Origin of the sequence: Vibrio mediterranei, from assembly GCF_013364395.1 — a bacterium.
GTDB lineage: Bacteria > Pseudomonadota > Gammaproteobacteria > Enterobacterales > Vibrionaceae > Vibrio > Vibrio mediterranei.
In genome coordinates this window covers 861,054-918,724 of sequence record NZ_JABXGK010000001.1, presented here as the reverse complement: position 1 = coordinate 918,724, position 57,671 = coordinate 861,054, and the positions used below count along the sequence as shown (strand labels likewise).

Here is a 57,671-nt window from a genome sequence, read left to right as displayed (position 1 = left end):
GGTTCATCACCAAATGCTCTGAATGATAAGGTGCAAGCTGGCAATTAGCCATGAAGTATTTGGTGAGGAGTAAAGAATCGACGCATTAAGGAAGTCGAACTAATAATAAAACCATATACCAAGGAGCAACCTCTTATGTCTACGATGACCCAAGGGAGCAATGCGCACCACAACACCCCATCCTATCCCGGCCTGACTACTGTAATCCACGGCAATGGCGCTGTCGCACATGTTATGGATTACGTTTGTGGTGGAGTGATAGGATACCCAATCACCCCTTCTACTGAGATTTCCGAACTGTATGAAGCCTTTAGAGCTCAAGGTGGCTGCAATGTTTGGGGGCAACACCCATTCTTCTTCGAACCTGAAGGTGAGCATTCTGCGCAAAGTGGCGCATTAGGCGCCGCGCTGACAGGGGGCAAGTACATTTCCAACGCTTCATCAAGCCAAGGGATTTTATACGGGCTTGAATCGCACTATGTGACCGTCGGTAAGAAGGCTGCAGGTTTTGTGCTTCATGTCGCGGCGCGTTCAGTTTCACGTCATTCACTGAATGTAATGGCGGGACATGATGACGTCTACGCTCTGTTATCTGCTGGATACACCACTTTATTTGCAAGTAATGCCCAAGAAGCGGCCGACCTTGCTGCCATTTCATATCGCGTCAGTGCCTTGTCACTAATTCCTGTCGCCAATACCATGGATGGCTTCGCAACGAGCCATATTCAAAGTGAAGTTCAACTACCTGAGCCAGAATTACTTAAACAATATCTCGGTGACCCAACCGATCGAATTCTCGCACCAACAGAAGCTCAGAGAATGCTATATGGTGCCAAAGGCCGCGTCTGGCAACTCAATCAATTTATCGACAAATACCAAGACCAGTTTTGGCCTGAAAAATTAGCCGACTTAAGAGGCTATATCACAGCTAATGAAGCAGCGATAGAAAAAGACGCTCAGGGCGAATGGATTGAATCCACTAACGCTTACCTACCCGAAGCACTATTGAAAAAATGGCAACGTGCTTGGCTTAATGCCTATGAAAAAGATACGCGTCAACGTGTACCAGCACTGATGGATCCGCATAACCCAGGATTAACGGGTGGTGTCCAAAATCAGCCAGACTACCAAGCGGGTATCGTCGACCATCGCAGCCACTTCCTGAGTGATGTTCCACAGTTTATCGAGCAAGCCATGCGTGAATATGGTGAGCTAACGGGTCGCACCTATGAGCCTGTCATGGATTATCTATGTGATGACGCTGAATACGTCATTGTCGGTTTAGGCTCGGTCACGGATGATGCTGAAGCCGTTGCTTTACACCTCAGAGAACAAGGTCAAAAAGTCGGCGTCATCTCCATCAAACAATTGCATCCATTCCCTGAAGCGCAAATCGTCGAGAAACTTGCGGGAAAAACTGCGGTAACGGTGCTAGAGCGTTGCGACGAAACACGCTTAACTGCGCGCATCTCTAGAGCGCTATTTAAAGCGCAAGAAAATGCCCATTACCCTCGCCACAATGGCATCAAAGCACTGACGCACATACCTATGATCAATACTGGTATCTTCGGACTTGGTGGTCACGACCTGCAACCTAAGCACTTGATCGCTGCTTTTGATAACATGCGCTCAGAGAACATTAAGCCATTCTTCTACCTAGGCAGCCAGTTCTTCGACAAACAGGCAACTGGCGAACTAAAACAGATTCAAGACCGATTACGCTCTGCTTATCCAGATACTGAGCTGATGGCTTTAGAAACAGGCGAAAACCCTAACCTGTTACCTGAATCGGCAATGCGTGTACGCTTCCACTCTGTCGGTGGATACGGCACCATCGCCACGGGTAAGCTACTGACGGACATTCTTTCTGGTGCATTAGGATTGCACTCGAAGTCCATGCCGAAATATGGTTCTGAGAAAAGTGGCGCACCAACCAACTTCTTTATTACTCTTTCTCCAGAACCTATCAAAATCACCAATGCCGAACTACAACAGGTCGAAGTCGTTCTTTCACCCGACCATAAAGTGTTTATGCACACCAATCCACTGTCGGGTCTTAGTAAAAACGGCACTTTCATTTTGCAAACTCATCACGAACCAGAGCAAGTTTGGCAAGAGATCCCTGCGAGTGCTCGTCAGTTCATTCGTAACAACAACATCAACTTCTACATTGTTGATGCGTTCAAGGTAGCGCGTGAGCAAGCGCCATCAGCTGATTTAGAAATCCGTATGATGGGTATCGCCTTTATCGGAGCCTTGTGTGGACATGCAAAACAAGTTACCCAAGGTGCTGATGAGTCGGCGATGTTAGAGCGTATTACCCAACAAATCGCCAAGAAATTTGGTTCAAAAGGCGAGAAAGTCGTTGCCAGTAACATGGCAGTGATTCGTGAAGGCATGCACGCCACACAGCACGTCAATTACAGCGCATTTAACGACAATGTCGAAACCAGTGAAACTCTAGCGCAAACCGAAACCCAAAAACCAGCGCAAGCCAGTTGCGGATTATTTGATCCTTCTTATTTCAATAATATCGCAGGCAAACGCTACGTTGATGGCTCCATTGGCGAAGCTCCTGTTATCCCGGGTTCTGGCATGTTCTTACCTCCTGCCAGTGCCATTACTAAAGATAAAGGACTCTTTAGGCTTAACGTGCCTAAATTTGATGCAGACAAGTGTACTGGCTGTATGGAATGTACTATTGCTTGCCCAGATGGCGCTATTCCTAACGCGGTACATGAGCTGCACGATATTGCCTATGTAGCGATAGACAAACTGAATATTCCACCTGTACAACGCGATAGTTTGAAAGCGAAAATGCCGCCAATTCTGGACGCAGTGCGCCACCACTACCGCAGCTCGGCAAAAGGGGAGTCACAGCCACTGCATCAAGTCGTATCAAAAGTTGTGGATTCCATGACCTTTGAAGAGCCTATCGCCTTGCAAATGGCAGCGCTATGCGTGGCATTAGAATCCTTACCAGTAAGCCGCACCAAGCCCTTCTTTGATGCGATGGAAAAAGCGGTACCAGGAAGTGGTGGTTTGTTCTCTGTTGCTATCGATCCAAGCAAATGTAGCGGCTGTATGGAATGTGTCGACGTTTGCGGCCCGAATGCGTTAGAAAAAGTTCGTCAAACCACCGAAATGAACCAGCAAATGCACGAACTGTTCAACACGCTAGCGAATATGCCAAATACGCCTACTCGTTTTGTTGAACAAGGTGTGAAAGACGCCTCAGAGTCAAAACGGTTGCTACTCGACCGCAGCAACTACTATGCAATGAGTTCTGGTCACGGCGCATGTCGCGGCTGTGGTGAGGTCACAGCCTTAAGACTCGTCACCTCCATCAACCGAGCACTGCAACAACAACGCTATCAAGCTCATATACAGACTCTTGAGTCTACGATTGAGCAACTTGAAGACAAGTTGGATATGATCGTTGGACAAGACAGTGAAAATACCAGAACCCAGCGGTTAGTTCGCACTATTGAAACGCTAGAAAAACGCTTGTTCCTATTCGAACATGGTCCAACAGGAAATGGCCCTTCTGATGCACTTATCGCTAACGCCACTGGCTGTAGTAGCGTCTATGCCTCTACCTTCCCTGCAAACCCATACAACGACCCTTGGGTAAACAGCTTGTTCCAAGACACCCCGGCGGTCGCGAAAGGCTTGTTTGAAGGTGAAGCAGCCAATCAGCTTGAACAGTTCAAAGCACTGCGCACTGCAAAACTCGAATTAGAAGATATGTACGATGAAGAGATTCACGATCGTCAGCTTCGTTACCTTGAGTGGAGTCAGTTGTCCGATCAAGAATTGGCACTGATGCCAACGGTATTCAGCATCGGTGGAGACGGCGCAACCTATGATATTGGTTTTGGTGCGCTTTCTAGACTTTTAACTACCAGTACACCGATTAAGATCTTTGTATTGAATACTGGGAGCTACTCTAATACTGGAGGACAAGCATCCACAGCAAGTTTCACCGCGCAAGATTCCGACCTCAGCCGTTTCGGCAGTGCTCATAGCGGTAAAGAAGAGGCACGTAAAGAGCTAGGAATTATTGCTACCTTCCATCCGAAAGTCATGGTGGTACAGACCTCAACGGCATTACAAGGTCACTTTATGTCGAACTTGATGGAGTACTTGAATTATCAAGATGCACCAGCACTGTTTGATGTTTATACCCCTTGTATGGGTGAGCACGGTATCGCCGATGATGCTAGCACGCGACACTCTCGCTTAGCCGTAGAGAGCCGCATGAGTCCGGTATTTGTTCACGACCCACGTAAAGGTGAGACTTTAGCAGAGCGTTTCTCTATTGAAGGTAACCCTGAACTGGATCAGGACTGGGCAACACATACCATCAGCTACCTAGATAACGATGGCATGACCCAACTTAAACAAGTGCCATTTACCGCCGCAGACTTCGCGTTGTATGAGGGTCGATTCAAGAAACACTTTGCGCTAGTCAGCGATAACGACAACACCGTAGAGCTCGCTGATTATCTCAAGCTAAGCGCTCAAGAACGCGCAAATAAAGTACCGTTTATTTGGTCCACCGATAAACAGCAACATTTGGTGCAGCTCTCTGTTTCACCGTCGTTAGTGGCACTGAGTGAAGAGCGTCTTCGCAACTGGCACATGCTACAAACATTAAGTGGACAGCATGTAGCGCAGATCGAGCAAGGTTATCAGCAGCAAATCGAAGAGTGGAAACTGCGATATCAACAAGCCTTGGACAACAATGAACAAACTATTGAGTCCATCGCAAACGGACTAGCGGAACTTGCTATGGTGGCAACGCCAACCAGTAGCATCCCTGTGACACAAATCGACACCACTGACGCATCTGAGAAAGCCGATGGACAATCGCAACCTCTTGTCGCGATCAATGAAGACGAAAAATGTCTGTGTACCGATTGCAAGACCTGCTACCAACAACTGAGTGAACTGTTTGAGAAAACAACTGTGGTCGAGAATGGCGAAGCGAAAGTGATTAGCCAAGTCATTCCGGGTTCATTGGCGAAAGTGACACTCACTGATGAGTTAGTGAAACGTGCCGCACGAATCGCCGATGAGTGTGATGCTGAAATCATTCACTTTAACGCTCCTGCTTCGGTGGAGGTGTAGTTATGGTCGCTTTACTTACTCAATCTCAACGGGAGCTTATGCTAAAGCGCATGGATCAAAATCCACAGCGCTTCCAGCAAATGATCATCGAAGAGAGTCAACAGCTAATCCAGGACACGCTGAAACGCGGTAACCTATCGGCAGAGTTCACCACTAAGCTATGGGAACTGTTGCTCGCGGGCAACGATCTTAGTACCGCACTACAGCGTTATCTATGGCGAATTCCACTGAAACAAAAACGGGCATTTGTTAAAGGCTTAGACCTGCACCTTTCAGAACGTTATCCCATGTTTAAAGGGTTATCTGAAGGTTGGCCGGGCAGCAATAACATTCCTCCTTACGTTCGTCCTGCGGAAGAGCGCCGCAAAGACTTCGATCTAGTGAGCCAAGGCTACCTTGGCTACATGGGGCTGGGTTATTCGCTGCGCGAAGTAGAGCTGTTTGTGTGGCTTGAAGTGCTTCGCGATAAGCAATGCGAAGACAAACCTTGCGAAGTCGGTGTCCCAATGTGCGACCGCGACGGCAATCCCGCGGAAGAAGCCGATGGAGGATGTCCGGTTAAGATCCACATACCAGAAGTGTTGAACTTGATGGGCGAAGGCCGTTTTAAAGCGGCATTTGAGCTAATACGAGACGCCAATCCTCTGCCAAATGTTACGGGTCGAGTTTGCCCACAAGAGCTTCAATGCCAAGGTGTATGTACTCACAACGATAGACCGATTGAAATCGGTCAGTTGGAGTGGTTCTTACCACAACGGGAGCGCGAGCTTTCTAATGGTGAGCCGCCGAAACCTGTGGCGTGTAACCCTTGGGTTGCCGCTAGCAAACCGCCAGTGGCTATTGTAGGTTCAGGGCCTTCTGGGTTAATCAATGCTTACCTACTGGCCAAAGCTGGTTACCCCGTGACAGTATTTGAAGCATTCCATGTACTAGGTGGCGTGTTACGTTATGGTATCCCTGAGTTCCGTCTACCGAACCAATTGGTGGATGACGTGGTAGAAAAAATCAAAGCGCTCGGAGGCCGCTTTGTCACTAACTACATCGTTGGTAAAACTGCCACCCTAGCGGACCTCAAACGTGCAGGTTTTGTGAGAGTGTTTGTCGGCACTGGGGCAGGACTACCGCGCTTCATGAACGTTCCGGGTGAACATCTACTTAATATCATGTCAGCGAATGAGTTCTTAACTCGCGTCAACCTGATGCACGCCAACCTCCCTGACTATGAGACACCTATGCCAGAGATGGACAATAAAGAGGTGATGATCATCGGTGGTGGTAATACCGCAATGGACGCCGCGCGAACCGCTCGTCGCCTTGGCGCTAACGTGACTATTGTCTATCGTCGAACGCAACAAGAGATGCCTGCTCGTGTGGAAGAGCTACATCATGCGTTAGAAGAAGGCATTATGCTCAAAGAACTACGCTCTCCTTGTCAGTTTAATGGGGACAAAAACCACGTACTGGCGACTGCCGATTTAGACGTAATGGCACTAGGTGAGCCAGATGCCTCAGGCCGTCGCAGACCGCAGTCAACCGGGGAAACGGAGCTAATGAAGGTCGATTTCGCCATCATGGCTCTGGGTAATAGTTCTAACCCTATAATGAAAGACGCTAACCCAGATCTTAACACCTCGAAATGGGGTACCTTGCTGCTTAATAAAGGCTCGCAGGAAACCTCGCTTGCTGGTGTTTATAGTGGTGGTGATGCGACTCGTGGTGGCTCAACAGCCATTAAAGCGGCAGGTGATGGGCAAGCAGCCGCTCGTGAAATCATGAGTACGCTAGACTTCAATTTAAAAGAAGTCGAAGGGTTAGTCGCGCAGGCAAGCAATTACACTGAACTTGGGCAAATGCCAGCTAAAATCGTCAAACGTCGTCAACTTACCGATGAGATTGTCGAATTTACCATTACCGCCCCACTCATCGCCCGTTCCGCAAAACCCGGTCAGTTTGTACGAGTTCTTGCCGATGAAAAAGGCGAATTAATTCCACTGACACTCGCTGATTGGGATGCTGAAAAAGGGACGATTGAGTTAGTGATTCAGGGGCTAGGAAGCAGCTCTAAACTTATCAACCAGATGCAGGAAGGCGATGTCTTTGAAGCGATTGCGGGGCCACTAGGTCAAGCAAGTAAAGTCGTTGTGCACCAAGATAATCACAGAGTCTACTTCACCGCAGGTGGTGTGGGTCTTCCGGCTGTTCATCCTATTATGCGCGCACATCTCGAAATTGGTAACAAAGTCACTTTGATTTCTGGTTTTAGAGGCGCACCTCAAGCATTCTGGACTGAGCAAGGCGATAAAGTCGAAACACTCAAAGCGCTCTACCCTGATTTACTGGAAGTCATCTATACCAGTAATGACGGAAGCTTTGGTGTAGAAGGGTTTGTCACTACCCCTCTAAAAGACCGCCTAGATGAGCATCAAGCCGGAAAAGGCGAACCTATCGCGGAAGTCATTACTATAGGTCCACCACTCATGATGAGAGCTGTAAGCGACTTAACTTTGGAGTACAAAGTGGAGTGCGTGGCGAGCCTTAACTCTATCATGGTAGACGCAACCGGGATGTGCGGTGCGTGTATGGTCCCAGTAATGGAAGATGGAAAATTGATTCGTAAACATGCTTGTATCGATGGCCCAGAGATCAACAGTCATGTGATTGATTGGGACAAGTTCTTACCTAGGTTTAATCAGTTCAAACCGCAGGAAAGAGAGAGTCAGATAAAGCACAAGTTTATTGAGGAGTAAACGACGCGGCGGCTATCAATGATAGCCGCCGTTTTTACTTTCGCTTACTTAAAGCCTTACTTCATTAAAACTCGTAACTCACCGATCCTGCCAGTTTATTATTGGTCCCGTAGTCGTCCTCCGAGAGCATTCCAAAGAAGTTAAACGATGCATTTTTGTTTATCTTATAACTAAGGCCAAGTCCGCCCCAGTATCCGCGGTAATTATCCGAACCTATCGAGCCACCAGCAAACCCGAGTACGCTCCAATCCGAGTCATCAATTGGACGAATACCAAACATTCCCAAATAACCGCCGTGACTTTGGCTTCGCATCAGTACGTATTCGTTATCCACCTCTTCTGAAGGCATTGCCATTTTTCCATCGTTGTAGCTGTAGCCCGCCATGGGAAATAGCATCCATCCTGCCGGAGAGATGTCAAAGTAACTTAGAGGGATGTAGGTGCCAATACTGTAGTTGTTGCGATAGCTATCATTTTCATAATCAGTACGGCTAAAGTTGAAGTTTAAGATTCCCAAATCAAATAGCCATGAGCCGCCCAAGCGCCACTCTCCAGTCTCATTGTATCGAGCGTTGATCATCCTCGCTTCATCAAGACCAATCGAACCAGACACAAACGCAGAGTCTGAATAGCCAGCACCTACTTTGGTAACGATCTTGGTTGGATCTTCATGATGTTTCTCTTTGGCTGAGACTCCTGTCACTACCAATAATCCAACAACGGTAACAAAGCCAAAAGCTCTGACAACCGATGAAAACAGACCATTCTTTTTCATAACGCTTTATTTCTCATTAAAAACAAAAATGCCCCTCACAACTGTGAGAGGCCAATTTACGGTTAGCTCACTAAGTTAGTAGGCGTAGCTGATACTTAGAACATGAATACGGTTGGTATCCACACTGCCAGTAAAATAAGGAATTGTGTCTGTAGGGCCAGTGTAGGTGACGTCTTGAGTACCCATATTGCGGTATTGGTATGCGATACCGATTCGATGACCATTTGAACGCTCTTTTTCTGCGCCAAGACCTAACGACCAGTTTGCTCCAATAGGAAGCGCAGGGGTCATTTTGTCAGTGTCATACATTTTCGAGTCGTAACGGATACCACCTTGGTAGGTCCAATCATTTTGAGAATACGCGAGCGCTGTACCTAAGCTATAAACATTGTTTGCAGCATCATCAAACTGTGACCAAAATTCAACACCCGTCATGGCTTTGAAAGTTAACTCATCTGAGATTTTGTGCTGAAGGCCAAAATCAAGTTGAGCTGGCCAAGAAGCATTTCGCTCAATTGACGTAAACTGGTTGCCATCAAACGACACATCGATATCACCAGAGTTATGCTTTACTTTGTGTTTATAGTTGGCAGATAGAAAAGTAGAGTCTGACACGTCATACATAGCTGATAGCATAAAGCTTGCCGCCGTAGAACTGCCATCTCCATCAAGCCTAGAGTCACCACCAAGCTCAAACGACGTCATTAAATGCTGAACGATCAAAGCTCCGCCAAGAGACAGATTGTCGCTTGCCTGGAATCCAGCGGCTAACTGCAAATTTAACGCTTCATCAGACAGTGTTTTTGGAAGACCACCATTAGGTCCTACAAGACCACCGCTATAGTCCATACTCAAACCACCTTCACCATGTAAAGATGCCCCGATAACCCAGCTGTCATTGATTCTCTGCGCATAAGCAAGACTTGGAATAAAGGCATTCGACTCACCTGTCGTTGACTTGTCAACAGAAACCCCAGTACCACTGTGCTCAGTCTTTGCGTTTAAGTACTGAACACCAATAGAAAAACTATTGTCATCTATCGCCGTTAGACCAGCAGGGCTAGTAATCACGGCACTTGCATCAGTACGATTAGATGAGTTCCCTACACCAGCAGAAGAAACACTATCAAAGGTAGCTACTTCGTGAAGTAAGATACCGCCAGCAAATGTGGACGAAGAGAAGGTTACAGCCATTGCGACTGCTAAAAGGTTTTTGTTCATCGTTTGCAACTCACAGATTCGGATGGCGCAAATCATAGTCAAATCAGCAATCCAAAGGTGCACTATGAGTGCATGGTAATAGCTTGTAACGAAAAGCGACGCAGGCAATTGGTCAAACTTCTTCGTTATCGAAGAGATTGAACAATATAAACGGCGTTTATGTTTTATATAACCAGCGGCTTATTTATTCACCGTCTTGGTCCTCTTATAATCACAGACATACACCCCCCAAGAAGCTAAGGAATAGCGCTCATCCCTTTCTTGAGAGGCTTAAAATGTCAGTCCAGAAGATACTTAAAGAGATATACCGCGCTAGCGACGAACTTGCAGGTCAACTTATCCGACGTGGAGCAGTTGTCACCATTCCCAAGGGTAAATTTCTGTTCTTCCAATATCAAAGTGTGAGCGATATCGTTATCCCTTTACAGGGCGTATTAGGTTTTTACCCCACTATCGATGAAGGCACTAACTTGAAGTACGACCTGATTACCCCCGGCATCCTTATCAATGATGTACCATTGATTTTGGGTGAGGGTGCTCAGTCTGATATACAAGCCGTGACCGACAGTACCGTGCTGCTGTTACCCTTTGAGGATGTCAAAGAATTGATGGATTCTTGCTGTAGTTTTTCAAAAATGATCAACTTCTCTTTGGCAAAAAAACAGCGCTTTTGCTTGACATTATTTCGCCTACGCGGCGAAAAAAATACCGATTTGAAGATTCGTTTGGCGATGGAAGCAATCAGTGCAGCGACCTACGATGGGTCTATCCCATTAAATATTCTTACTCTTGCTTCATTACTTAATATGTCGAGAAACACCGTCGGAAGCTATATGAGTAAAGCAATCGCTGCCGGAGAAGTAGAAAGGAATGAGCTCGGTTTTCGTTTAATCGAAAAGAGATCTATCGCAGCTTGACTATCTACTAGGGCATGAATCTACAACACGTGAAATGAAGGAGCGCCAGTGCTTGTACATCAGAAGATATCTAACGCTCCTTCATACATTTACCCTGTTTCAGCACAAGAATAGTACTAAGGTCAATGTCGCCTCAGTATGCGCTAGTTTTTTTTCCTTAGGTGCACTAGCGGTGCATCTGCTTAAAAAACTCACCAACAATATATAGGTATTGCCTATCAATAAAAGAGATTTAATTGATTTTAATTCTCATTACCAGTTCATCATAATGGGTTCATAAGATTTGAACTGAGTGATACATCCCATGATTAAGACGATTCGATTTGCCGCTATCCATTTTACTATTGCCTTTACGGTTGCATATGCACTAACTGGCGAAATCTTAATCGCGAGTATGATTGCAATGCTTGAACCAGTCGTAAATACCGTTGCGTTTTACTTTCACGAACGTGTTTGGGAAAAAAACCAACGCCTTCAAGCTTTGAGAAATAATGAAACCATTAAGACAGCTTCATTTGCGACCGTACACTTTAGTGTGGCGTTTGGTGTCGTTTATTTGTTAACGGGTGATGTGTTGGCGGGTGGTATCATGGCAACATTAGAGCCAACGATTAATACCATCGCGTACTTTTTCCACGAAAAGTCCTGGAATAGGAAGCACCAGCACACATGTTTCGCGCATTAATCACTTCAAAACTATACCAGCACAATGAGAGGAAGTCGTTCATACATTTTGTACGCCATAACGAGATTTCTATCGTACCTGTTTGTATGACTTCCCACCCTATCTTCTAGTGACAAATAAGACATTACTGAAAGTTTAACGCCCCAATGCTATTCACTGAGGCACTGGCAAACCAACTCTTGGACTCCTACACACACGAAAGCCAACTACGTTTCATGACACCGCTAGTACATTCGGTTACAGATCGAAAATTACCCTAGGTGATAGAATAAGAATTGGTGATATTGCTCGCTATAAAAGTTGGAGTGACGGCAAGGATGCTAGGTAATGAACTGTAAAAAATATAGGTTAACTTTCATTCTATTTGGCTTGGCAAACCTCTGCTTAGCTATCTTTCTTATGAGCGATTCTTATGTCGATCAATCGGGCGTCCTTGTAGAGAATTTTGGATTTCTTGCCCTATTCTGGCTATTACTTTTTAGTTCGGCAATTAGCTGGTTCATTACTTTTAACCGTCGACGTCGTTAAAACAGACAGAACAAAATAAACCAATACCTTCACCCAATCTCTATGAATGGATAGTTACTTAATAAGCTTGACGAAGAGCATTGTTGACTAAGTAACTTTCGACGCTTTAGCACTATTTTTATTTTTCACTGTTTTGGATTTTATATGTATATCGGACTAAAAAGTTTAAATATCAAATGGCTTGTCGCTGCACTAGCTATCACGCTTTCTGGCTGTTCCAGTATGTCTATTGAAGAGTGTAACAACGCTGACTGGTATCAAGTTGGTTATAGCGATGGACTTAACGGTCATAGCCCTAAAATGATTGATAGCTATATCAGTGACTGTAGTGAAGCCGCTGTTTTTCCCGATAGAGAACAATGGTCAAAGGGATTCAAAGTAGGGACGGGGCTGTACTGTTCACCGGATAATGGTTACAAGGTGGGTTATGAGGGACAGCAGTACTACTATGTATGTCCGGGCGAGTCTTTTCTCAAAAACTATGAGTTGGGCAAACAAGCTAGACAACGCGACCAGCGCCTTAAACAGATTGAAACCGAGTTACGTACTATCGAAGATAAGTTAAGAACGACACCAAGCGAAAATCATGATGAGCGCAAACGTCTAGAAAATGAAAAGCGAGATTTAGTGTCAGAGCGTTCTCATCTACTCGGGTTAACCGTACAACATAATTTCAATATCTCATTTTAAGCTGAGTTCTTGCAACCCAATGCCTTCCTCTCACAAAGAGGGAGGCTTACCTTTTAACGATAAAAACCCCACTCAAATTCGGATTGACTGCCGTCATATCGCAATAATTTTCAGATTGTTAGCCTAATAACTGTACAATTTCTACTCGAACAACCAAAATTAGTCACCACAGGCAGCAATTATTCTTCTATAATCACCGACCGTATTTTTGGTCAACAATCATTTTGATGATTGGTTAACGAGAAACACCAAATACCGCCATCTGCTTTTAGGAACAACGAATGTCATTTTTATCACAAGGTTTTTCATCCGAGATCGTGCAAGCACTGACCGAGTATGGTTATGAAAAACTCACTCCAGTTCAACAACAAGCGATTCCACATGCTCGTCGTGGACACGATATTCTGGCACACGCTCAAACCGGCACAGGTAAAACAGCCGCTTTCTCTTTGCCAATTATTCAACAGATTGTTGATACTCCAAAGGCTCGCACTCGTGGAGCGGTACGTGCACTTATTCTGGCGCCAACTCGTGAATTAGTGGATCAAATCGCTAATAACATCGAAAGCTACACTCAATACGTCGACGTGTCAGTTGCAGCCGTGTTTGGTGGTGCGAAAATGTCGTCTCAAGAACGCAAACTTGAAGCTGGTGTCGACATTCTGGTTGCAACTCCGGGTCGTCTTATCGAGCATTTGGAGCTTGGTAACGTTAAGCTTGCTAAGCTTGAGTTCCTAGTCTTCGATGAAGCAGACCGTATGCTTGATATGGGCTTCATTAGTGCAATTCGCACTATCATGAGCAGCGTTAACAGCCAACCTCAAACCATGCTGTTTTCCGCGACATCATCACCTCAGATGAACGCCCTAGCACAAGATCTATTGCGTAAGCCTAAACGCGTTATTGTCAACGCAGAGAACTCAACCGCAGATACTGTTGCGCACGTAGTTTATCCCGTAGATGAAGATCGTAAGCTTGAACTACTGTCAGAGCTGATTGGTCGCAAAAACTGGCAACAGGTTTTGGTTTTTGTGAATTACAAAGAGACCGCCAATGAAGTGGTAAAAGAGCTCAAACTTGATGGTATTAAAGCGGTGCTTTGCCATGGAGATAAAGCACAAAGCTCTCGTCGTCGCGCTCTGGAAGAATTTAAAACAGGTAAGGCTCGTGTGATGGTGGCAACAGAAGTTGCGGCTCGTGGTTTAGACATTCAAGGTCTTCCGCACGTTGTAAACTATGACATGCCATTCCTAGCTGAAGACTACGTACACCGAATTGGTCGTACTGGCCGCGCAGGTCAGCAAGGTCATGCTGTCTCTTTCGTTAGCCGTGAAGAAGAACTTACTCTGGTTCAGATCGAGAACCTAATTCAACACCGCATTAAGCGTATCCAACTTGCAGGTTACGAGCCAGCAAACCGTGATGCTTTGCTACAGAAAATGCACACTAAACCAGCTTACAAAGACCGCCAAGGTCGTACTAATAATGCTAGCGAGCAAGGCTCTGCAGAGCGCAGATTACGTCTGATGCGAGCGATCAAAAACAAGTCGAGTAAAACAACTCGCCTAAAAGGTTAATCGCCGTTTAACTAGCGAGCACCATTAAAAAACGCAGTCGTTAAACGCTGCGTTTTTTGTTTGTCTGTCCACCTACTTCTGTCACTATCGTTACTCAGCTATTTCGCAATCGACTCCAATGAAGCATCCAAGCAGTCCGATATCGTCACCAACTCATCCTTAGCACGCACAACATTGTCGGTACTTTTAGTGCAGTCGAGCGCCAACTTATTCACCACCTCTAAACTGTCGATAGACTGCTCACATAGGTGCAATGTTTCTACCGAGTCGTTACAGATCTGTTCATTCAGTGCCAGAAGCTGATTATAAGCAACGGTTATATCGTCAAAGCTAGCTGTGGACCGCGTAGTCACTTGAGATATTTCACTCACACTGCTCTCGCTTTTCGCAATAGCTGATACTAAAGTACTCGCCGTATCGATAAGCTGTTTGGTCATGGTTTGAATTTCCGACACAGCGTTTTGGGTGTTCTCCGATAAGGTTCTTACCTCTCCCGCTACGACTGCAAACCCCCGTCCAGCTTCGCCAGCCCTAGCGGCTTCTATAGCAGCATTCAGCGCAAGCAAATTCGTCTGCTCTGAGATGGAAGTAATCACATGCAAAACATCCCGAACCTTCATCGAAACATCGGTCAGTACATTACTTGATTGATTTGCTTCTGCCATTTCGTGTCTGAGTTGATCGACATCTTTAGTTAGTTGCTGGTTGTTCTCCTGAATCGCTAAGAACTGATTGGAGATAGATTGGCTTGCATCAAGACTGCGCTGTGCTTCTTGCTCACCACGGCTTATCGCCACTTGAATATTGTTGATGTCTGACGTGGTATCGGCTAGCTGAGTCACCTGGGTTTTGAACAAGTCATCTAAATCCGAAGAAGCACTTTCGATATGGTGAGTGCAACGCTGAAGCTGCTCAACTGAACCATTAACATCATTGATAAGAGAAACCAATTTATTGAGAGTACTATCGACAGCCGAACCAATCTGACCGAACTCGTCTTGTCCTGAAAAGCCAATTCGGTGGTCAAGTTGACCGCGCTGAACCTGCTGCATAGTATCAATGATGTGTTTGAGAAGCGGTAAGATATTCTGGGAGATGCCGGTGGATAAGAACAGCACCAACCCAACGACTACCAATGAAAAGACAATAATCGCAGCAGGCGATAGTAGTAATTGAACGCCATCGCCACCCGATAACACACCTAAAGCGTACAAATTTGATATACATAGAACAACAATACCCAAACAACCTACAATGCCCGGTAGCAGCATTTTTACTGGCATACTGATGTTCATAAACAGCCTATCTCGCCAGCCAATCTCAATATCACTCATTTCCATTCCCTTGATTTTCTGACCTTACGGTCAGAATATTGAGCAGTATTTAGCCGATAGTGTCAACTTATTCTGATATTGGAGTGTGCGTTTTATGATGCCTACGGTTTTATGAATCACATATAGATCGCAAAAGAAAAAACGGCACAAAGAGTGCCGTTTTTCATTAGTATCGTATTCAGCTCATAAGACTATTAGCTGATGACCATCTAGCTGATAACCATTGCGATATAGCCAAGGATTAAAACGATAACGGAAGTTAGCGCATATGGCACTGGATAGCCAATCGCGGGCATGTCACTTTGAGTGGCATCTTGAGCTCCTTTCATTGCAGGTGTGCTATTCCTACCACCAGCGCAAGCGCCAGCAAGAATGGCCGGATTCATCTTACGAACATACAGACCATACAACCAAGCTAATAACGGTGGAACAAGTGCTGCTGTCACGCCAAGTAACGCTATTTTAATCACAATAATGCCTTGAAATGAGGCTAGGATCTTAGGCCCCACAGTCGCAGCTAGCACCGCTACGAATAAATTAAGGCCAATATCTTGTAAGAAGCTTCGGGCCCCCTCACTCATTGGGCCGCCAAACGCCGGATTACGAGTTCGTAAGAACGAGAACACGATACCAGTAAGCATACAACCAGCAGATGTACCCAAGGCAAATGGGATTCCTGCAATGGTCACACTCAAGTGGCCAAACACATAACCTACCAGCAATGCTAACGCTAAGTAAAATGTTTCTGTGACTGTGCTCTCTACAATAGGCACACTATTCAACTGAGAAGCCGTTTGTTCTACACACCACTGTGAGCCTGCAATACGAACAACATCACCCACTTCTACCGTTGTATTAGGTAATAATGGTTGTTGATGACCTTGTCGAAATAGCGCTTTGAAGTACACGCCAAAACCCACCTCAGCATGCAACTGAGCAATAGTTTTACCTGCATGTTCTGATTTACCCACATGGATGTCAGCAACTTCAATATCGACATTGCGCGCTCGAGGTTCGTCAACTTCATTGCCAATATCTGCTTCACCTTCTTTGATAAGAGCACTGTATTCACCACGAACACCGATAACATCACCTAACTGTAACGTTGGGTTCGCCGAAGCATCCAACACTTCATCGCCCCGCACGACTTTTAGCACCACTGCATCGGGGAATTGTTTATAAAGATTTTGGACCGAGCGCCCTACCAACTCTTCATGGGTCACCTTATAGGCACGAACATCGATAGGCAAAGCACCAACGTCTGAAAACCCAAAGGTGCTGGGGAGTTTCTCATTGTCATCGCCGGTAGAAAACTCTTTCTCTGCGTCTTTACCTGCTTTAACGGGATCAATACCAAACATCGAAGGTAAGTATTTGATTAACAGAATAATGAGCACCGTCGACAATACATAACTGATGGCATAGCCCGCTGCGATATTAGCACTGACTTGATCAGCGCTCATCCCCGCCGGCGGCACAAAAGCGCCCGAAGTAATCGCCGATTGTGCGACACCCATTACTGCGGTAACGGTATAGCTTCCAGAGATGATACCTGCCGCATATCCTGGCTCTAATCCCATCAACTTGGCGCCAATCACGACGATGGCGAAGTTACTAAAAACAACGATTAGCCCAATTACGACAAAATCTAAGCCACCTCTCGCCAGTCCGGAAAAGAACTGAGGACCTACTTTCATGCCAATGGCGTACATAAACATCATTAAGAAGATGTCCGATACTAGCCCCGGTTCCTCAATTTTTAATCCAAAGACTGAAAATGAGGTCAACGCCAACGTAACACCAACAATCAATGTACCTGCCGTTGTACCAAGGCTCACACCTTTAACAGTAATACGTCCTAATGGGTACCCTATCGCGAGTGATAGAAATAGAAATACAAATGGGTTTTCAGATAAGTAATTAAAAAGAAAAGACATGATCTCACCTGCTACATTGTGATTGAAGCAGCAGAGCAATGCGACGCATCGCTCTGCCGATTACCTAGAGCGGTGACAACCTTAACCGTGGTTAAAGTTGCTAGACTCGTCGGCATCACTGCCGTTAACCACTGGGTGCTTGTCAAAGAAATCAACACAATGTTGCAAGTCAGAAATCAGCAAGTCCGCCATGTCTCGACTAAAACCGTGACGTACGAGAATACGCATAATAACCAGATCTTGGCGATCCGCAGGCATTGCATACGCTGCAATCTGCCAACCACGAGATCGAATGCGATCCGATAAGTCATAAAGGTTGAAGCCTGGGTTTGCACCTTTCTTGATAGACCAACTTAGTGCTGGAATACCACCGTGGCCATCGTAAATGATTTCAAACATGCCCATCTTCTCAACTTCTTTGGCAATGTAGCGTGCTGTTTCGTAGCATGCATCATGAATCTTTTTATAGCCTTCTTTCCCCAATCTTAAGAAGTTGTAGTACTGCGCAACGATTTGTCCCCCTGGGCGAGAGAAGTTCAATGCAAATGTTGGCATGTTACCGCCAAGATAGTTTACATTGAAGATCAAATCCTCATGCAACGCATCAGCATCACGCCACACGACCCAACCCACACCTAATGGTGAAAGCCCAAATTTGTGGCCGGAAGCATTAATCGATTTAACACGAGGCAAGCGGAAGTCCCATTCTAAATCAGGGTCACAGAAAGGCGCTAAAAACGCACCACTGGCGCCATCAACGTGAATAGGAATATCTAAGCCTGTTTCTTCTTGAAGCTTATCTAGCGCTTCATGAACCGCTTTTACTGGCTCATACTGGCATGTGAACGTCACACCAAGAGTCGGCACTACACCAATAGTGTTTTCGTCACAACGTTTGATCACTTCTTCAGGTGTCATGATGAGGCGATCACCTTCCATTGGAATCTCACGAAGTTCAATATCCCAATAGCGCGCAAACTTATGCCAACAAACCTGTACTGGGCCACAAATAAGATTTGGTTTGTCAGTAGGTTTGCCTTGCTTCTTCATTTTTTCGCGCCAAGCCCACTTCAATGCCATCCCGCCAAGCATCGCGGCCTCGCTCGACCCCGTCGTTGAACAACCCATTGGGTTCTCTGCATCTGGCGCATGCCAAAGATCCGCTAACATATGAACACAACGCGCTTCGATCTCCGCCGTTTGTGGGTACTCATCTTTATCAATCATGTTCTTATCGATGCATTCATCCATCAATTGATGAACTTCATCTTCTACCCATGTTTGACAAAATGTCGCTAAGTTCTGACGCGAGTTACCGTCTAGCATAAGTTCATCGTGAACAACTTGATAGGCATGTTCAGGTGCGTGCTCATTCTCAGGGATTCGATACTTGGGCATAACCACTGACAAATCTTTGGAAGAGTAAACATCATCTAACATTGAACCACGAACAGCTGACTTTTTATGAAGAGGCATAATCAATCCTTTATATCATTGAAACTATTGCGTAAGTTGTCATTAAGCATTTGTTTTAAAAGGCACAACGACGTTGGATTAAAGTTAGTCGAGATTCCATTGGCGTGCTAGTTTCATATTCGGTTGATAAGATTCAAATCGTTATTAGTAGACTTTTCTGCAGATGAGAGTAGTGCGGCCTTCCAGTATTATCTGGGGGACTAAAGACCATCATTTTCTCAGCTCATGAGATTAAACCGTCAAGAATGCCTAGAAAATTGACAATAACCGTTACCTGAAACCTAACTAGACGCTTAACACAAACGCAATTCGACTTATACCACCCGCTCTCACTGTCAGATAAATCTTAGTGCCAGAAGCTAAGATAAACGCCTTACCATGCATTTAGTGCGACAGTAAATCCGCCCTACTTGAAGCTTTGATTTACCCTTCTGTTAGTTTGGCTCTCTTTTTGCTTATTATTTGTTCGTTTTATCCTAACTAATAACGAAAATTGGAGATACCACTACATGGATAACCGTATCATTAAGGTTTCAAGGAATACTGAAAAAGCGCCCGTAAGCCCAATATCTACACAGTCTGTTGCCTTTTCTCACTACAATAATATTTCGGCTCAATTACCCATCGATCCTGCTACCAAGACTCTTATTGCGGGTGGTATAGAGCAGCAGGCAAAACAGTGTCTGAAAAATATCAAAATGATAGTAAACAGCATTGAGCATACGATGAGTGACGTGGTGAGGATCAACGTTTACCTGAAAAACATTACCGACCTCGACAAAGTCAATGAAGTCTATGCTTCCTTCTTTCCTCTACACCGCCCCACTTATACGTCACTTGCAGTCGCTGACTTGCCAATGAAAGGGGCGTTGGTGCAAATGGACGCTGTCATTTCAAATGGCGAAGGTACCTACCCTCAAGACCCTTGTGATTTGGTGAAATTAACTCGAAATAGCGTCAACGCGCCGATAACACCACTCTCAAGCCAGACTGTTGCGTTTTCCCACTACAATCATATTTCGGCTCAGCTGCCTATCGAACCAAAGTCGGGGAATGTAGTGACAGGCGGGATAAAAGAACAGACACAACAATGTCTACGCAATATCAAAACGATACTCGAAAGCATTGACGTGCCGATGGATGATATCGTCAAAACAAATATTCATATCACAAAGTTGGAGGATCTTGAGGCCGTTGACGAAGTGTATAAAACCTTCTTCCCAGATTCTTCCATTGCTCGTGCCGTTAATTACTTACCTGCACGCTCCAGTATGGTTGTGGAAGGCTTAGCGCTGGATGCACTCGTACAAATAGATGCGACCGTTTCTCACGGCGATGGTACACCGCCTCAATTAGTTGAAGACCGTCACGGCATCGTTATTAAGGCAACCAATACCGAAAAAGCACCGTTAAACGCCCTATCGACGCAAAGCGTGGCCTTCTCTCACTACAACAATATCTCAGCGCAACTGCCTATTGATCCTTCGATTGGTAAGATTGTTGCTTCAGGGACAAAAGAACAAGCAATGCAATGCTTCGAGAACATTAAAGCCATCGTAGAAAATATCGACCACGTGATGGATGATATTGTTAAACTCAACATTCAGCTAAAAGACATGAATGATTTGTGCGCACTAGAAGAAGTATTGAGAAGCTATTTCAGTGATTTGTTGCCAGCGTTGACCGTTATCGGCGTATCCAGTTTACCGTCTAATGCGGTAGTTCAAATAGATGCCATTATGTCGAACGCCGAAGGTACGCCACCGAACAAATAGGCTAATGGCAGCTCGCTGACAAGGTTTCCTGCTGACCTGAGTGCCCTTGAAGTTATCTTCTAGGGCACTTTTACTAACGAAACACCGATCTATTACAATGTGATGCTCTTAACCATCCCAGCTTCTGCATGGCCTGGAATGTTGCAAGCAAACTCGACTTGTTTCTCACCATGAAAATGCCATAGCAACTGTCCTGCTTTGCCTGGTTCAAGATAAACCACGTTGCCCATACCATGATGATCATGTCCCGCTGGCATCGATTTCATCATTTCACGGTGTTCCAATTGTTCTGCAATAGAACCGATAGAAAACTCATGGTCGATTTTGCCAGTGTTCATGACCACAAACTGAACGACGTCATTAGGTTCTATCTTAACATCACGCTTAAAAGTGATTTTCATGTCATCCGTTAAAATCACATGTACCACTTTATCGGGTTTCGCTCCCTTGGCAGGCATACCCACAGCAGACATCCCGTCCATGTTCATCATATTACTATGGTCCATCTTATCGTCGTCCATCTTATCGTCGTCCATCTTATCGTCGTCCATCTTAGCGTCGTCCATATTAGAATGATTCATCATGCCATGGTCCATATTGGAGTGATCCATTTTCGAATGATCCATACCTTCTGCCATCACGGCGGTTGAAGCGATGGTAAGAGCTAATGTTATCAGTGTTTTTTTCATGATTGCTTCCTTTTTAAATAAGTGATTAGCGGCCTCTTCATTAGAGGCCGCCAACGGTTATTGGTTAATTTCTTTTGATTTCCATAACTTGTAGATAGCCGGAAGGACCAGCAATGTGAGCAGTAATGCGGACGCCATGCCGCCAATCATTGGAGCGGCGATCCGTTGCATCACTTCAGAGCCAGTACCTGACCCGTACATAATTGGAATAAGACCGATGATGACTGTTAACACCGTCATCATGACGGGTCGCACACGCAGCCCTGCGCCTTCTCGGATTGCCTCGGTTAACATATCGCGCGTTAGTGGTGCTTGATTTTCTTGTGCCGCTAGTTTGCGTGCATGCCATGCTTGATTTAGGTAAACCAGCATAATGACTCCAATCTCGACCGCTACCCCAGCAAGCGCGATAAAGCCCACTCCTACAGCAATCGAGAAGTTGTACCCAAGGTATTGCATAAGCCACAAGCCACCTACCATGGCGAGCGGCAGTGTCCCCATAATGACCAGCACTTCACCGACCCTTCTAAAACTCAGGTAAAGCAGCAACATAATGATGGAGAGAGTGACAGGCACAACAACGCTCAAACGCTCTTTGGCGCGCTCCATATACTCATATTGACCAGACCACGTTAGCGAGTACCCCGCGGGTAGGGACAACCGTTCCGCCACAGTGTTTTGAGCTTCGGTGACATAAGACCCAAGATCGCGCTCAGCAATATCAACAAATACCCAGCCGTTCGGGCGAGCGTTCTCAGTCTTAATCATTGGCGGGCCATCTTCATAACGAATTTCCGCCACATCTGCTAACGCGATTCGAGCACCATTTGGAGTGACAAGAGGCAGGTTCTGTAGCTTCACCACCGAATCACGATAATCTTGTGGATAGCGAACGTTAATTGGGTATCGCTCCAACCCTTCCACTGTCTCGCCCACATTCATACCACCCACTGCCGTTGACACAACTTGCTGAACATCACTGACGTTCAGACCATAACGCGCGGCGGCGAGTCGTTTGATATCAATCGTGACATATCGTCCACCCGCTACTCTTTCGGCATATACCGACACCGTACCTTGAATCGTATTGAGGATAGGTTCGATATTGGCACCTATCTCCTCGATGACTTTGAGATCAGGTCCAGCTATCTTGATACCAATAGGCGTCTTTATCCCTGTAGCCAACATATCGATACGAGTCTTAATTGGCATTACCCACGCGTTTGTTAGCCCTGGGAACTGAACCAAATCATCAAACTCCTTACGTAGTGATTCTGTGGTAACGCCATCTCGCCACTCTGAGCGAGGCTTCAATTGGATGGTGGTCTCAATCATGGTTAAAGGGGCTGGGTCAGTGGCAGTTTCTGCACGACCAATCTTGCCCCACACAGTCTCGACTTCAGGAACGGTCTTGATCAACTTGTTGGTTTGTTGAAGCAGTTCACGTGCTTTACCAATCGAGATACCAGGATAAGTCGTTGGCATGTACATCAAATCCCCTTCATCCAAAGGCGGAATAAACTCACTACCTAACTTACTGGTCGGATAGAAAGCCGACCCCATCAAGACGATAGCCAGTACAATCATCGATTTAGGGTAACGAAGACTTAGGTTAAGCATCGGTCGATACAAGACAATCAACGCTTTGTTGACGGGATTTTTATGTTCGGGCAGCACTTTCCCACGAATAAAGTACCCCATCAGCACAGGCACCAAAGTAATGGCTAAACCCGCAGCTGCTGCCATGGCGTATGTTTTGGTATAAGCGAGTGGTGAGAACATTTTGCCTTCCTGCCCTTCAAGCGCGAACACAGGAACAAAGCTCAATGTGATAATAAGCAAAGAGAAAAACAGCGGAGCACCGACTTCTTCTGCTGCGCGTCCGATAACTTGCCAGCGGTTTTTATCGGTGAGGGGCGTTTTCTCGATATGTTTGTGAACATTTTCGATCATCACTATCGCACCATCGACCATAGCCCCAATGGCAATAGCGATCCCACCCAACGACATAATATTGGCGTTAATCCCTTGCCAGTGCATGACGATAAATGCGGACAAAATGCCAATGGGCAAACTAATAGCAATCACAAGTGAAGAACGAATGTGGAATAAGAACAGTGCACAGACTATGGCTACTACCACGAACTCTTCTGCCAACTTCTTCCATAGATTTTCAACCGCCGCATCGATGAGCGTTGAACGGTCATAAGTCGCAACAATCTCAACGCCATCAGGCAGACCGCGTTGCAGCTCTTCCAACTTTGCTTTGACATCATGAATAACCTGACTGGCGTTTTCCCCAAAACGCATAACGATAACGCCACCAACCGCTTCACCTTCACCATTAAACTCGGAAATACCACGACGCATTTGAGGCCCAAGATTGATGTCCGCGATATCCCCCAGAAATAGAGGAGTACCTTTGCTCGTCACCTTAAGAGGAAGCGCTTTGATATCCTCAATGCTACTCAAGTAACCCGTAGTGCGAACCATATGTTCAGCCTCACCGACCTCTATCACTGATGCACCAGTCTCTTGGTTACCATTTTTGATAGCCATGTTGACCTGCTGCAAGGTCAGGTCATAAGCACGTAACTTAGCAGGATCAATTTGGACCTGATACTGCTTGACCATACCGCCTACCGTCGCGACTTCCGAAACGCCAGCAACTGTCTGTAACTCATACTTTAAAAACCAGTCTTGTATACTGCGAAGTTCTGCTAGGTCATGCTGGCCTGTCTTGTCTTGTAGTACGTAGCTGTAAATCCAGCCCACCCCTGTCGCATCGGGACCCAAAGTCGGCTTTGCCTGTGCTGGTAAGTTAGGCGTAACTTGGCTTAAGTACTCTAAAACCCGCGAACGTGCCCAGTACATGTCGGTATCATCGTTGAAGATAATGTACACATACGAATCACCGAAGAAGGAGTATCCCCGCACCGTTTCTGCGCCCGGCACCGCTAACATGGCGGTCGTCAGAGGATAAGTAACCTGATCCTCAACAACCTGTGGAGCCTGTCCCGGATAACTGGTTTTGATAATCACCTGAACATCTGACAGATCAGGAATAGCGTCAACAGGTGTATTCTTCACACTGTACAAACCTGCTAACGTCAAAAAGCAGGTTGCGACCAAGACGAGAAAACGATTATTGATAGACCAACGAATAATGGCTCCAATCATGGCTGACTTCCTCCACGCTGAAGATCAATAAGCACATAGTCCGAACCCTGCTTCGTCACTAAGAAGCGCACCGTTTCGCCTTCAGAGAAGCCAGTTAAATCCACATCTCCTTGAGAAGTGAAGTTCATTTCTCCGGCTTCCCAGCCCCATTCAGCAACGGCGTTGTGACTGAGGGTTATCATGCCAAAATCAGCCATCAACATAGTGATATCCCCTTGAACCCAAACTTTCTCGACAACCCGTTTGTCACTCACTTTGAGATCGATAATGGCGTATTGCCCTGAATCGGTCTTTGCCATTTCAAACTCAACCTGTTGACCCGATTGCAAGGTGTTAAGGTTGACATCCTTGTCCACCGTGAAATCCATAGTCATCCCCGGCCAATCCCACTCTGGTACGGGTTGGTGATTAATGGTCAACATATTGTGTCCTGTCATCACACTTGTGATTTCACCTTGCGCCCACACAGTCTCCGCTGGCGGTTCTACACCGTTGATTCGTGACAAATCCGCACTTTGGCTTGACTCCGAATCCAACATAAATTGCGCAGAGGTCACCACCTTGTCACTTGTGGTCAATCCCGCTAACACCTCAACTCGGTCACGGGCCTCTCGTCCAATGTCGATACGTGCCGAGCGGTATTTACCGCCTCCTTCGGATAACACCACGCGAGTCATCCCTCCAGAGCGAATCACGCTTGAACGAGGTATAGTGAGCACCGCTTGCTCCGTCTTGGGTTGCAGCGCAATGTTGGCAAACATATTTGGCTTCAATTGATGATCTGGGTTAGCAAACTTGAGTCTTACTCTTAGCGTTCTCGTTGCTGGGTCGAGAATCGGATAAACATAGTCAATTTCTCCTTGCCATTCCCTGCCTGATAGCGCGTCTAATGTCATCGTTGCTTGGCTACCCGCTTTGATCCATTCCGCTTGGCGTTCGAACACTTCAGCATCGACCCAAACTTCATCAATTGGCCCCGCGCTGATAACCGATTGAGCTGGGGACAAATAGCCACCTTCTCGGATATTCAATGTAGCCACCACACCATTGCCCAATGCCTTGATATCAATGGTCTGAGACGCTTTGCCTTGCTTGACTATCTGGTTAATTTGAGCTCGGTCTACACCCAGGGAAATTAAACGCTCCGTGGCGCCTTTAACCAAACTACTGCGTCCTGTGCGATGGGCATTAAGTAACTCTTCCTGCGCTTTGACCAGCTCTGGTGAATAAAGCTTGAATAACACATCTCCTTTGTTAACACGCTCTCCCACAGCGTTGATATAGAGCTTTTCGACCCAGCCCGCAACGCGCACATTGGTTTGCCACAAACGACTTTCATCAAAAGCGATATAGCCGACTGTCTCGATACGCGGCGATAGCTTCGCTAGCTTTACCGGTTCTGTTTTTACTCCTAAATTGTTCTCCACCGCCGGGTTGATGTTGACCGTTCCTGGTTTTTCATTACCACCGTTAAGGTCATCGGCGTACACTGGGATAAGGTCCATTCCCATTGGGGATTTACCTGGTTGATCGCGTTGATAGTTTGGGTCCATCGGTGCTACCCAGTACAGCGGCTCTTTTGCTCCCTTTGTACTGGCATTTTCATCGGACGCCTCCGCCATGTTATGACCTCCGACATAAGGAGCGACTAGCACACCAATTCCAGCGCCAACCGCTAAGGCCAATAGCGCAACATTCAATGTCTTCATCTTTGTTTACCTTCTCAGAATTATTGTTGTTTTGATGGCACTGAAAGCACCGGAGTTGAGGCTTGATAATCAAAACCACCCAGAAAATAGGACAGGTCGCTATTGACCAAGCTAAGATCTGTTTCCAACCTCAGCGCCTCTAGCTCTATTGCCAGTTCGTCTCTAGAGGCGGTGATCACATCACTAAATTGCGCAGTGCTGTTTTCATAACCTCTTTCTACCGCTTTGGTGCGAGCTTTAGCCTGAGAGAGGAGACTTTGACGATAACGTTCAAGACGTTCGGTGAGGTTTTGCCTATCCATTGTCAGTGCACTGACTTTGGCGTACATCTGAGAAAGCAATGCATCCTTATTAGATTTGGAGGCGACCACTTGATACTCGGCAGCGGCATGATTTTTATCCTGACGATTACCAGTGAACAGAGGAATATCCATCGTGACATAAGCGCTCACTAAATCTGGCGCTGGCTCACCGCGCATATTGTTAGCTTGTCGATGGGCATACATCGCTTCAACGCCAAACTGCGGTTTGTACGCTTCTTCTGCAATGGCGACTTGGGTTTCACTTGCAGCTATTTCGATATCCGCCATGCGAGCCATAGGGTGCTGATTAAGAATGGCGTAGTAGTCCGAACGACTGTGCTCTAATAAACGACCTTCCAATCTCTGCCAGTCTGAAGTCGTGGTCGCCTTAAGAGTCGGCGAATTAGACAACCATTGAGCACCTAACCATTCGGAGAGCTGAGCAATCAGGCGATTTTGCATTTGACGGTTGGCCTGCAACTTTTCATCCAGCTTACTGACCTGCAACTGAGCCTGAATCAGATCTTGAGATTCACTGTTGCCTATGGCGTAGTTAGTTTGGATAAAGCGAACCATTTCTCGCATTAGCTCCTGACTTTCCAGCAGCACACGCTCTGACTGTTGCTGAAATCCCAGCTCATACCACAGCTTTGAGATACTGTTTGCTATCTCAAGCTCACGTGTCTGTACTTGAAATTCAATACCATCAGCTTGCTTTTGCGTTTTTTGGTTTTGCAGGGCTAACGTCGACCCTCGTCCAAACTGTTGCATCAAACCCACTGACACGTTTGTCATGGGATCTTGGTCGAATTGAAAGCTGTCCGTTGGTAGACCGCCAACGCCAACTTTTATTACTGGATCTTTCAGCGTAGCGCTAGCAATCCCAGACTGCCTTAACGATTCTGATTGAGCGTAGAAGCGAACTCTACTTGCATCATTGGCGACCGACAATTCGATCAGCTGTTGCAGCGTCACTGAACCAAGCTGTTCCTCGCTTGGGTTATTAACTTGCATCGTGGCGACATTGTCTGCCAAAGCAGACATCGGCATCCACAAGGCGGCGCTCACGGTAAGCGCAACCAAAGTAATAGATTTGTTCACGATAGTATCCAATCTGCGCGCTTAAATAATAAGCACGATTAAAAAGCTTCTTAGAGCTCTAAGAAGGGCTAAAAAATTAGATTGGATTACGCTCTAGGGGGTCGATCGAGACCATTTGCTCGATAAATAGGACTAAACGCAAGTTCGAGCGTTCTTTTGGAGAAGAGATAATGATGAATACCGTGCATTAAGTCTGCACTGATAACCCCAACACCGTTCGCACACGTTGCGCTACAGCAATTATGCTTTGATTCGCCACCACACTCACTGACGGCGGTTTGCTTAGAAACATTATGATGGGAGTTTGTGGAAGAATCGACACTAGCAGTACAATCTACCATTGCACCATGTTGAGAAGACAAAACAATATCATTAGAAAAAGCCATCGTTGGTGCACTAACGGCTAACGTTGATGCTAATAGCGCAACAATCGTCAGTAACGACATCCAACGTTTTCTAATAACACTAAAGCGCATAACAAGCCTTCTACGAAAAATCTTCTTGAGTGTAGACCCTCCCCTAAGGGGAAGGTCAATAAAACTGTGAAGAAAATTTAGAAATATCGCTGTCTTTTCGCTAAGCCAAATTGAGCTCTAAATACGTTTTCGCTCATTGGGTTATTTTCATATTTTCCGAGCCCAGTCGTCCATAACTCTTCGTCCCGACCATCCATTTTAATACCTTGAAGACAATGTAAAGAATGAATCAGCTCGTGAGCTAGTACCACATAAGGCTCTGCCTTCTCACCTCTTCGGGTTACAACCTGAACGTTGGTAAAACGCATATGACATACGGAACCCGTGGCGTTGGTGGCAGATTTTTGATCTAAAGCGGAATTGTGGCTGCCTCCAGAGATCCAGAATGGACATCCTTGAGGTGCGTGTTTGGCGAGGTTTGAAGGTGTCATGCCTGTCAGCTTTTGGCTGTAATCTTGTGCGTATTCAATCTCAAGGTTGTAGCCACTTTGGGTAAAGTGAAGGTGTGTCGGAACACACATTACATTCACACCTCGAGGAAAAGAACCACGAAAAGCAGGTGTCGCCGCTTGAATCGATGAAAGTAATGATTTTCCTGCTGAAACCTGCTTTAGCTTGCGAAGGTTCTCTTCCATAATCACTCTGAAGTAAGGGTTCTTACTTGGGTCATATTGCACTGCGAATCCAGGAAAAGCGGGAAGGAGTTGAGTAATTTCTGCCATAATTCACCTCTCACTTTGCAGCTTGCGTCTAGTACCATAACGTCCGTGTCTAGAGTGTCATCTGCTCAGCTGATAAAGTTATGTGGTTGTAGCCACGATGAATTTTGAGTCTAGCCTTAATTTAAACAGGCATTGGCAAATAAAAATGAAGTTGGAGGGGGCTCACTATTTGGCGTGGTTTTATTGAAGATGTCATCAATGAAAAGGCAAACAAAATACCCAATATGCGCGAATACGTTCTTTTTGTAACGCTGGGTTAAAAACGCTTCCTGTGACTATTTAACCAAATAGAGCAGTGTCGAACTAACCTGAGGGATTTCTGAACTAGGGTCTTCCCTGCAAGATTGGTGGCAGGTATCACAAGCACTTCCATCAGCAGGGCACTTTTGTCTCATGACGATGTCATCTAACGCCCTGATACCCTGACGAGAGTTCAATTCAATGCTCCGAAAAATCTGGCATTGTGCTTCGTCAGCCGAATCAACTAACCCCAAAATAGAAACACCTTCCTGCTTTGCGATCACCAATAACTCTTCTATTTTACGTCTCAGCTCTGCACTCATCATCTACCTCATAATACTCTAGATAATTGGTTCACTCTCCTTGGACATAACGCATGCTTCCCTACCAGCGATCGAGTTCACTCTAACTGACAGTTATATAATCAAACTACTACGTTAATGAGTTGTTATACAATGGCAGTTTACAAAGCCATACATTATTGTCGCATTAGCGTAGAAGCTCTAAATAGAGCACCACAAAGAGGTTAACAATATGGATTTGATAGTAAAATGAGCGTCTAAATACAGCTATAAAGTAACCCCTGAATCGATTCAGTTTGTGGTTTTGTAATGTATTGTATTTGTGGGGTGTAAATCACTTAAACATCAGCGATTTTAAGCTTATGAACAATGCGTATTTGGAGAAGTTTTGTTCTACAGGTATAAATCTAGATATGATTTGCATGCGCTAGATGGTGATGCTTGCACCATAAGCCTGCATAACTTGAACCCACTTTCAATGAGTTAAATCGTAATTTGCACCATAAGTTCGCATAAGCTTGCATCAAAAGTCTGCAAATTTGAAATACTCCTAAAACTTGACGTAGTAAATTTACAAAAATATCGCTAATAAGCTCAAAAGACTTAGCAAGGACACATACCGTAAGCATGTACGTAACAAACTCTTGGACATAAATGTGTTACACTGTAGTGGTTTAATGATCCCGGACATCAAATTAGGTGGTAAAGTCTCCACCATAAACGAGGTGTTCAATGACAAAACGACAACGACGTACATTTTCTTCTGAGTTCAAAGTAGATGCCGCAAGCTTAGTTCTTGATCAAGATTACTCAATATCTGAGGCGGCACGCTCTCTAGACATCGGTGATACAGCCTTACGACGCTGGGTCGATCAACTAAAGATTGAGCGTGGCGGAGAAACGCCAACGGTTAAAGCTCTGACACCAGAACAGCAGAAGATCCAAGAGTTAGAAGCTAGGATTAGTCGCTTAGAAAGAGAAAAATCCATACTAAAAAAAGCTACAGCTCTCTTAATGTCGGACGAACTAGAACGTTCTCGCTAATTGACCAGTTGAGGGAGCATGAACCGGTCAAAGTTCTTTGTGAGCTGTTCGATGTCGCGTCTTCCTGCTACTACGAGTTTAAACAACGAAAGCCGGATGCCAATCGCATTCGGTTAGCCAGCCGAGTTAAACAGCTCTTTAACATGAGTCGTGGTGCTGCTGGTAGTCGGACTCTTGCTTCTATGCTGCAGTCTGAGGGCTTCGATGTCGGACGCTTCAAAGTACGCAAGCTCATGCAAGAAGCCGAGCTGATAAGCAAACAACCAGGTTCGCATCGCTATAAGCAGGCTAAGCTAGAGCGACCAGATATCCCCAATATGTTGAAGCGTGAGTTCTCCGTTTCCACTCCAAATGAAGTTTGGTGTGGCGATATTACTTACATCTGGTCCGGTTCAAAGTGGAGTTATCTGGCTGTTGTACTCGATTTATTTAGCCGCCGTGTAGTGGGTTGGGCACTATCAGACAAACCCAATGCAGAGTTGACCTGCAAAGCCTTGGATATGGCTTGGGAACAACGAGGCCGACCTAGCGACGTGATGTTCCACTCAGACCAAGGAAGCCAATATAGCAGTCTAAAATACCGTCAAAGGCTTTGGCGATATCGCATAACTCAGAGCATGAGTCGTCGCGGTAACTGCTGGGATAATGCTCCTATGGAGAGGCTATTTAGAAGCTTAAAGACCGAATGGATACCAGCAACAGGGTACCTTACCCAAACTCAGGCAAAGAGGGATATCAGTTATTACTTGATGGATTACTACAATAGGCAACGGCGTCATCAAGCAAATGATGGGCTGTCGCCAGTTACTGCCGAAGATCGGCTTAAGTTAGTGTCCGGAATTTGTTGACCACTACACACATTGTACTAAATTAGATAACGGTGGATTAGCTAAGGTATTGATAAAAACCTATGAGACAATCATATTTTTCCCTCGTTTTTTAGCGGTGTAGAGTGTCAGGTCACAATCCCTTAAAAAGTCGCGATAAGAGTTCGACTCATTAGGTTGAATAGAGCTTACACCGATGCTCACGCTAAAGCAGTGGGCGCTATTCACGCTGTCTGTACTGTTGCAAAGTAGTTCTATATTACTGATGAGTGCTTTCCCTATGTTGGTCGCGATATCCAAGTTTGCTCCGTCAATTACCACGACAAACTCATCCCCTCCAATTCGAGCACATATATCTTCCTCTCTGGTTACCCGTTTGAGCTCTTCTGCCAGCTTGACTAGTACCTCATCACCAACTTGATGGCCAAATTTGTCATTGATTACTTTGAAGTCATCGATATCAATGAGCAGCATGCCTAAGACTCTTCTTTGCTTGATTGCAGAATCCCACAGTTGCTTGATTCTTAGATCGTAGTGCCTTCGGTTCGCTATTTGCGTGAGTTCATCTTTGTGAGCAAGTCTAAGTAATTCTTCTTCAGCTAGCTTTCTTGACGTGATATCACAATGTGAAATTACGGCGAACACATTATCATTCACAGCAAAGTGGGCTGCGCGGATTAAGTACCACCCCATATTGTGGGAGTAATAACGTCGATATTCATAACTAAACACCTTGATTTGAGATGTGATAACTTGTTTTAGGCCATCTAAGACCTTAAGAGCATCATCGCCATAGTCCAATGCCGCCTCTTCGCAGTACTCGATGTAATTTAACCCAAACCAGTTGAAAGCATTGTCCAGTTCCGTATCAAAGTTATTCCAGCTTGTGTTGGCAAAAATAATCAGACCTGTTTCATCTATAATCGCTATCTGTTTGTCTAGGCTATTAAATGCACTAAGAAATAATTGATGCGATACGTCACTAGCGCTTAGTTTATTTGTGGCATTAACCATCCTTAGTGCTGCCTTTATTATCATTCGTATCAACATTCATTTCGATTAATGCACCGATAATCAATATGGTGTAGACAACATAAACAGTTATCTCAAAATCAAGCATCGCTTGAGCTGCCAATAAGGCTTCGTTATTCAACATAATTACATTCCTCATAAAAACAATAGAATGAGCAGAGCCACAGCTAGCTTTGCTATATCTGCTCGAATTGGTTCAAAAAGTGATTAAAACTTGTGGGTCAGCGAAACAAATGCGCGCGTGCCATACATATGATTGCTGCGACTTGGTTCAGAAAAAACTCGGATTGACATAGTGCTTTTCAGCAGCGATATAGGCGTTGTGAACTCAGCACCTATGCCCGTTAAGTTGGCATAACCACTGCCCATGATTAGTGAGCCCTCAGGAGTAAATTGAGTGCCTTTATCTCTATTTAGGTGGGCCACATGGTAACCGTAGGCTCCCAATGTACGACCACTTTCAAACTTATAGACGGCTGAACCCTCAAAGTACCCAATATTGCCCGGTTGCCAACTTTGGTTTTGACGCAGATCTTTCGTTCTGTGCTCGATTGAGACGGAACCATTTAATTGCCATTGTTCATTGATGTTGTACGTTAAATTGGAATTCAAAATGTGAACATCATAGGTTTTGTCAGTGGATGTACTCGCAAGACTGCTTCCAAGACGAAAGGTATAACCGGCGGCAATATGGACATCATCACCCAAAGTCCAGTTTAGTCGGATCGGCGTCAGCCACGGACTCCGTGACACACCGGATTGAACACCGCTATGGTCATAATACAGACCACCAATCACGGCGGTTGCCCCAAAACTGTAAAAGCCTCCCAAGACTTTCTTATCTGTGTAGTAGCTCAAATGTGGTAAGAGCACGTCAACAGATGTGTATTTAGGACTAGCATGATCGGTGCCGTGCTCATTAACACCCTGAAGGCGATAATGGCCATAAGTGACGACGCCAAGTAGGCCTTTTCCAGGATAAACGCCAGCGTTTGCAGTAGCGTTGAACCCTGGTTGATTTGCAGTACCCTCAACATTGGCGTGCACAGTAGCGCCACTCATAGCAATGGCAAGAGTGGAGAATATTTTCAGTTTCATTAAAATTACCTGATGAGAGCCATCCGTGGCGACGTGACTATTTTTTCCGTGCTTTATCTTTGACTTCTATTTCCGCTTCTAATTGATTGGAAATATCCGTCGCCAGCGCTCTCGATTTTTTAATAAGACGTGATACGCTTCTAACCGCTAATTTCATTTCTTGGGGGCCTAATACCACCAAGCCGACGATAGCAATTAGCATCATTTCGACCATACCAATATCAAACATAGAACCACCTATAATTTCGGTAATTCATCTTTTCCTGATGATTCATCGTCTGACATTGCCTTTTTAAACCCTTTAATAGATTCACCCACATCGCCACCAATAGTTTTTAAACGTTTAGTGCCAAATATAAGTGCGATAATGACTGCGATGATCGCGAGTTGCCAAATAGAAATACCTGCCATTATGATTATCTCTCTGTGTAAAGTGTGGAGTCATTGTGATTACAATGAGGTTCATAGAAGCGCGCGACTAATAAACTGGCTTCAAATAAGAGCCAAATAGGGATGGCCAAAAGTGTCTGCGAAAACATATCGGGCGGTGTTAATATCATTCCGATAACAAATGCGCCAACAATGACATGCGCTCGCTTTTGACGTAGCTCGAGATGTGACGACATTCCCGTAACACAGACTAATACTGTTGCGACCGGCATCTGAAAAGCTAACCCAAATGCCAGAAATATCTTCAGAACAAAACTCAGATAACTATCGATATCAGTAGCTATGTTGACACCCTCCAATGCCACGGAGCTGAAGAAGGAAAAAGCGATGGGTAGTACGACAAGAAAAGCAAATGAAACACCGCCATAGAACAAGACGGAAGAGCTCATCACTAGAGGCAACACAGCCTTCTTTTCATGTTGATAAAGACCCGGAGCAACAAAACGCCAAATCGTGAGAAGTAAATAAGGCACTGCTAAGAATACTGACACATAAAGCGTAAGCTTGAGTGGAGTAAAAAAAGGTGAAACCACTTGTGTCGCAATCATACTTGCACCGCTAGGTAAGGTTTCTATAAGCGGTGCTGAAACAAGCTCGTAGATATCACCAGCGAAGTAAACCAGAGTTAAGAATACCAATAACACCGATTTTAGTGCTTTTAACAACACGGCTTTTAATTCATTTAAGTGACTTAAAATACTCAGTTTCTCTGACATAACGCTTCTCTTAGTTAGCCCTGCGCCTCTCTCAGTTGGCCGAGAAGTTTTCTCGGCCAACACCAAGCTTAATTATGCTTTGCGTTTCAGTGGGTGAGTTGAGCAGCGAGGGCCGCCACCGAACATTGAGGTCGTTGCATACGGCAGAGTAATGCACTCTACGCCATGCTTTTCTAGCTCAGCGATAAGTCTTGTGTGCTCAGCGCCAATAATCGGTTTGTTCGGCGCTAAGTTGACACTGTTAGCGCCCATTGCTTTGCACTCTTTCTCGGTTACATCAATCCACGTCCAATCTTGCATGAATGCAGGGAATGCCGCCTTGCCACCTTTTACGCCGTCAAGATTACAAGCGGCTAGACCCGGACGAGGTGTCATGAATACGCAATCGAGGTGGATGAATTTACGGCTCAACTCGATGGTGTGAACACGGTAGCCTTTCGGTTCTAGGCGGTTACGCAGCCACTCAATACCCGCATAACTAGAGCCGATGCCCGCGTGACCCACTAGAATGTCTTTGTCCAGAATGAAAACATCGCCACCCTCTAGGTACGGAATCGTTTCATCGGATTGATCCACATGAATAGAAGGACGTGGCATTGCTAGATGATATTGACCATTTTCCTCTGCGTGTTTCGTGATATCTCGGTACATAAGTTCATGACTCTTACGACGGCATTGAATACGGCAGTAGGTGTCGATGATTTCGTCTTCGATAACTAGCGTGTTGTCACGCTCATACATTGCGCATTGACCCATACGTTCGCCACGGCATAGCTCATCGCTTGGTTGCTCAGGACGAATGACCTCTACTCCATGCTTTTCGAATAGCTCAGCCAAAGCATTCATTTCTTTTTGAGTTTGTTTATGGGTCTCTGGTTGTAGGTCTTCTAAATAGTTGCCTGCTCGCTCGCGCATTTCTACTTTGATTTCTTCATCAAGACCTTGGTAGTTCTCAAGTGGCCAGTCAACCTCTGGCATCAGGAAGCGGTCTGGGTGGCCTACCAGAACTGATTCCATCTGGTCCCATTCGTTATATACCCCAACACCGTTCTTATCGCGTAGCGTTGGAGTTACCGCTTGTGCTACCGCAACTGGGGCTACCGCCGCCACCGCGCCTACTGCTGCTGTTGCGCCTGTCATTTTGAAGAAACTTCTGCGAGATACGTTATTAGTCATGTCATTTACCTAAATTAGTGATTTTGACAATCCATTGGTTGTTTACCATTCCGTTGGCTTGTAAAAACGGTAACAACCTAACTAAAAACGCAATAGATAGTATCCATCAGGCAAGCTGATGCTTGGAGGTGATTTTGATGCCCGCTGTCATCAACTATCAATTTGCTTGTTAGGAGAAGACTGAAATTGCTCTGAGCTAACGGCTAATTAAATGGAATAGTGACAGAAAATTTTTAACTTTTTCCCTACTCAGGTGAGAAACCAACTTTCTGAAGCAACAATCAAAACTTAGCTTTATACTAAAGTGCTTTAAAAGGTCTATTCTTTCGTTAAAAATCAGCAGATAATTTGAGTGTTAACTATTTTGTCTGCGCGTTAACGTATGAAGTTTCCCGATGGTTTCTATTTGGAAAGCAAAAAGAAAGTTAAATATCTTAAATGCGCGGCGACCGCCTTTACCTGTTAACGTTTTGAATAATTGAGGATATGGAGATATTGATGTCGAACTATACCTATTGGTCAGATAGTAAATACTGCAGTGCTCTTAGAAATGGTGCAGACACCACGGTATGCATAGAGTTGATAAAAGAGATTGTTATCGAAAACAAAGAGTGCTTCGAAGGTCTGCCTTATCAGTTGGCCTTGGATGGAACCCTTGACGATGCGATTCAAATATCAAAAAGGGAAATTGAAGATTTCGGCGAACCGATGGCAATGCATAGAGAAAGCGATCGTACTACGACAAAAAAACTGGTTTTACAGTTTGTAGCTAAAAGTGTTCGACTATACAACGGGCAGCCAAACTCAATCATCAATTGCGCCTTAGGCTCAATCGTTGAAGCTATGTACGACCTTGGCCATTACACGTTTGATGAGGCAGAAGCCATACTGGCTAAAAGCTTTGCCAAGTAACCAGATACAACCATAACTACTTAACTCCTTGAGTGAGATGTTCTAACGACTCTTATAGCTTTCTAATTTCTTTCAGATATTTACGTGTAATCTTTCTCTACGTGTGCCGGAAAGCCTAGCTACGCTAGGCTTTCCGGTAATTGCGCTTTCTTCATTTCATTCTACGCTTAAAAGTGTTCGCTGTGGGTTGAGGAGAGAGTTGTGAACACTGTATCAAAACTAGTTTTAACCAGTTCATTATGCTGTTTTGCGTCCGGCTTAGCTTTTGCCGAAAATGCAAACGTTACAGACAATATCCCTTATGAGTGGGCGCCTTGGAAAGATCCAAACGACGAAAGTAAGCTCAACTTAGCCGAGGATAAGGATGTATTATTCCAAAGGCGTAACCTCTCCGAAGATCCCAAAAATGCTCCCGGATTATATTACCCAAACCGATATGAATTCGGTCCAATGTGGAGTTCCATACCAACGTTTCTCGGTGCGCCACTAGCTCGTACCCCAGAAGACCTAAAGGCAGGCAATGTAGACGTTGCCCTCATAGGGTTGATTGTGGGCGACCAAATGATCCCTGGAGGGCGTTATGCCGCAATGAGGATGAGGTCGCTTGTGGATTACCTCTCTTATCCTTATCAAGGGGAGGATCAAGCTATAGGAGTTGATCTAGCCAACCTCGTTGTCGCTGATTACGGAAATGTCGCCGCTAACTGGATGGCTGATAACCAAATCAACCTTGATGAGATTCATAGAGTTGTTGGCAGCGCATTAAATGTGGATGTAGTTCCAATAGGTATCGGTGGCACCCACATCCAGAGCTACGCCTTTATGACCGCACTTGCCCAAAAGTACGGCAAAGGTGAAGTATTGGTCGTCCACATTGACGCCCACTATGATGCCTATAAGGCAGGAGCCGGACGATATGTTCATAATGGCTCGTTTTTCAAAATGGCTGTAGAAAAAGGGCTAATAAACGGAAGTGATTTGATTCAAGTGGGACTTCGAGGCTCAACTCCGGGGGTAGAAACACTCAATTGGATGAGAAAACACAAGATCAAGTTCCACTTTCAATCTGAAATAGAGAAAGACGGTTGGGACGCTGTACTTGCAAAGGTCTTGGCAGAAGCCAAAGGAAGAAAAGTTTACATTACCTTTGATATGGACGGCGTAGATCCGGCTTATGCTCCAGGTGTTGGTACCGCAGAGCCCGATGGATTGACGGCTGGTCAAGCACTGCAACTAATGAGAGCACTGGGAATTCAGAATGAGATCGTCGCAGCAGAGTTTAATGAGTACAACCCACTGTTGGACGACCTTCATAATCACACCGGCATATTAATGGATCGCCTGATTCGCTCTTTACTGGCGGGGATGCAAGGTCGAAAAGAAGGAATAACAGATCCTATGTATTACCAACCAGAGCGGATTAGCCACGATAGTCCAATAAAGTAAGTTGAACTGACGGAATAGCTAAACTAGACCGGATTGGTTTAGCTATTCATTTCGAGGATTAAGTAGTAAATGGAATTTAAATCAACAATATGGCGCGAACCCTTAATTCACTTTCTGCTCATAGGAGCCCTGATTTTTGCCATAGATAGGTTTTTAGTACCAGAGCAAAAAGAGCTGATTATTGTCGACCAAGACAGTATCGAATTCCTGATTGAAAAACGTCAGAATCTGGAGTTAAACACTCTGTCGGAGCTAGAAATTGACAACCTAATCGCCGCTTATATTGACGATGAAATTTTGTATAGAGAGGCATACAGGCGCGGCTTGAACGTCGGCGATTCAAGAATGCGTCACAACATGATTCTAAAAATGAGGGGCTTATTGATATCGGAAGTTGCTCTACCTACAAATGAGCAGCTTCAAACCTACTACAAAGCAAATCTAGCAAAATATACCACCCCAGAACTGTTAGAGACTCAGCACCTTTTTTTCTCTGATCAAAGTCGAGTACCGAAGTCGTTATTAGCTGCACTTCAAAGTCATCAAGAAGTCCCCATTAAAGGAGACTTTCACCGCCCATCTCTAGGGCAAGAAACGTTGCAAGGAACGAAAGGAGAACTAACGGATCTATTTGGGTTTGACGCGGCAAAAGCTCTAGTAGAAACACAGTCGGATGATTGGATGGGACCGTTTGTTTCTAATCAAGGTATTCATTTTGTTCGAAAGCTACGAAGTATCCCCCCTGAGACAGCTCCTTACGAGGATATTGAGGGTTACCTGAGAATGGATTGGGAACTAACCGAGGCACGCAAGCTTATTCAGTTAGAGTTGGCAAATGTGCGTAACAATTATGAAATAGTGATAGAGCGGTAGTTAATGAGCAAAGGATTAGCGTTAAAGTGCTTGCTTGCAGTGTTGGTGCTGTTTTGGGGTAATCCGCTGCTTGCTCATGATATTGGAATATCCAAAACAGAGTTAAGAGAGAGCGGTAACTATTCCTATACAGTCAAAGTGCAAGCTGGACCGACAGTATCAAATGTCTTCTCACGTCCAATTCTTCCTGATGATTTTGAATTTGTAACATTACCTAACGGTAGCCAGCTGCAAGGTTGGAAAGTGTTCGAGTTCACCGGAGAACGCCCACTTCGAGCAGGGGATGAGCTTTTATTGCCATGGAACAGAGATGGCATAATGCTAAAAGTGTATTGGAGAGATGGCAGTGTCGCCGACAAGCTTATTAGGAATGAGTCTGGCGTGATCACTCTTTCAATGGACCAGTTGAAAGCAGGCTCTGGTTCTTTTCTAGACGCAGCGAAGAGATATTTCCTATTGGGGTTTGAGCATATTTTGCTCGGCATTGACCATCTTATGTTTGTTCTAGGGTTGCTTTGGATCGTGAAAGGGAATCTGAACCTTGTAAAAACGATTACTGCTTTTACTATTGCACACAGTATAACGCTTGGGTTGGCAACATTTGATTTACTAGTGCTCCCATCTAGCCCAGTTGAGGCGTGTATTGCATTAAGTATCGTCTTTCTAGCCGTAGAAATTGTTCGTGCTCACAGAGGACATGTGGGGCTGACTTATCGTCGTCCTTGGCTCGTCGCGTTTGCTTTCGGTTTACTTCATGGACTCGGTTTTGCAGGGGCTCTCGCTGAGATAGGTTTACCTGACAATGAAGTGCCGGTAGCACTTTTGTTTTTCAACTTAGGTGTAGAAGCTGGTCAACTTTCGTTTGTCGCCGTTATGCTTATTTTGGCATACAACATACGCGCCATTGGCGTTAAGTTGCGTAGAGTAACAGCAAGTATTCCTGTCTATTTCTTGGGAGGGATTGCATCCTATTGGCTATTTACGCGCCTGAGTTTACTTGGCACTGTAGGATGAAAACAGAATCATTTAATTAGCTCAGTATTCAGACAATGAAAAAGGACTTTCTACCATGTCTAGCTTCAATCGATGTTTGCTAACTCTACCTGGTAGTAAAAATCTATCTGCATTATACAAAAGCAAGTTTAATACGAGATAAGTTATTGGTGTAACTAAATGATTTTTCTTTTGGGTTAAGATAAAGCTCACACCCATTAGTTAAATTAATGACATCCAAAATGGCTCCAACACGTTATGGGGCAGTTCTGAGTTACGACATGCCAACTGTCTCGATTCCAGCCTGACATGGGACAATTTGTCCCACTCAGCAAGTTTTTGGACATTTCTGTGTCAGTGATTCCACTAATTTAGATATGTACGAATTACTTCGATTAACGCAAATCGTGCCATAGTCACTTATGTGGACTCCCTATTTGCAATCACAATTATGTGGACGATATTTATGGTTCTTCTATTCCTGTGGGATTACTAACAAATTCTGGAAACGATTTAGGAATGGTATGTTATCAACATGGTCAATTAAATATAGCTCCGGTAAATTAAAAAAGCCTCGCTACCATTGGCGAGGCTCTGAATAAATTTAACTAGTTTTACTTAACGCCTTTTGGCATAAGATCCTTAGTAAAGAACTTAGGTGCACCTTTACTGTATGCGCCAGCAACTTTAACAACAGTTGCGGTGTCAGCTGGCTTACCCACGATTTGTAGACCAAATGGCACGCCATCCGGGCTAACACCTGCAGGTACGCTTGCTGCTGGCAACCAACCTAGTAGGTTGAACGGCAATGTATACATCATGCCAACAGCTTTGTCGTATGTATGACCATCTTCCTGAATTGGTTCACCTACAATGTAGTCGTAATCTGCGGGTACAGTTACAGTCGGCATAGTTGGTGCAATGACTAGGTCATAACCTTTCGCGTAAATTTCTTCAGAAAGTTTAGTCCACATGCGAAGCACTTCAGCTTCTGTTTTCGCTTGTGCACGGCCATCATAATCTTCACGGTGACTGATTGCTTTACCGATCAATTTACCCGCGTAAGGCGTCATTTTGTCAAGGTGCTCACCGTAAGCATCCATCATTGGCGCGCCCATTGCGCCAGAGAATGCAAGGTTAGAAATCGCTTCAAGTAGACCCATTTGCATCTCGAAATCGAAATCGACAACATCAACAGTAGCGCCTTGCTTGCGAAGCACTTCCATCGCATCTTGCATACCGTCTGCAACATAATCTGCCATTGGGCTGGTACCCATGTCGCCAATATAAGCGATCTTCATGCCATCCAAAGATTCAATTTCTTTTGATAGATCTGGTTGTTCACCGATGGTTGGTACCGACATTTGCGCATCTTGACCAGACATAGCGTTGTACATCATAACCAGATCTTCAAAGCTACGTGTAATTGGGCCGCTGCCTGAAAAGTAAGAATATAGCATTGTGGTTGGTACGGTGTATGCCGCTGGCTTCAGGCCATAAAGGCCGTTGAATGAAGATGGAATACGTATAGAACCACCCATATCAGAGCCTGTTGCCATAGTTGCGTAGCCTGCCGCTAACGCAGCGCCAGAACCACCTGAAGAACCGCCTACCGCGAATTCTGGGTTCCAAGGGTTACGAGTTGTGCCCCAAGCAAGAGTGCTTGTTACCCAACTGAAGTAGAATTCAGGCACTGTCGTTTGAATAACGGCAATTGCACCTTCTTCATTTAGCTTAGATACCATAGGATCCGCATATGGCATTGGCTCGTCATTCATGTGGATATTAGATCCATAAGTTACTTTCCAGCCTTTATCGAAGTGCTCATCTTTAACCGCGTAGGTTACGCCTTCTAGTGCACGGTATGTGCCTTCTTCATAGCGAGTAGTCGCTTCTTTTGCAGCCGCTAGAGCGCTATCCCAGTGATCGTAAGTTACGGCATTAACAACTTTATTGGTTGCTTCATACTGAGCTTTTTGAGCTTCAACAACATCAACAGGCGTGATAATACCGCTCTTAAATAATTCAATTTGAGTATTCGCTGGCATATAAGCCAATTCTTCTTGCGAAAATTTTGCAGCAAATGAGTGGCTACTAATAAGCACTAAAGCTACAGGTGTAAGTTTTAACTTAGAAGTTAGTTTCATGTGGTTCTCCGGCGATTAGAGTTTAAGTGCTCTCTATCTTGATGACGACATATTGAATTAACTTACCTTTAGTTGCCATACACTCAAGAATAGGTTAAACCTATCCTTAAACAGACTTGTGAAAATAATTTATGGCAACTTCAATTGAACAACTTAGCGCTTTTGTAACAACTATTGATAAGGGCGGATTTAAAGCAGCAAGCCGAACCTTAGGAAAACATGCAGTGACGATCAGTGGATTAGTTTCGAATTTGGAAAGTGTGGTCGGTTTCGAGCTTTTCATCAGAAAGCCCCGATCATTAGAGCTAACAGAGAAGGGAAAAGAGCTTTACGACCATGCGCGCTCGGTCTTAAGAGAGCTAGAGCACTTTGATGCGAAAGCAATTAGTTTGCTGGAAAATGAGCCAAGTCGGATTACCATTGCGATCGATACTGCGCTACGAGGTGCGGCGTTAACACACATTTATAAGCAGTTATTTCATCGTTTCCCTACCCTTGAAGTTAAGATACTCAGTGGGGACCCTCTTCTCGTTCGAAGCTGGGTACTCACCGGACAGGCAGATATTGGCTTTAGCATTGGTACGTTTTCTATACCTCACGAACTCTCTTCAGCTAGAGCATATAGCTTTCAAATAGCAAATATTGCTTCTCGGGATCTTAACTTAGCTGACAAGCAGCTAAGCATGCATCAAGTACGGGGGTTAAGACAAGTTTCCGTAAACTTCCTTAAAGATCTGGACCTAAGTGATGGTCACAACTTTAGTAATAAGGTCATATATAGCAATAACCTACATGAGATGCTTGAACTGGTGAAATACTGTTCATGCTGGGCGATTGTACCGTTGTATTTATGTGGTGAAGCACTTAAGAACGGTGAGATTGATAGATTTGAATTGGAGGTCAAAGATACCGCTCATTGGTATACCGACCTGATTTGGAGAACTGAAACACCTGTCAATTCGGCGATGCAGTTTTTTATTGATGAGGTACTAAAACTAGAGAACCGATAATTCTTAGAACGTTACTCTTTGATGGGTCGGAGTCTCTTATCATTAGTTTTAATGTGTCAAAAAAGTGCAATGTCATTACTTGGCTAACCCTAGCCAGCAAACTTTGGGGCACTTCTGAGTTACAAAGTGCCAAGTATGAAGGTTCTGGACATTTTCGTGTTTGGGATTTTCAGGTTTAGTAAGCTTTCGAATAAGCTTAGGTAGGATAACGCCGCATTAATTAGCTATCTTTTTTTAAAGTGTGCATAAAGCTTAAAATAATAGCGAGTGAAGATACAATTGTCGTAATCGTACCTGGTACAAAGTTCACATAGCCACCAAATTCCAAGAAGTTTGGTTCCATTGATGATGGCGGACGCGATTGGTAGCGGCGCATGACAAGCACTCGGCTTGGCATCATTTGGCGGTATTGTTACTGCGACTTTCCTCGGTTGTATCGCTGCATGGATCTTCTTCGCGGTCTTCCAGTCGATTCGAGAGCGTTTTGAGTCGCCACAGCTGGAGGCATGCTCGTAGTAGTATCCACTAGTAAAGAAACAATGAACGCCGCCTGATATTCAAGCGGCGTTTATTTATCTGCTATTTGTCCAAATTCCTTATAAAAGCGTTCCCCAACTGGATCCAGTATTGCATCGGTTAACTTAATTAGGTTGGTATACCAAAGAGCCGGTTTTTGTTCTGCTAATTCTAATTGCTTTACTCTTTTCTCTTGAATAGCTTTTTCTGCTAGATACTCAGGGACAACAGCATAACCAATGCCTTTTTCCACAAGATCAATCATTTGACGACCATCGTTACATTCTAATGTTCGATAACTCACAATATGAGCATCTTCCATACCTAGCTCTATAAAGAAGCTATAACACAACTGCAATTCACTACGCAGAGCCGCGAGAGACGTATAGTTATCTGCATTCCAACTCAGAGGAACAATGACAGCAATTTTAAAGCTGTAAGCACGTTGAACATCCAACCCTGCAAGGTTAGTGTGGGTTGCGAGTGATATCCCGAAATCTGCTCGTCCACTCAATACCCACGTTCGCACTTGTAACGTGTCTCCACTGAGCAGTCTTATTTTTACACTCGGATACTGTGTGCTAACGGTTTGAATACTTTGAAGCACCTTATCGTCTGCTACGCTGCTGTCTATTGCTAGGGTCAACTTACCTTTAATTCCTTGCTGTAAAGAATCTGCTTTACTTTGGAACATATCTGCTTCACGAAGTACCGCTTTAGCTTCGTTATAGAGCTCTTGTCCTTTATCTGTAATGACCAATGAGCGAGGTAGGCGTTCGAACAAATCAAAGCCAACGATATCTTCTAATGTTGCCACTAATGTGCTGATGGTCGAGCTATGTTTGCCGAGAGATCTTGCCGCAGGCTTAAAGCCATTGTGTTCTACCGTCGCGACAAAAGCATCAAGTTGGTCAAGTGTCATGCTAGCCTCATTTTCAATTAAGGGCGGAGTATTTCCGCTCTTAGTATAGTGGATAGGCAACTATCATGTTAGCCAAAATAACCTCATCGGCAAACTGATGCCCAAACAAACAACGCTCGATGAGGTTTCCCTATGAAAAACTTTAAACTTAACAAATTCGCAATCGCTACCGTCGCGGTACTCTCTATTGCTACGCTGGGCAATGTTGCCAACGCTTGCTCTCGCTTTACTCTAGATACACCGCATGGTGTTTCAACTGTTCGTTCTTTAGATTGGGGAGATCAGTTGGGCAACGTGGCGCAAGTTAACCCAGTAGACGTTAAAAACACATCAGAAACGCCAAACTACAAAAATGCAATGAGCTGGACAACTAAATACCATGCAATTTCTCAGATGGAGTGGGATGTGTTCCATGGTGTTGCATCAGATGCAATTAACTCAGAAGGCCTAGCAGCATCGTTACTGTACATGGCTGATTCACAAGAGTTCATTAAAGACTACGAAGATACTGGCGCACCAGCTGTGAGCTTCCTAGATGTGATTCGTTACATCACTGAGACATACTCCACGACGGAAGAAGCTGTTCAAGCATTTAACAACAACGAGTGGCAAATCGCTTGGGCTGACGGTCTTCACGGTGCTTTGCATGGTCTACATATCTCTATACAAGATAAAACGGGCGATATTGCACTTATGCAGCTGAACGAAGGCGGTAAGATGGTAGTGCACCGTGGTGACACATCAAGTGACCTGCGTGTGATGGCGAATGCTCCTCTCCAGCAAGATCACAGAGAATATGTCGCTAAAGTAGACCTTAGTGACTTGAAAGCGAAAGATATTCCAAGCTCAATTAGCTCTGCTGACCGTAATCTTCGTGGTTTGTTTAATACACAACACGTTACGTTTAAAGAAGATGCATCATGGGCTCAAACGCGAGGCAAATTGCTGAGCACATACAATGCCGGTAACTTGGTACCACAAGACCTTGTTGACCCAGTAAATGGTGAGACATACGCAACTTGGACTCAGTTTACTTACAACCACGAAAATGGTGATTTCTTGTTCAGCAACTACGATACTCGCACACAGATCGGTTACAACTTTGCCGATACATTAGAGTTTACGACTCCGATGTGTGCAGACGTTGTTGAGCAAGCAAACAATGGTGAACGAGAAGTAACTTGGGGTAAGTGCGAGGGCTAATTCGTTCAATGTCCCAAAACATCTTATTGTAGTCATTCAGCCTAGCTTTCGAGCTAGGCTGAATAGTTTTCTGACATTGGTAACCATCATCAGTAAACACACTTTTGGACAGAAGTTCGTTAGAGTTTCTACTTAATTTAGTAATATACGGATTAATTCAGGTATGGGAAAACCTATGACAGGTACAAATATCAAACCATGACAAGCCACTCTTTAGCCCCGTTTATATCAAACGCCTTTGTACCATACCCAATAGAGAGAATATCTTCAGACAAAAACTCATCAAACTTATCGATTCGCTTTTCTAATACAGACTGCGCTAACTCTGTCTCACTAGGCAGTTTTCTTGAAGCTAGAGTACGTAAAGTCGATTTAACATCCTCAACGGATGTTTTTTCCACTTCAATAACACCTGCATATGCGCTAGCTTCTTGTCCATTCATGATAAGGAGAGCTACAATGGTATTGACTACTTTATCACCCAACCACGTAAACAAATACGTACTGTTGCCAGCTTTCAGCAGAGGATTTCTTGCTAAATCTGATAGTTGAAAAAAGGTGACACTTTCCTTGAAGTGTTCTCTTGCAATCGCATCCACAAAATCCACTTTTTTATTACCGACTGAAATTCTGTAATCACCTTCTTTGAGTATGCGAAACATTTCTTTGCGAACGACGTCATGGATTGTCATTCCACTACCGCCAAATTTTGGTGGTTTACCGCCTTTAGCATGTTCAACGTAAATGGTTTTTTTGTCACTATCGACATCATTTACTTTCCATCGTTTCCCACCAAACACAATGTTCTGCCCAGCTAACACAAGTGAGTCGATAGGAAGTGTTCCCAGAGTTTTTGTTCCACTAATAACCCTGTACTCCTCTGGCGTTTTGAATACAGCATAAAATGAATAGTGACTTGTAATGCGTTCACCTAATAGGCCTAGAACTAGTTCACCATTACCCAACTGAGTAATTAGATCGATATTCCCCATATGGACTAGAAGACCTTTAAAGTCGTCTACGCCAACTTTCTGAAATGGCCCTTCTTTACAGAGTAAGTTAAATAATTGATCGGCCCGAATGCCCCCCCACTGAGCTATAACCGCGAGTATTTGATGTAGAAGTGTAGAAAAGTGGTAAAGGGACGTATCAGCAGGCTCATACCATTTACTGCCAATGAGTAGCCTTATCATTGCTAAGGACTGTATTAACTCCAGGCGGAGTATATCGACAACATTTGAATCTTTTGTGAGTTCATTCTCTGCAATCAACACTCGCAGTACAGAAGGACCACCACGTCTTCCTGAGCGTCCCATTCTCTGTCGCAGGCTCGAAATTGAGTGAGGGGCTGTAACCTGAGCGACGGTGTTCACTTTTCCGATATCGATACCCAACTCAAGAGTCATGGTACACACCGCTGTAGTAGGGTACTGCTCTTGTAGAAGACGTTTCTCTAAGTCTTCTCTCAACTCCTTGGCAAGTGAGCCATGGTGAGGAAAGAACTCATTCGGCACGCATAGCTGATCACAGAAATCGCTAAGCATTGCAGCAATGCCTTCAGTTCTATTCCGGCTATTTGCAAAGACTAAATGGTTACCTCCTCGACAAAATTTAAACAGGTCTTGGCAGATTTTGTATTCAGCATCAATTGGGGTTTCACTATCTACCTGAGCGGGGTTCACATACCCTTTGACTTGTACCTTAAGTACCGATGTCGAATTCGAGTCCCTTATTACTTTACATGGTAAAGATTGATTAGGACGAAGTGACAATGGGACTTTTTCTAGCTCACCGAGAGTTGCACTCAAAGCAACCCTAGGAATCGGCTTTTTCAAACTCCCAATAAGATGCTCCAATCGATGAAGCAAAGAAAGTAAGTGATGTCCGCGCTCTGTGCCAAGAAATGCATGAAACTCATCAATGACGATATATTTCAAATCAGAAAAAGCAGACTTTATCCAGCCCGAATCTCGAATAAGCAACGATTCGAGTGATTCAGGAGTGATTAGTACAATTCCCGCTGGTGTAGTTTTTAACTTCTTCTTCCGGCTTTTAGCACTGTCCCCGTGCCACGGTGTAACTGGCATATCCATTAGATCTGAGAGGCTTTCTAAACGTCTATCTTGATCATTTATTAAAGCTTTTAGTGGGCTGATATAAAGGATACCAACCCCTTTATCTTGATTAGCAATAGCACTAATTGCTGGAAGAAAAAACGCTTCAGTTTTTCCCGCTGCTGTCGAGGCACTGATAACAAGGTCAGTTTTCGCTGAAAGAATCGGCTCAATAGCTAAGCATTGGATTTCTCGTAGGTTTGTCCAACCTTGTTTAAATATCCAACGCTGAACTCGAACATCGAGCTTTTCATGTTCATTAATCATAATTTGAAGTCAGCGAGGCCATCCTCGCTTCCATCTAATTCAAGTTCAACGTCAGAAGGCTTCTCTTCTTCAATTCCAACCGATGAAACTAGGTTGTTCCAGCTTATCGTTGGATTTTGATCGATTACCGCAAGCATATCCAAAAAAGCCTTTATCGTATTGCGTGGAGTTCGAAAGTAAGCGTCTCCAATAGTCTGGCTGCAATGTTTTAGAAACGCCTTTAAGGATTCGTCAGGAACAAGATATTTACTTTCATCACCTTCGGCATAAACGTGACGCAGATTTTTTAGTAGTATATAAAGCTCTTCCGAGGTCAAGCTTGCGAGGTGCAATGCTGGAGATGAGTAATCGATAAGGCCTGCCTGCTTCGCAAAGCTATTACCCGCAAGTCTGGACTGAAGGGCTTCATAACTATAAAGACCTTTCCTAGGATCAAGTAGGAATTCAGGCGTTCCACCAAGTAAAAAACCTAAATACTCTGTAGTACCTTGTAGACAGTCATTAAGAATTCTTAATATCTGTTCATAGTTAGAAGTCCTAGCTGTTGTGTTATTCAACTTATACAGATTTACCATTTCATCGAGGTTAACGAGCAACCCCTGATATCCCGCTTGGCGAACGAATAGACTCATTATTTTGAGTGCATCATAAAAAGACGTATCCGAAATTATTGTTCTGACACCTAAATCTTTGCGAGCGTCAGTTTTAGTTGAATATTCAGCGCGGAGCCATTTTATGGCATTAGCTTTCTGAGTGTCATTGTCTTGTTCATGTCCAATCCAATAAGCCTCGATGACTTTGGCGAAGTCATATCCACCGACAAGATCAGAAATTGAAGATAGCTTTTCATGAATAACCGTATTAATACTTTTTCCAGTCGTATCGGCTTCCTTTCTCACTTCAGTGATAAACTTTTCAACCACACTGGTCAGCGCATTCCCATCTGGTTTATTGCGCGTAGACATATTGCGCATTAGCTCTGAGTATAGGTTTCTAGCTTGCCCCGAAGATGCATGCATTCGTCTATCTGGAGACAAGTCAGCATTAATAGTTACCAACTTTCTTTCTAAAGCAATGGCTCGAACAACACTCAAGAAAAATGTTTTGCCTGAACCATACTCACCAATAATAAGCCTAAAGGCTGAGCCCCCATCGGAGATCCGTTCAATATCTTGAAGAAGTGCTTTTAGTTCGTTGACCCGGCCAACCTGAATATGTTGAATCCCAACTTTGGGAGTTACGCCAGATTTTAGCGATTGGATAATTGCATCTCTTTCTTTTGAACGTATTTTTTTTGCAACCATCATTTATTCCTTTAATTCTTCGACAATTTCGAGATCGACGTATATATCACCATCATCATCCAAGACAGGTGCATCTACTTTTTCGTAAGCCCAATCATTGATAGTTTCTATAGCGCCATCAACCATCAAGTTCAGTTTGCTACAAAGTTCATGAACTTCATTTCGAGGCCATATTTCTTTGCAAAGCAGCATATCGAACAGATTTTTATGCATATTATCCAGTTCATCATTACCTGCAGAGATCGAACTCATCGTCCCTATTTCTGGTTCGTTATCGACCGTAAATATGCTTTCTAACATGCTCTTGGCATCGCTGGTATCACTCTCATGCATCGCCAGTATGTCCTCATCCAACTGGAACTTATCTCCACTTTCGTCGGCAGTTGTTGGTGAAGCGGCATTTGGCGTTCTCGAGGATGCTAGGTTGTGAATATCGCTCGTAACAAGTGATTTATCCAATCCTAGGCATGTATAGAGTTTCTCAATTTGTTTTATTTCAGATGAATCGACCTTACCGTCAGCAAGAGCGATTGAAATCATAAATTTCTTTAAGGATTCAATTTGTGATGAATTGAGCTGCTCTATTCTTGCTTTTAATCCTGCAGTGTTCGCTGGACTATTAAGTCGCCACGTCAGATAAGCATTCAATGAATCTTTCTCGGATGGCGACAGTCTGTCATCGTGTTCAATTAGTTTTTGCAGCGTCAGTTTTTCATCTTGGTCAACGCTACCGTCAATAGTAGCCACCATTGCACCAAGCCTCATCCACAGGCTTACTTGATTGAAAGCCGAGCTAGGTTCAAAAAATTGTCCATGGCCTGGTGAGAACAATACAATATTGCCATCAGCTTTGAACTTGGTTTGATGAAAACGCATATCTGGGGCGATACCTGTATCAACTTTAGCGGCAAGTTTGATTAGGAGTTCGTTTTCTTTCTTGTTCATAGCTTTAGGAAGCGGTAATCCAGTGTGAGACCAAAATTCTTTCACAGTTGTTAGCCCGTTATCGTTCTGAACTACCTGAACAGCCCATGACTTAAATGATTCAATGATTGATGAGTTGGATTCATTTGCCAGTTCTTTTGGTAGTAACATCAATGCAGCTATATCATTTTTGGAGGTATCAGCCTTGCCTAAATAGCGACTATAGCCACCTAGTTCTTCTGTGCACTGTTCTGCAATAGGAATAAGCTTGTTTACAGGGCCTTTAAGAATACTCGGGTCAGGCAACTCCTCCAGATTTAAATCAATACCATTAATGCCGTTGCTTGCTGGGTGATATGAAAGTCGAAGCTTTGTTTTGTTTGGCTTTACTGTTATACCCTCGAAAAATTTTTGAGAGAACCTTATTTCGAAAAGTTTGCGAAACTCCTCTTCACATCTACGAGCAGGAGTTTTTAGCGAATACTCAAATGTATTTTTTAGCCAGTCTAAAGCTAACTCAGCGCCAACGGGTTGCCCATTAACTATGGTTTTGGCTAGTTTCAGTTTGAATGACAATGTATCGTTTGTATCCGGTATTTCTACCATCCGTTGCTCAAGTAGAGCGGGTCTGAGCAAAGCCATCAACTCAAGAAAATTGGCTGAATATCCTCTAAAAGAGCGGTTTGTGTTGAACACTTTATGGAGGCGTAATACCTCTTCAAATATTGTGGTAAATTCTAGATCTGACACCTGTGAGTTAGCTTGGTTTTCAATGATTCTTCTTTCAAAACCATAGAAGTAAATGAATACGTACCCGATTGGTGTATTGGGATCAGAGCGGTCAGACGCTAGCCAGTCTAGATAGGCTCCTCTGCACTCTTTTGATAAAGAGGAGTAACTTGGCCAGTATCCTAGTGTTTCGTCGGTATGCAATTCCGATCCGATGTTCACTGAAGATTTCGATGCGGGGCGTTCCTCATCGACAAGAGATGGTTCTAACCCATACCCATCAAGTGAATTCATTACGCCACCAAAGTAGTAAAGACCTTTGTTGAGCTTTCTTCCGATAATGGTGAGCTGTTCACTTTCATCAATCCATCGACCCTTTTGTTTATTAGAAGATTTTTCAACGTCTCTTCCAAAAGTCGTGTGAATTGTAAACGTTGCAAACTCTTCATCATTGTCATCATATGAGGAAACTGATGCCGTTTGCGTGCTATAAGCGTCGCTCCTTTGAGCCGAAAGTTTTGAGGTTGTATTCTTTTGGGGAGAGCTAGAGCTGTTGGAGGTTTTGGATTTAGAGTTCCCAGTTATCAGTTTGTACAGAATATAGATGATTATAGCCCCAACAAAAAATTCCATTTTCTTACCTTTATATCAATGAGGTAGATAGGTCTTGGCAACCGCCTACTCAGTAGTCAATAAATAGCATATTGATGTATTAGATAAATTTGGTCAAATGGAAGCATAACAAAGTGTGAGGCGTTTTAATGATAAAGCACAATGGGGCAGTTTTGTGTTGCGTACTCCGTCAGCACACCTCTGGACAATTATCATTTTCGGAAAATCGAACATTAGCAAACCATGAATAACTTAAAGTATGGCAAATTGAAAAAAGCCCACAATTCTGAGTTAAGAAAGTAGGCAAAGTAGGTATTACAGTATGTCAAGCAAAGTATGTGCGCGCAAAATTATGCAACTATACGACTTACAACGACTGGCAATTCTCGATAAATGGACAAGTATAGAATTATTGATTTTGCTAAATTAGTGAGTGGTAAATTACTTTTGTAAAGTAAAAACAATTAGAGCCCAACTTAAATGGGCTCTACCGTCAAAAGCTTAACTTCATGTAAGCTAGAATGTCTTGCAGCAAACAGACTTTTTGGCTAGAAGTCGTAGATTGAAAATATTTCTATGGTAATTGATTTCAAGTCTAATATTTCTCTCACTCTCACCATGCTGATACCTTGACCGCTTTTAAACAATAAGTGGGCAGGTTTACGTGAATATCCCTCTTGATATATATGTTCAATCTCATCATCTTCGATAAGGATACTATCCATTTCGAACGCGATATTTGTGTAGTCATCATTTTCGGGGCAAAGTGCTTCCATTTGAATTCGGGATTGGTCATAGAATCGTTGGATTAGATGGGAAAGAAGGAATTTTGAGTCTTAACGGTATTTTTGCAACAAGCCCGTCTAGACAATATAGAGGGTTGGAAATGTTGGCTTTATCCAACTATTCAACAGGTTGGGACGAAGATTTAAAGAAAGTTTCATATAGGCTAGCAGGGAGAGCGCAGTAGAATAGCGTCGAGCAAACCCACTTTTTACGGGGACGCCATACGTGAGTGGCGACGAGCTACTAAAAACTATTGATGACTACGATTAGATAGATCATGAAACTTACTGTATTTACGCTCGCAATCGGGCAAACCTTGCTTTACGCCTGCCTGTATTATCTGTTCCCAGCGACCCTGCTGGAATGGGAAGCAGTTCATCACTGGGAGCGCACCGATGTGACCCTCGCCTTCACTCTTGCTATCGGTATATCAGCACTTTGTGCCCCATTTGCCGGGCGCTTTCTTGACCGAGATAAGGGTCCAGAGTTGATGGCTGGATGTATTGCGCTTGGAGCGGTCCAACTATGGCTACTCACTTACGCCGATTCGATCTATATGTTCTATCTTCTGTGGTTTGGGATCGGGGTCGCGATGTCAGGCTGCTTATATGAGACCGTTTTTGCCTTCTTGGTAAAGTTTCGCGGCAAACAAGCGAAATCAGATATTACTCTGATCACCTTAGTGGCCGGTTTTGCTAGCACACTTTGCTTTCCGAGCATTCATTATCTGCTAGAGAACCACGATTTAACCATCGCGCTCAAGATCGCCTCGCTATTACTTACTCTGCTTGTAGTGCCGTTTTTCTTCGCTAGCCGACAGATTCAGCAGCAATGCTGCAAAGATGAACCAGAGCAACAAGTTGAGCAGGCACCTTACCATGACCAGCCCCAAGTCCTTTCCAATCCAAACTTTTGGTTATTGGCGGTAAGCTTTTCACTGCTAGGACTTGCCCACAGTGTGATCATCAGTCACCTACTACCACTACTTGAAGAGCGTAGCCTAAGTGCAGACAACACCATCTTGATCGCTTCACTGATTGGCCCAATGCAGGTGATCGGACGGATTGTTTCCATCTTTGCAGACAGAAAACTCAATCTTGCAAGCATTACCCTCTACTGTTTTGCAGGGATCTGCATTGCACTAGCCACCCTCTACTTCGCAGGCTCCTCCATGTGGCTTTTGGTGATATTTGTGCTGTTTCAAGGCAGCAGCTATGGCGTGATTAGCATTATGAAGCCATTGGTGACTAAGCAATTTATGGGCGAAGCAAACTTCGGTACAATCTCCGGCCTGATGGCACTACCCTATCTGATGTTTTCAGCACTAGCGCCGTACCTAGGATCACTGATTTGGGAGATAAACGACTATGATGGAGTGCTTGTTACCATGGTAGTGACCAGTGTGATTGCCTTTGGCTGTTTTGGAGTGTTGAAGAAGAGAGAAGATAGGAAAATGAAAATTGCTTGTAATGAAGTCAGGGTAGGAAGTTAATCGTACTAGAAACGTGTGAAGCCAAACCTTCATTGATAAGGTTTCGAGTGTTCAGTCCTCGAACTCTCTGAATTCGTTCATGTTCAAATAATGAAAGTCCATTGGTATAGTCACTGTTATCAACCGTAGGGACTTGTAGTCGATGAACAAATTTGATCACATAGTTAGATGAGAGAAAATATGTCAAATTACTAGGTTTGAAATCAGCTTCAATCTAGTCCTAACTTACTTTGGGGCATTTTCGAGTTTCATGCCGCAGCTAGTACACTTTCAAGTGTTGGCACTCTCCCTCACGCTTTTTGTAATGGTGTACATGACCCTCTTTATTGAGAATTATAAGTTTTGAGTCACCGGCGCAATGGTCACTCCGTCATAATTGTTCACAAATAACTTCACGTCGTTGCATGACGCTACTCATTATTTTTGTCATGAGCCAGGGTTGGGAACAACATTACTGGCGATACAATAAAGGCTCTCTCCGCCGTATGTACAGGCTTGTTCATCAGCATGAGAGATCTCTACACATGTCCTTGAACCGGTGGGCTTACAGTGTGCGGCCTTCTAAGTCCTTACAAGTTGAAGCTAACCAAACTGCCCTTGTAAGTATCCTTTCGTTAAACTATGGATCGGTTGTTCAAACATCTGTTTTGTTGGGTTGACTTCTATCAGTTTGCCCAAGTGAAAATACGCCGTTCGGTCAGATATGCGTGCAGCCTGATTCATAGAATGAGTCACTATACCAATTGAGTAGTGTTTTTTCAGTTCCGTTATAAGTTCTTCTATCACTGAGGTTGCGATTGGATCGAGTGCAGAACATGGCTCATCCATTAAAATCACTTCTGGGCTAATGGATATTGCTCTAGCAATACACAATCTCTGCTGCTGCCCACCAGATAACCCTGTGGCAGGAATGTGAAGACGATTGGCGACTTCTCCCCAAAGTCCGGCTTTTTTTAACGATGATTCTACTATTTCGTCCAGCTCAGCTTTGCTATTCACTAAGCCATGCAGTTTTGGCCCGTAGGCGATGTTGTCATAAATTGATTTAGGGAAGGGGTTAGGCTTTTGAAATACCATACCGACTCTGGCCCGGAGCTCTTCAGGTTCTATATAAAAGACCTCTTTGCCAGCTAAAGTCAGATCGCCAGTGACCTGACACCCAGCTATCGAGTCATTCATCCGATTCAGGCAGCGTAAAAATGTTGACTTTCCGCAGCCGGAAGGTCCCACCATCGCTAATACTTCTTTATTGCCCAGGTCGAGTGAGACATTATCAATGGCTTGAATACCATTATAGAAAACACTTACATTTTTAGCCGTCATACTCGGTGTTTCGCTAGTCGTCATACCAAGCGTTTTATGGTCTGAAAGTGAGCGCTTTATCGCGGCCGTATCGTTGACCAAGTGATTAAATGCCTGCTCTATATTTCCGCTCATAATTATTTCCTCTCAAGCTTGCGACGTAAATAGAGCGCTACGCCATTCATTAGGAATAAGAAGGCTAGTAGCACCATAATTGCCGCTGAGGTTAGTTCTATAAATCCTCGCTCTGGATTTTCAGACCAAAGATAAATCTGTACCGGAAGTACTGTCGCGGCATCGAAAAAGCCACCTGGCACATCCACAATAAATGCTACCATCCCAATCATAAGCAGTGGTGCAGTTTCACCAAGAGCTTGAGCCATTCCTATAATAGAACCGGTAAACATCCCTGGTAGTGCTTGTGGAACAACATGATGAAACACTACCTGAGTTCGAGATGCTCCCATTGCTAATGCCGCATCTCGAATTGATGGTGATACCGCCTTTAAAGATGCTCTACTGGAAATGATGATAGTTGGTAGTGTCATCAATGTGAGCACTAAGCCACCAACTATCGGTGTCGATCTTGGTAACCCTAACACATTCAAAAATATCGCTAGCCCGAGTAAACCAAAAACAATAGAGGGAACGGCAGCGAGGTTATTTATGTTGATTTCAATGAACTCTGTGATTCGGTTTTTTGGGGCATATTCTTCGAGGTAAATTGCAGCCCCCACGCCAATTGGAAAGCTAAGTATCAAGGTAAGCAATAAGGTAAAAAATGAACCAGTTAGTGAGCCTGCAATACCCGCTACTTCAGGGTTTCGACTATCACCGCCGGTAAAGAATCTCCAGTTGAATACAGTTCGTATTCGTTGTTCATTGTCTAACGCCTTGTACCAATCTACTTCGCGAGACTTGAATCCACTCACCTCATCTTTTTTTAGTGACCCTTTATGGTATTGGTTAAATCGGTCACCAGCGGGTAACCAAAGAGATATAACCTTTGGTTGATCGCCCAATTGGCTCTCGATTTGTTCTTGAAGGATGTACTCGGACTCGGTCGATACAATGCCGTAAAGCTGTCGCCTCTCCACGCGGCTCGTGACATTAGAAAACTCTTCCCTTAGTTTGTTGCGAATCATTCTCCTAGCGGATTGGTGGTTCTTAGAATCTACAACAAACGTCATTTTAACTTCTGTAGAGACAAACGCTTTGAATCCTGAGCTAAAAATGGTTGCCAGTATCAGTGTGAGGAATGCTACAGCAAAAAAAATCGACAATAAGCCATAAGTTCGAAAGCGGCGCTCTTTACCGTGACGACGTTGGAGAGAATCACGAACGCGATCCACTTTTTTGTCTGCAAGCCTTTTTAAGGGATCACTCATATTGCTCCCTGTATTTTTTGACGATTTGAAGGGCAATCACATTGAGAAGCAAAGTAATCACAAACAATGTTAACCCTAAAGCAAATGCTGATAGTGTTTTAACGCTGTCAAACTCTTGATCACCAACCAATAAAGTAACGATTTGTACAGTAATGGTGGTGACTGACTCTAATGGGTTTGCTGTTAGGTTAGCTGTGAGACCCGCTGCCATTACAACAATCATGGTTTCACCAATAGCCCTAGATACTGCGAGTAGAAAGCCTCCAACGATGCCGGGTAGCGCAGCGGGCAGTACCACTTGTTTTATCGTTTCGGATTTGGTTGCCCCCATCGCTGTTGATGCATCACGTATGTCTTGTGGTACTGAACGAATAACGTCGTCAGACAGTGAAGAAACAAATGGAATGATCATAACCCCCATAACTAGACCAGCAGCGAGTGCACTTTCTGAAGAAGCACTTTCGCTACCCAGTGATTCGGCAACCTCACGTATCCAAGGAGCAATCACCAGTGCCGCGAAGAAGCCGTAAACGACAGTAGGAATGCCCGCTAATATTTCCATGATTGGTTTTATTAAGTCTCTGACTCTAGCGGGAGCATATTCAGCAAGATAGATGGCACTAAAAATACCAATAGGAGCGGCAATACACATTGCTATGAAGGTGATTAATAGCGTTCCGGCAAACAATGGAATAGCCCCGAATGAGCCACTGGCCCCTTGCTGGTCTGCTCGAATCGCTATTTGTGGTGACCAGTGAGTTCCAAGTAAAAACTCAGAAAGAGAAATTTGCGAGAAGAAACGCATCGATTCAAACAGAACCGACATAACGATTCCAAGTGTTGTGATGATGGCGATGCTAGAGCAAAGCAGC

At 44.4% G+C, this 57,671-nt stretch carries 42 protein-coding genes and 1 pseudogene (1 of these 43 only partly in view); 16 read left to right on the top strand and 27 right to left on the bottom strand.

The features are described from left to right. The first annotated feature begins 135 nt into the window (after positions 1-135). Together HOP38_RS04475 and HOP38_RS04470 are read left to right on the top strand one after the other, a co-directional pair. Entirely contained in the window at positions 136-5,133 is a 4,998-nt protein-coding gene (locus HOP38_RS04475) for a 2-oxoacid:acceptor oxidoreductase family protein (RefSeq protein WP_198557528.1), read from the top strand. A 2-nt stretch (positions 5,134-5,135) separates the two neighbouring features. Beyond that, on the top strand, positions 5,136-7,880 hold the full coding sequence (locus HOP38_RS04470) for a sulfide/dihydroorotate dehydrogenase-like FAD/NAD-binding protein (protein ID WP_096441556.1): 2,745 nt from the start codon (positions 5,136-5,138) through the stop codon (positions 7,878-7,880). A 64-nt stretch (positions 7,881-7,944) separates the two neighbouring features. Here the strand turns inward: HOP38_RS04470 and HOP38_RS04465 are convergent, their stop codons facing one another. Together HOP38_RS04465 and HOP38_RS04460 are read right to left on the bottom strand one after the other, a co-directional pair. After that, complete coding sequence (locus HOP38_RS04465; protein ID WP_006071348.1) at positions 7,945-8,655, bottom strand: ShlB/FhaC/HecB family protein; 711 nt, start codon at positions 8,653-8,655, stop codon at positions 7,945-7,947. 75 nt (positions 8,656-8,730) lie between these two features. Then, the gene (locus HOP38_RS04460) at positions 8,731-9,876 is read right to left on the bottom strand and encodes an OmpP1/FadL family transporter (RefSeq protein WP_231892941.1); all 1,146 of its coding nucleotides are present in this window, start codon (positions 9,874-9,876) and stop codon (positions 8,731-8,733) included. A gap of 275 nt (positions 9,877-10,151) precedes the next feature. Between HOP38_RS04460 and HOP38_RS04455 the strand changes: the two genes are divergently transcribed. The 5 genes from HOP38_RS04455 to HOP38_RS04435 all read left to right on the top strand — a co-directional run bounded on the left by HOP38_RS04455 (position 10,152) and on the right by HOP38_RS04435 (position 14,273). Next, a complete protein-coding gene (locus HOP38_RS04455; protein WP_006071350.1) occupies positions 10,152-10,793 on the top strand; it encodes a Crp/Fnr family transcriptional regulator in 642 nt (213 codons plus the stop codon). 304 nt (positions 10,794-11,097) lie between these two features. Then, entirely contained in the window at positions 11,098-11,478 is a 381-nt protein-coding gene (locus HOP38_RS04450; protein ID WP_198557525.1) for a DUF2061 domain-containing protein, read from the top strand. A gap of 327 nt (positions 11,479-11,805) precedes the next feature. Beyond that, positions 11,806-12,006, top strand: coding sequence for a DUF3955 domain-containing protein (locus HOP38_RS26200; protein WP_088876908.1), 201 nt, complete (start codon positions 11,806-11,808; stop codon positions 12,004-12,006). A 144-nt stretch (positions 12,007-12,150) separates the two neighbouring features. Next, the gene (locus HOP38_RS04440; RefSeq protein WP_198557524.1) at positions 12,151-12,696 is read left to right on the top strand and encodes a DUF2799 domain-containing protein; all 546 of its coding nucleotides are present in this window, start codon (positions 12,151-12,153) and stop codon (positions 12,694-12,696) included. Positions 12,697-12,977: 281 nt separating this feature from the next. Further along, positions 12,978-14,273 carry a DEAD/DEAH box helicase gene (locus tag HOP38_RS04435; RefSeq protein ID WP_198557523.1) on the top strand — a complete coding sequence of 432 codons (1,296 nt, stop codon included), beginning with the start codon at positions 12,978-12,980 and terminating at the stop codon, positions 14,271-14,273. 98 nt (positions 14,274-14,371) lie between these two features. Here the strand turns inward: HOP38_RS04435 and HOP38_RS04430 are convergent, their stop codons facing one another. The 3 genes from HOP38_RS04430 to gad all read right to left on the bottom strand — a co-directional run bounded on the left by HOP38_RS04430 (position 14,372) and on the right by gad (position 19,020). After that, the gene (locus HOP38_RS04430) at positions 14,372-15,607 is read right to left on the bottom strand and encodes a methyl-accepting chemotaxis protein (protein WP_198557522.1); all 1,236 of its coding nucleotides are present in this window, start codon (positions 15,605-15,607) and stop codon (positions 14,372-14,374) included. Positions 15,608-15,816: 209 nt separating this feature from the next. Next, positions 15,817-17,544: an aspartate:alanine exchanger family transporter gene (locus tag HOP38_RS04425; protein WP_198557520.1), complete on the bottom strand. Its 1,728-nt coding sequence runs from the start codon at positions 17,542-17,544 to the stop codon at positions 15,817-15,819. A gap of 81 nt (positions 17,545-17,625) precedes the next feature. Continuing rightward, positions 17,626-19,020, bottom strand: coding sequence for a glutamate decarboxylase (gene gad, locus HOP38_RS04420; protein ID WP_198557519.1), 1,395 nt, complete (start codon positions 19,018-19,020; stop codon positions 17,626-17,628). A 509-nt stretch (positions 19,021-19,529) separates the two neighbouring features. Between gad and HOP38_RS04415 the strand changes: the two genes are divergently transcribed. Next, a complete protein-coding gene (locus HOP38_RS04415) occupies positions 19,530-20,795 on the top strand; it encodes a RidA family protein (protein ID WP_198557518.1) in 1,266 nt (421 codons plus the stop codon). A 92-nt stretch (positions 20,796-20,887) separates the two neighbouring features. On the opposite strand, the gene copI is transcribed toward HOP38_RS04415, so the two are convergent. The 7 genes from copI to HOP38_RS04380 all read right to left on the bottom strand — a co-directional run bounded on the left by copI (position 20,888) and on the right by HOP38_RS04380 (position 29,537). Then, the gene (copI, locus tag HOP38_RS04410; RefSeq protein WP_198557517.1) at positions 20,888-21,484 is read right to left on the bottom strand and encodes a copper-resistant cuproprotein CopI; all 597 of its coding nucleotides are present in this window, start codon (positions 21,482-21,484) and stop codon (positions 20,888-20,890) included. 57 nt (positions 21,485-21,541) lie between these two features. Next, a complete protein-coding gene (locus HOP38_RS04405; protein WP_198557516.1) occupies positions 21,542-24,664 on the bottom strand; it encodes an efflux RND transporter permease subunit in 3,123 nt (1,040 codons plus the stop codon). Next, entirely contained in the window at positions 24,661-26,373 is a 1,713-nt protein-coding gene (locus tag HOP38_RS04400; protein WP_198557515.1) for an efflux RND transporter periplasmic adaptor subunit, read from the bottom strand. Before HOP38_RS04400 ends, HOP38_RS04405 begins: the two co-directional genes overlap by 4 nt. A gap of 20 nt (positions 26,374-26,393) precedes the next feature. Continuing rightward, the gene (locus tag HOP38_RS04395; protein WP_198557514.1) at positions 26,394-27,776 is read right to left on the bottom strand and encodes a TolC family protein; all 1,383 of its coding nucleotides are present in this window, start codon (positions 27,774-27,776) and stop codon (positions 26,394-26,396) included. 86 nt (positions 27,777-27,862) lie between these two features. Then, the gene (locus tag HOP38_RS04390) at positions 27,863-28,252 is read right to left on the bottom strand and encodes a hypothetical protein (RefSeq protein ID WP_096441575.1); all 390 of its coding nucleotides are present in this window, start codon (positions 28,250-28,252) and stop codon (positions 27,863-27,865) included. A 77-nt stretch (positions 28,253-28,329) separates the two neighbouring features. Further along, complete coding sequence (locus HOP38_RS04385; RefSeq protein WP_006071363.1) at positions 28,330-28,974, bottom strand: type III secretion system effector protein; 645 nt, start codon at positions 28,972-28,974, stop codon at positions 28,330-28,332. Between the two features lie 275 nt (positions 28,975-29,249). Beyond that, positions 29,250-29,537, bottom strand: coding sequence for a hypothetical protein (locus HOP38_RS04380; RefSeq protein WP_160171230.1), 288 nt, complete (start codon positions 29,535-29,537; stop codon positions 29,250-29,252). Positions 29,538-30,248: 711 nt separating this feature from the next. Here HOP38_RS04380 and HOP38_RS04375 point away from each other — a divergent pair. Further along, positions 30,249-31,408 (top strand): IS3 family transposase gene (locus tag HOP38_RS04375; protein WP_198557513.1). Its coding sequence is split into 2 segments (ribosomal slippage): positions 30,249-30,516 and positions 30,516-31,408, totalling 1,161 coding nucleotides; the frame shifts between segments, so codons are not numbered across the junction. Between the two features lie 60 nt (positions 31,409-31,468). On the opposite strand, the gene HOP38_RS04370 is transcribed toward HOP38_RS04375, so the two are convergent. From HOP38_RS04370 to HOP38_RS04340, 7 genes and pseudogenes are all read right to left on the bottom strand, one after another. Beyond that, positions 31,469-32,401 (bottom strand): sensor domain-containing diguanylate cyclase, encoded by a 933-nt coding sequence (locus tag HOP38_RS04370; RefSeq protein WP_198557512.1) that lies wholly within the window; start codon positions 32,399-32,401, stop codon positions 31,469-31,471. Next, complete coding sequence (locus HOP38_RS04365; protein ID WP_198557511.1) at positions 32,394-32,543, bottom strand: hypothetical protein; 150 nt, start codon at positions 32,541-32,543, stop codon at positions 32,394-32,396. The genes HOP38_RS04370 and HOP38_RS04365 overlap by 8 nt, the downstream gene beginning before the upstream one ends. Before the next feature lie 83 nt (positions 32,544-32,626). Further along, positions 32,627-33,517, bottom strand: a complete 891-nt coding sequence (locus tag HOP38_RS04360) for a transporter family protein (RefSeq protein ID WP_198557510.1) — start codon at positions 33,515-33,517, stop codon at positions 32,627-32,629. A gap of 37 nt (positions 33,518-33,554) precedes the next feature. Beyond that, positions 33,555-33,746 carry a Sec-independent protein translocase protein TatB gene (gene tatB, locus HOP38_RS04355; protein ID WP_198557508.1) on the bottom strand — a complete coding sequence of 64 codons (192 nt, stop codon included), beginning with the start codon at positions 33,744-33,746 and terminating at the stop codon, positions 33,555-33,557. Positions 33,747-33,781: 35 nt separating this feature from the next. Continuing rightward, positions 33,782-33,928, bottom strand: a pseudogene (gene tatA / locus HOP38_RS04350) (twin-arginine translocase TatA/TatE family subunit); the annotation flags it as partial. Between the two features lie 5 nt (positions 33,929-33,933). Beyond that, positions 33,934-34,683 carry a twin-arginine translocase subunit TatC gene (gene tatC, locus HOP38_RS04345; protein ID WP_198557503.1) on the bottom strand — a complete coding sequence of 250 codons (750 nt, stop codon included), beginning with the start codon at positions 34,681-34,683 and terminating at the stop codon, positions 33,934-33,936. A 72-nt stretch (positions 34,684-34,755) separates the two neighbouring features. After that, the gene (locus HOP38_RS04340) at positions 34,756-35,859 is read right to left on the bottom strand and encodes a dimethylarginine dimethylaminohydrolase family protein (protein WP_198557499.1); all 1,104 of its coding nucleotides are present in this window, start codon (positions 35,857-35,859) and stop codon (positions 34,756-34,758) included. A gap of 498 nt (positions 35,860-36,357) precedes the next feature. Here HOP38_RS04340 and HOP38_RS04335 point away from each other — a divergent pair, with 498 nt between their 5' ends. From HOP38_RS04335 to HOP38_RS04320, 4 genes are all read left to right on the top strand, one after another. Continuing rightward, on the top strand, positions 36,358-36,771 hold the full coding sequence (locus HOP38_RS04335; RefSeq protein ID WP_198557498.1) for a hypothetical protein: 414 nt from the start codon (positions 36,358-36,360) through the stop codon (positions 36,769-36,771). Between the two features lie 201 nt (positions 36,772-36,972). Then, positions 36,973-38,217, top strand: coding sequence for an arginase family protein (locus tag HOP38_RS04330; RefSeq protein WP_198557497.1), 1,245 nt, complete (start codon positions 36,973-36,975; stop codon positions 38,215-38,217). A gap of 69 nt (positions 38,218-38,286) precedes the next feature. After that, positions 38,287-39,090 carry a peptidyl-prolyl cis-trans isomerase gene (locus tag HOP38_RS04325; protein ID WP_198557495.1) on the top strand — a complete coding sequence of 268 codons (804 nt, stop codon included), beginning with the start codon at positions 38,287-38,289 and terminating at the stop codon, positions 39,088-39,090. A gap of 3 nt (positions 39,091-39,093) precedes the next feature. Next, positions 39,094-40,104 (top strand): HupE/UreJ family protein, encoded by a 1,011-nt coding sequence (locus tag HOP38_RS04320; protein WP_198557494.1) that lies wholly within the window; start codon positions 39,094-39,096, stop codon positions 40,102-40,104. A 593-nt stretch (positions 40,105-40,697) separates the two neighbouring features. Here the strand turns inward: HOP38_RS04320 and HOP38_RS04315 are convergent. Further along, positions 40,698-42,230, bottom strand: a complete 1,533-nt coding sequence (locus HOP38_RS04315; RefSeq protein WP_198557492.1) for an amidase — start codon at positions 42,228-42,230, stop codon at positions 40,698-40,700. 131 nt (positions 42,231-42,361) lie between these two features. On the opposite strand from HOP38_RS04315, the gene HOP38_RS04310 reads away from it, so the two are divergent. Next, a complete protein-coding gene (locus tag HOP38_RS04310) occupies positions 42,362-43,240 on the top strand; it encodes a LysR family transcriptional regulator (protein ID WP_198557491.1) in 879 nt (292 codons plus the stop codon). A 568-nt stretch (positions 43,241-43,808) separates the two neighbouring features. Here HOP38_RS04310 and HOP38_RS04305 read toward each other — a convergent pair. Beyond that, on the bottom strand, positions 43,809-44,678 hold the full coding sequence (locus HOP38_RS04305) for a LysR family transcriptional regulator (protein WP_198557490.1): 870 nt from the start codon (positions 44,676-44,678) through the stop codon (positions 43,809-43,811). Positions 44,679-44,810: 132 nt separating this feature from the next. On the opposite strand from HOP38_RS04305, the gene HOP38_RS04300 reads away from it, so the two are divergent. Beyond that, entirely contained in the window at positions 44,811-45,881 is a 1,071-nt protein-coding gene (locus HOP38_RS04300; protein ID WP_198557489.1) for a linear amide C-N hydrolase, read from the top strand. Positions 45,882-46,072: 191 nt separating this feature from the next. On the opposite strand, the gene HOP38_RS04295 is transcribed toward HOP38_RS04300, so the two are convergent. Genes HOP38_RS04295 through HOP38_RS04285 form a run of 3 tightly spaced genes read right to left on the bottom strand, consistent with a single transcriptional unit; the run spans position 46,073 to position 51,852 of the window. Next, positions 46,073-48,262, bottom strand: a complete 2,190-nt coding sequence (locus HOP38_RS04295) for a DEAD/DEAH box helicase (RefSeq protein WP_198557488.1) — start codon at positions 48,260-48,262, stop codon at positions 46,073-46,075. After that, a complete protein-coding gene (locus HOP38_RS04290) occupies positions 48,259-49,566 on the bottom strand; it encodes an ATP-binding protein (RefSeq protein ID WP_198557487.1) in 1,308 nt (435 codons plus the stop codon). The genes HOP38_RS04295 and HOP38_RS04290 overlap by 4 nt, the downstream gene beginning before the upstream one ends. A 3-nt stretch (positions 49,567-49,569) precedes the next feature. Next, positions 49,570-51,852, bottom strand: coding sequence for a tellurite resistance TerB family protein (locus tag HOP38_RS04285; RefSeq protein ID WP_198557486.1), 2,283 nt, complete (start codon positions 51,850-51,852; stop codon positions 49,570-49,572). Positions 51,853-52,894: 1,042 nt separating this feature from the next. Between HOP38_RS04285 and HOP38_RS04280 the strand changes: the two genes are divergently transcribed. After that, the gene (locus HOP38_RS04280; RefSeq protein ID WP_198557485.1) at positions 52,895-54,109 is read left to right on the top strand and encodes an MFS transporter; all 1,215 of its coding nucleotides are present in this window, start codon (positions 52,895-52,897) and stop codon (positions 54,107-54,109) included. 582 nt (positions 54,110-54,691) lie between these two features. On the opposite strand, the gene pstB is transcribed toward HOP38_RS04280, so the two are convergent. From pstB to pstC, 3 genes are all read right to left on the bottom strand, one after another. Next, on the bottom strand, positions 54,692-55,456 hold the full coding sequence (gene pstB, locus HOP38_RS04275) for a phosphate ABC transporter ATP-binding protein PstB (protein ID WP_198558249.1): 765 nt from the start codon (positions 55,454-55,456) through the stop codon (positions 54,692-54,694). A gap of 92 nt (positions 55,457-55,548) precedes the next feature. Beyond that, positions 55,549-56,799 carry a phosphate ABC transporter permease PstA gene (pstA, locus tag HOP38_RS04270; protein ID WP_198557484.1) on the bottom strand — a complete coding sequence of 417 codons (1,251 nt, stop codon included), beginning with the start codon at positions 56,797-56,799 and terminating at the stop codon, positions 55,549-55,551. Further along, positions 56,792-57,671 carry the 3' portion of a phosphate ABC transporter permease subunit PstC gene (gene pstC / locus HOP38_RS04265; protein ID WP_198557483.1) on the bottom strand. The gene runs 506 nt beyond the window's last position, so the window shows 880 of its 1,386 coding nt (coding positions 507-1,386); its start codon lies beyond the right edge, outside the window; it ends in the stop codon at positions 56,792-56,794. The genes pstA and pstC overlap by 8 nt, the downstream gene beginning before the upstream one ends.

What these genes read in the sequence shown, in the direction of transcription:
- HOP38_RS04450 (WP_198557525.1), top strand. Translation starts at nt 11,098, where the DNA reads ATGATTAAGACGATTCGATTTGCCGCTATCCATTTTACTATTGCCTTT.
- HOP38_RS04455 (WP_006071350.1), top strand. Translation starts at nt 10,152, where the DNA reads ATGTCAGTCCAGAAGATACTTAAAGAGATATACCGCGCTAGCGACGAA.
- HOP38_RS04310 (WP_198557491.1), top strand. Translation starts at nt 42,362, where the DNA reads ATGGCAACTTCAATTGAACAACTTAGCGCTTTTGTAACAACTATTGAT.
- HOP38_RS04360 (WP_198557510.1), bottom strand. Translation starts at nt 33,517, where the DNA reads ATGAAACTGAAAATATTCTCCACTCTTGCCATTGCTATGAGTGGCGCT.
- HOP38_RS04460 (WP_231892941.1), bottom strand. Translation starts at nt 9,876, where the DNA reads ATGAACAAAAACCTTTTAGCAGTCGCAATGGCTGTAACCTTCTCTTCG.
- HOP38_RS26200 (WP_088876908.1), top strand. Translation starts at nt 11,806, where the DNA reads ATGAACTGTAAAAAATATAGGTTAACTTTCATTCTATTTGGCTTGGCA.
- HOP38_RS04280 (WP_198557485.1), top strand. Translation starts at nt 52,895, where the DNA reads ATGAAACTTACTGTATTTACGCTCGCAATCGGGCAAACCTTGCTTTAC.
- HOP38_RS04390 (WP_096441575.1), bottom strand. Translation starts at nt 28,252, where the DNA reads ATGCGCTTTAGTGTTATTAGAAAACGTTGGATGTCGTTACTGACGATT.
- pstA (WP_198557484.1), bottom strand. Translation starts at nt 56,799, where the DNA reads ATGAGTGATCCCTTAAAAAGGCTTGCAGACAAAAAAGTGGATCGCGTT.
- gad (WP_198557519.1), bottom strand. Translation starts at nt 19,020, where the DNA reads ATGCCTCTTCATAAAAAGTCAGCTGTTCGTGGTTCAATGTTAGATGAT.
- HOP38_RS04425 (WP_198557520.1), bottom strand. Translation starts at nt 17,544, where the DNA reads ATGTCTTTTCTTTTTAATTACTTATCTGAAAACCCATTTGTATTTCTA.
- HOP38_RS04370 (WP_198557512.1), bottom strand. Translation starts at nt 32,401, where the DNA reads ATGGTTAATGCCACAAATAAACTAAGCGCTAGTGACGTATCGCATCAA.
- HOP38_RS04325 (WP_198557495.1), top strand. Translation starts at nt 38,287, where the DNA reads ATGGAATTTAAATCAACAATATGGCGCGAACCCTTAATTCACTTTCTG.
- tatC (WP_198557503.1), bottom strand. Translation starts at nt 34,683, where the DNA reads ATGTCAGAGAAACTGAGTATTTTAAGTCACTTAAATGAATTAAAAGCC.
- HOP38_RS04415 (WP_198557518.1), top strand. Translation starts at nt 19,530, where the DNA reads ATGGATAACCGTATCATTAAGGTTTCAAGGAATACTGAAAAAGCGCCC.
- HOP38_RS04285 (WP_198557486.1), bottom strand. Translation starts at nt 51,852, where the DNA reads ATGGAATTTTTTGTTGGGGCTATAATCATCTATATTCTGTACAAACTG.
- HOP38_RS04385 (WP_006071363.1), bottom strand. Translation starts at nt 28,974, where the DNA reads ATGGCAGAAATTACTCAACTCCTTCCCGCTTTTCCTGGATTCGCAGTG.
- HOP38_RS04340 (WP_198557499.1), bottom strand. Translation starts at nt 35,859, where the DNA reads ATGACTAATAACGTATCTCGCAGAAGTTTCTTCAAAATGACAGGCGCA.
- HOP38_RS04320 (WP_198557494.1), top strand. Translation starts at nt 39,094, where the DNA reads ATGAGCAAAGGATTAGCGTTAAAGTGCTTGCTTGCAGTGTTGGTGCTG.
- HOP38_RS04475 (WP_198557528.1), top strand. Translation starts at nt 136, where the DNA reads ATGTCTACGATGACCCAAGGGAGCAATGCGCACCACAACACCCCATCC.
- HOP38_RS04440 (WP_198557524.1), top strand. Translation starts at nt 12,151, where the DNA reads ATGTATATCGGACTAAAAAGTTTAAATATCAAATGGCTTGTCGCTGCA.
- copI (WP_198557517.1), bottom strand. Translation starts at nt 21,484, where the DNA reads ATGAAAAAAACACTGATAACATTAGCTCTTACCATCGCTTCAACCGCC.
- HOP38_RS04295 (WP_198557488.1), bottom strand. Translation starts at nt 48,262, where the DNA reads ATGATTAATGAACATGAAAAGCTCGATGTTCGAGTTCAGCGTTGGATA.
- HOP38_RS04300 (WP_198557489.1), top strand. Translation starts at nt 44,811, where the DNA reads ATGAAAAACTTTAAACTTAACAAATTCGCAATCGCTACCGTCGCGGTA.
- HOP38_RS04365 (WP_198557511.1), bottom strand. Translation starts at nt 32,543, where the DNA reads ATGTTGAATAACGAAGCCTTATTGGCAGCTCAAGCGATGCTTGATTTT.
- HOP38_RS04315 (WP_198557492.1), bottom strand. Translation starts at nt 42,230, where the DNA reads ATGAAACTAACTTCTAAGTTAAAACTTACACCTGTAGCTTTAGTGCTT.
- HOP38_RS04430 (WP_198557522.1), bottom strand. Translation starts at nt 15,607, where the DNA reads ATGAGTGATATTGAGATTGGCTGGCGAGATAGGCTGTTTATGAACATC.
- HOP38_RS04305 (WP_198557490.1), bottom strand. Translation starts at nt 44,678, where the DNA reads ATGACACTTGACCAACTTGATGCTTTTGTCGCGACGGTAGAACACAAT.
- HOP38_RS04335 (WP_198557498.1), top strand. Translation starts at nt 36,358, where the DNA reads ATGTCGAACTATACCTATTGGTCAGATAGTAAATACTGCAGTGCTCTT.
- HOP38_RS04465 (WP_006071348.1), bottom strand. Translation starts at nt 8,655, where the DNA reads ATGAAAAAGAATGGTCTGTTTTCATCGGTTGTCAGAGCTTTTGGCTTT.
- HOP38_RS04435 (WP_198557523.1), top strand. Translation starts at nt 12,978, where the DNA reads ATGTCATTTTTATCACAAGGTTTTTCATCCGAGATCGTGCAAGCACTG.
- HOP38_RS04405 (WP_198557516.1), bottom strand. Translation starts at nt 24,664, where the DNA reads ATGATTGGAGCCATTATTCGTTGGTCTATCAATAATCGTTTTCTCGTC.
- HOP38_RS04470 (WP_096441556.1), top strand. Translation starts at nt 5,136, where the DNA reads ATGGTCGCTTTACTTACTCAATCTCAACGGGAGCTTATGCTAAAGCGC.
- HOP38_RS04400 (WP_198557515.1), bottom strand. Translation starts at nt 26,373, where the DNA reads ATGAAGACATTGAATGTTGCGCTATTGGCCTTAGCGGTTGGCGCTGGA.
- HOP38_RS04290 (WP_198557487.1), bottom strand. Translation starts at nt 49,566, where the DNA reads ATGGTTGCAAAAAAAATACGTTCAAAAGAAAGAGATGCAATTATCCAA.
- pstB (WP_198558249.1), bottom strand. Translation starts at nt 55,456, where the DNA reads ATGACGACTAGCGAAACACCGAGTATGACGGCTAAAAATGTAAGTGTT.
- tatB (WP_198557508.1), bottom strand. Translation starts at nt 33,746, where the DNA reads ATGTTTGATATTGGTATGGTCGAAATGATGCTAATTGCTATCGTCGGC.
- HOP38_RS04380 (WP_160171230.1), bottom strand. Translation starts at nt 29,537, where the DNA reads ATGAGTGCAGAGCTGAGACGTAAAATAGAAGAGTTATTGGTGATCGCA.